This is a genomic window from Paenarthrobacter sp. NPDC089322 (assembly GCF_040684895.1).
Lineage (GTDB): Bacteria > Actinomycetota > Actinomycetes > Actinomycetales > Micrococcaceae > Arthrobacter.
In genome coordinates this window covers 55,834-107,628 of record NZ_JBFBGW010000016.1, presented here as the reverse complement: position 1 = coordinate 107,628, position 51,795 = coordinate 55,834, and the positions used below count along the sequence as shown (strand labels likewise).

The window sequence follows — 51,795 nt, the reverse complement described above, 5'->3', positions numbered from 1 at the left end:
CTCGGAGCAGACGGCTTCGGCTTCTCCGACACCCGCCAAGCCGCCCGCCGCTACTTCAAAAACGACACCCACTCCATCGTCGCCAAAACCCTCCAGATGCTGGCGGCGAGGGGCGAGGTCGAGGAGGGCGCGCCGTCGTACGCCATTGACCGCTACAAGCTGCACGACGTCAACGCCGGCACCACGGGTGGGGCAGGCGGCGACGCCTGACCCCATGCAAAAAGGTGGCGGCGGTGTTCATAAAAGAACACCGCCGCCACCTTTTGTCCTGTGCGGAACCGGGACTTACGTCCCCAGGTTCCTCCGGTCCACCACAAATCCTGTGGCTGCGTTTTCCCGGACGGCGTTAATGCCTGCCACTACGGCCTTCAAATTGGGAAACTGTGGCGACACTGCCACAACTGTGCCGTCATCGGCTGTGAGTCGAAACCGGAACGTGTTGGTGCCGGCCTTGAGAATTTCGAAACTGCCCGCCATCTTCCCCTATTCCTCCACGCGTCATTGCATTAGAGCTGATTTGAACAATTCCCTACAGACAGTAATCGCCGCCCGACGCCACCAACAGCCCTACCGACGAGTAGTTTGCAACCGATTTTGGTAGACGTTCCTGAAAGCCGGGGCCGAGCTAGAGACCTCACACAACCCCGCGCGTATGGTGAGGATATGACTCAATCCGGCGTGGCACCCACCACGGGTGTCCTGCTCGCCGCAGGAGCCGGCACCCGCTTGGGCCGCGGCCCCAAGGCGTTGCTGCCGTTCCGCGGCCGCACCCTGGTGGAGGTGCTCGCCGACACTCTCTTTGACGGCGGCTGCCGCGAGGTCGTGGTGGTGCTCGGCGCCGAAGCAGGCAACGTCCGGGCGTCCACGGACCTTCGTGATTACCGGGTGGTTGTAAATGAGGCCTGGGCCAAGGGAATGTCCGGCTCGTTCCGCGCTGGAATCGATGCCGCTACGGCGGGCAACAGCATCATGGTTGCGCTGGTGGACCAGCCCGGATTAACCCCGACGGCGGTCAGCAGGTTGCTCGGCAGCCACCGTCCCGGCCGGGTCACCGCAGCCGCCTATCCTGACGAGTCAGGCCGACTGAAGCGCCGGCACCCGGTGATTTTCGACGTCGGACTCCGAGAGCAAGCCGCGGAAGCGGCGAATGGTGACACGGGTGCGCGATCGTTCCTGAAGGCCCATCCGGGGCTCGTGGACCTGGTGGACTGCAGCGATCTCTGCTCCGGCGAGGATCTGGACACCAAGGACCAGTTGCATCTCTTGGATGGCTAGCTTGGCCGGTAGATTGGGATGCATGATCCGCATCGAAACTGACGATCCCGCACGCCCTGATGTCTCCCGGCTCCTCAGCGAACACTTGGCCGACATGTTCGCTACGTCGCCGGCAGAGAGCGTGCATGCGTTGGATCATTCAGCATTGTCGCAGGAGTCGATCACCTTCTGGACTGCCCGCGAAGACGGCGTACTGCTGGGGTGCGGCGCGCTAAAGGCTTTGTCCCCCGGCCATGCTGAAATCAAGTCGATGCGGACCACAACAGCCGCGCGTGGTCGTGGCGTTGCGACGTCCATGCTGAAGCACATAGTGGCCGAAGCGCGGAACCGTGGCTACGAACGGCTCAGCCTGGAAACGGGAACCGAGGAGTACTTCGCTCCCGCCCGCCGGTTGTACGCACGCCACGGGTTTACGGAATGCCCTCCCTTTGGTGATTACGCGCTGGACCCGAACAGCGTTTTCATGGAGCTCCCCCTCTCACCCAAGTAGGTCGCAATAGTGCGCGTTTTGACGGCTCATAACGCGCACTAATGCGACTCAGTTGGGTATCAGAGTGCGGTCGCGGAGGGCAAGGTAGATCTTGTCCCGTGCGATGGGGAGCTCACCGAAACGGATCCCGGTCGCGTTGCGGATCGCGTTGGCCAAGGCAGGCGCCACGGGGTTGAAGGGGCTCTCGCTCATGGACTTGGCACCGAGCGGGCCTGTGGAGTCGTTGGTCGTGGCGAAATAGACTTCACTGCGCGGCACATCCGCGAACGATGGAATGTGATACTGCCGCAGGATATCCGTGGTGACCCGCCCTTCCTGGTCCACTTTCACTTCCTCGTACAGCACAGCTCCAAGCGCCTGCGCGATCCCGCCCTCGATCTGCCCTCGGCACTGGCGCGGATTCACCACCACTCCCGCATCGGCAGCCTGCACGCTCTGCAGGATCCGCAGCTCGCCGGTTCCCGTATTAACGGCAACGCGGAAGCCATGGACGTTGAAGGCTACGGAACGCGGTGTGCCTCCCCAGTTGCCGTCGGTGGCGAGACGGACGCCTTGGAGAGTCCCGGCGTCGTAAATCTCCTTGAGCGTCACCCGGCGCCCGGCACATTCAACAGCGCCGTCAACCAGCCGACACTCCGCGAGGGGAACCCCGGTCAGAGAGGCAGCCACAGTTTGGATCCGGGTGGCCAACTCCAGCGCGGCGCCAAGCGTCGCCTTGCCCGCAACCACGGTCCCCGCTGAGCCGAAAGCACCGGTATCGTGCTCCACGAGGTCGGTATCGGACTGCCGGACCTTGATCTTGCAGGCCGAGGTCGCCAAGGCCGTGGCAGCCAGCTGCGCATGGACGGTTGTGGTGCCGTTCCCGAATTCCGCAGTACCGACGTCGACGGCGAACCCTCCATCCGCTTCCAGGCTCACCCGGGTGTGGGCGAAGTGGCCGCGCGGCGGGACGGTGTCGATCATCGAAAGGGCTGAGCCTTCCCCCACGACCCAATCAGGCCCAAGGTCGTCCAGGCCTGCAGCACGATAGCGTTCCTTGCCGCGATCCAGGGCGTCGCGCACCAAGGCCACGCACTGGTCCAGCCCATAGCTTCCGTAGTGCACATCCTCTTCGGGCTCCGGGGTGGTGGACAGCATGTGGTCTCCGGGGCGGACCATGTTCTTGAGCCGGAACTCCATGGGATCCATGCCGATTCCAATGGCCAGCTCATCAATGGCGGACTCGATCGCGAAGATCATCTGGCTCAAGCCATACCCACGAAACGCACCCGCCGGGACCGTGTTCGTGTAGACGGCGTGGGCGTCCACTTTCTTGTTCACGCACTTGTAGACCGCCAACGATTCACCGCAGCCATGGAACATGACCCCGGGTGCGTGGTTACCGTACGCGCCGGTGTTAGTGAGGACGTCCAACTGCAGCGCGGTCAGATAACCGTCACGGCTGGCGCCTGCTTTGAGATGAATGGTGAATGGGTGGCGCGTGGTGGCAGCCGTGAACTGCTCGGTCCGGGTGAACTCCACCTGCACGGGCCGCTTGAGCACCAGAGCGGCCAGGGCAACCAGGTCCTCGGTGAGGACTTCCTGCTTGCCGCCAAAGCCTCCCCCGACCCGACCGGCGACCACCCGAACCGACTCATCCGCCAGCCCGAACAGCCGGGTCAAGGTTCGCTTCACGAGGAAAGGAACCTGGGTGGAAGAACGGATAATCAAGCGGCCCTGTTCATCCAGCCAGGCAATGGACGCATGGGTTTCCATGGCGACGTGCTGAACCCGTTGCGTTGTGTAGGTGTGCTCGTGAATGAAGTCCGCCGCTGCGAAACCGTCTTCAACGCTTCCCAGCTCCGCGTGGACCTCGGCCACCACGTTCTGCAGCGGCCGGGAAATACGGGAGTAGGCTGCGTCCTTGTCTCCATGGATGGCCGGCGCTCCCGGAAGGATGGCCTCCTGCGGCGTGAACACCGGCTCCAGGAGTTCGTACTCGACAGCCAGTGCCCGGGCCCCTGCCTCCGCAGCGCCCACCGACTCGGCAACAACAGCTGCAACGCGCTGCCCGATAAACCGCACCACGTTGTCCAGCACGCGGGTGTCATCAGGATCGTCGGTGTAGTGCTCGTGCTGCGCGGTGGAGAACAACTGCTGCGGGGCGTCCTCGTGGGTGAATACCGCCACGACGCCGGGCACGGCAAGCGCGGGGGCTTTGTCGATCGAGACGATCCGGGCGTGCGGATGCGGCGAACGAACCAGCTTCAAATGCACCAATCCGGGCAACTGCTCCGCCGGGACATCCAGGGTGTAGCGGGCAGTTCCGGTCACCACGGCATGGCCGGCGGGAGCGGGAACGTTGTCACCCAGCTGCCCGGGCGAAGCCGGCACGGTGTCAGGTGACTGTGCCCCGGAAACGTCCGTTCCGGCGTCGTGCCGGTGTTCCCCGCCGTGTCCACAGACAGCGTCGGCGATGGAGCGGTAGCCCGTGCAACGGCAGAGATTGCCCTTGAGGTTGCGTGGCAAGTTGGCGCGTTGTTCGTCGTCGAACGTTGCCGCCGTCATCATCATGCCCGCGGTGCAGAAGCCGCACTGGAAACCTTGCGCCTCAAGGAACTGCTCCTGCACAGGGTGCAGGCCTTCCCCGGTGGAAAGGCCCTCGATGGTGGTGACGGACTTGCCCTCGGCGCGGACGGCCGGATAGATGCAGCTGTGCACGGGGGTGCCGTCAACGTGGACGGTGCAGGCGCCGCAGTCACCGCCGTCGCAACCCTTCTTGACGCCGAGGTTGCCTTGTTCACGGAGGAAAGTCCTGAGGCACTGGCCTGGGCGGGGGGTGGCCTGCGAGGCAGCGCCGTTGATCTCAATTGCCATGGGAGGCCTCCTTTTAGGTGCCTGAAATTTCGGGTTGCGTGGACGGCTGGGGCGAGGTGGCGTGCGGTGGCCAGAAGTCGCCGGACACCGTCATCGATTCGTCCAGCAGCTCCGCACGGATTTCCTCAGCGAGCTTGAACGTCATGTCCCGCCGCCACGCCGGAAGTCCATGGATGTCGTCGTGGATCAGCGGCCAGGGAATGGAACGCTCGACGGCGGTGGCCAGTGCTGCTGCGTCGGGAACCTGATCGGCGGGGAACCGGAGCTGTACGGGCCGCTTGGTGGATGCGGTCACCGTGATGACCAAGCCAAAGACAGGGTCCAGGCGGCCGATCAAGAGCACCCCGGAACGGCCGAGGTTACTCAAGGACAAGCGCCGGAAAGCCACGCGGGCTGACAGGGCTTCGGCGGGAAGGTGGATGCTGCGGAGCAACTCGCCGGGGGCAAGGACGTTCTCCTGCTCTCCGGTCACGAAGTCCGCAACGGTGACTGTGCGGGTGCCGTCAGGGCTGAGAATCGTTGCCACGCCATCCAGGGCTGCGCACAGCGAAATCATCGGCCCGGCGGGAAGGGAGGTGCAGATGTTGCCGCCTACCGTGGACATGTTCCACACCTTGAATGACGCTACGAACGAATCGCAGCTGGGGCGGATCAGGGCCAGAGCCGGCCATTCCCGGTGTGCGGCCCCGTCGGAAGCGGGGAGGTCATAGAGCTCGGCCACCGTGCAGGTCGCGGCGAGTTCGATGCCCTCATCGGTCACGGTAATGGAAGGCCACCCGGCGGTCCCCAAATCAAGGAGCCGTTTGAGGACGGTGCTTCCGTAGGAGAAGAGGACCGTCCCGCCGGCCAGCCAGGCGTCTCCCTCGCGCCACTGCGACGGGTCCGTGGTGGGCACCACAGCGTCGATGGTGTTCATGTCCATGGGTCCTCCTGAATAAGGTGTTGAGGGGCAACGTGTATGGGCCCGGAAGTGTCCTTGAGCGAGGAGACGCGTACATGCCCGGCAGTGCCGCTCCCCCGTTCCGCTACGATCTCCGCGGTGATTGCGACAGCCACTTCGGCGGGAGTCACCGCGCCAAGGTCCAGGCCGATGGGTGAATGCAGGCGTTCCAAGTCTTCCGCAGGTGTGCCGGCATCGAGGAGCGCGTCGATCCGTTGCCGATGGCTGCGCCGGGAACCCATGGCGCCTACGTAGGCCAGGTTCAAACCCAGCGCCGTCTCCAATAAGGGAATATCAAATTTGGGGTCGTGGGTGAGGACGCAGACCACAGTGCGGCGATCGATGCGTCCGGCCGCGGCTTCGCTTTCCAGGTAGCGGTGAGGCCAGTCGGTGACCACCTGGTCGGCGCCGGCAAACCGGTTCTGTTGCGCAAAAGCCGGCCGGGCATCGCAAAGGGTCACGTTGTAGCCGAGCAATTGCCCTGCGGGAAGCAGCGCGGCCCCGAAGTCGTTTGCACCGAAGATCAGCATGCGCGCAGCCGGCAAGCGGCTTTCAACGAAAAGAGTGATGGGCTGCGGTTCTTCCCGGGGCGGGATGGGGGCTGCCAATCTCTCGGTTGTCATCCACCCATCGATGCAGCCCTCGGCTGGGGCCAACCGGGCCAGACCGGCACGCCCACCTTGGAGCAGCGGTTCCACTTGGGCGGCTGCGGCCATCAGCGTGGCCGGATGGTCGCCCACGAGCCGTGCCAGTTCCGGTGACTCCATCGCCCGGAACCGCACGGGATCATGCACGACGACGGCACCTCCTCCGGCGTCCAGCCTGCGGATGAGCGCCAGGGCGGCAGGTCCCTGATCATCCTGGCGTGTAAGGACGGCCAGTTCCCGGGACTCCACACCAAGCGGTTGGATGTGGACTTCCAGTTCCCCTCCACAAGTGAGCCCGACTGCGAACGCGTCCTCGGAACTGTAACCGAAAGACTCAAGGCGGGGGCCGCCGTCGCGCATTGCTTCCAAGGCCGCCTCCACCACGGCGCCTTCCACGCAGCCTCCGGACAAACTGCCCAGGATTTCACCGTGCTCGGAGACCATCATGGAGGTCCCCATCGGCCGCGGCACGGAACCGCCCGTACCGACGATCGTGGCCACAGCGCACCGTTGGCCAGTGACCGCAGGCCGCCAGCTGCCCAGCGAGGGCATCAGATCCAGCATGGCAACACGTCCTTTTGTCCAGGTGTCCCGGCCGGGTGGACCGGCCGGAGCAGTGCGCGATCTTGCCTCATATTCTCATTCTCCGAGGAAGTTGAGGGTTAGTCGCGGTGCATAAATTCAAGGGGTGGCGGAGCAGGGCGGGGCTTCATCTCCCCGCCCTGCTCCATGGAGCCAAGAGCTCCATAGCGGTGCCGTTCGCTTCCGCCGCCGCCCGCCGTCGTGCCCTATCCCAAGGGACCACGACGGCGGACGCCTATTCGTGCGGCGCGGCGAACGGACCGCCGATCGGGGTGCCGGAAGGGTCCGCCGGCACGGGTGGGCTCCGGCTAGACGCCCATCAGGGCATTGATCGGGCCCCGGGCGAAGTAGATGATGAAGCCCGCCGTGACCACCCACATCAAGGGGTGGACCTTTTTGGCTTTACCTGACGCTGCACTGATGACTGCGAAGGAGATGAAGCCCACGCCGATACCGTTGGCGATGGAGTACGTCAGCGGCATGGTCACGATGGTCAGGAAGGCCGGCAACGCGATGGAGAACTTGGTGAACTTGATCTCGCGGATCTGCGCCATCATCATTGCGCCCACCACAACCAGCGCTGCTGCGGCTACTTCCAGCGGCACCACCGAGGTGAGCGGCGTGAAGAACATCGATCCCAGGAACAGCGCGCCGGTAACTACCGATGCCAGTCCTGTGCGGGCGCCTTCACCGATGCCTGCCGCGGAGTCGATGTACACCGTGTTGGAGGAGCCCGATGTCGCACCGCCAACCACGGCACCCATGCCTTCGACGATGAAGGCCGACTTCAGCTTGGGGAACGTGCCGTCCTTATGTGCCACGCCCGCACTCTTGGCCAGGCCCGTCATGGTGCCCATTGCGTCGAAGAAGTTGGTGAACACCAAGGTGAAGACCAACATGGTGGCCGCGAGGCCGCCAATCCTGGCGAACGAACCAAAGACATCGAACTGGCCCACCAGGCTCAGGTCCGGAACAGACACCAGCTGGCCTGACAGGACGGGTGTGTTGAGGTGCCAGCCGCCGGGGTTGTCTGCGCTGCCGGGACCGATCTTGAACACAGCCTCGGCAACGGCGGCGAGGACCGTGGTGGCGACGATGCCGATGAGCAGGCCGCCCTGGATCCTGCGAGCCACGAGGATACCCATGACCAGCAGTCCGATGATGAAAACGAGCGTGGGGATGGACGTGATGGACCCATCATTGCCGAGCTGGACCGGTGGGCCGCCCTTGGTGGGACGGACGAATCCGGAGTCGACAAAGCCAATGAAGGCGATGAACAGGCCAATGCCAACGGTGATGGCGGCCTTGAGTTCCTTGGGGACTGCCTTGAAGATCGCGGTCCGTGCACCTGTGGCGCCGAAAAGCACGATCAGGATGCCGTTGATGACCACCAGGCCCATGGCTTCAGGCCACGTGACTTCCTGGATCACCGCAACGGCGAGGAAGGAGTTGATGCCCAGGCCGGCGGCGAGACCGAAGGGCAGGTTGGCGATGAGGCCGAAAACGATTGTCATGACGCCGGCGGTCAGGCCGGTGACCGCGCCTACCTGGGCAGCGGAGAGCCAGCCTCCCGCCACGTCAGTCGGCGCGTTATCTGCCGAGAAACCACCCAGGATGAGCGGGTTCAGGATGACGATGTACGCCATGGTGAAGAACGTGACCAGGCCGCCCCGGAATTCGCGGGCAAGCGTGGAGCCGCGCTGGGTGATCTGGAAGAACTTGTCCAGGAAGTTCTTATTGCCACCGCCGGCCGATCCGGCAGTGTTCTTTGCGTTCTTTGAATGTGCCGCTGCGGGCTCTGCGCCGGTGTTCCCGTTGGGAAGGGGCGCAGCCTGCTTTTCAGCTGCGTTCTGCATTTCTGCGGTATCCAGGATTTCCATGTCAGCCACCGGGCCCTAGTAGTCGATCCTGGAATCGAGGGTGTTCCATGTGGTGAACGGCTGGAGGACCGCGGGAGCCTGGGGATCGCCCAGTTCCAGCTTGGCTACCGGCATCAGCGCGTCCCGGTTGTCGTTCTCGAAGTACTCGTAGAACACTGCGTCATCGAAGCCGACGGATGCGGCGTCGTGGCGGTCCGCGGCGAAGAACACGCGGTCGATACGGGCCCAGAGTGCGGAGGCCAGGCACATGGGGCATGGTTCGCAGCTGGTGTAGAGGGTGGCTCCGCTGAGGTCGAACGTTCCGAGTTCGCGGCAGGCGTTCCGGATGGCCGTAACTTCTGCGTGTGCGGTGGGATCGTTCGTGGCGGTGACGCGGTTGACGCCTTGGAAGGCTTGTCCGTCCGCGGTGACAATGACGGCGCCGAAAGGGCCACCACTGTTGAGGACATTGGCTGTTGCCAGCTCAATGGATGTGGCCAGGAATTGCTCGGCCGTGACGGTTGTACTCATGTTGCGACTTCCTTAGTGCTGTGGAAGCCGGGCGACCTGTTGGGGAGGCACCACAAAGAGGAGCTCCAGTTGCTTGGTTACCAGGCTTCAGCATGTGCGATGAAGGTTAAGTTGCGCCTGGTAGATAGCTTCCCGGAGTCCGGGTGCCCGCCTTTGGCAGTAAGAGCGTAGCACCACGTTTGTGAGCCGCGCCATAGTTTTTTGAAAACTTTATTTCGCCATACGGAACCGCCGTTATTTCGGGGGTTCTCCACTGTTGTCAGCCCAATGTGACCGGGTGGGCCTCGCGGGCGTTGACTGCCGTCGTCGGGCATTTTAGGCTTCTAGGCACGGGCGGCTCAGGGCCGCCCGGCACCTGGATCAGCAGACAGGGCCTAACTGAGCTGGAACGCATTCACGCCGACCAGACAAGGAGCCCTATAGTGCTTTGGATCAAGAACCCACTGGGTATCTTCACCGCGAACAACCTCGACGCCGGCAACGGATTGGTGGTGGACGGCGGCAAGATCGTTGAACTGGTGCCATCGGGTAGCCGGCCCTCTATGCTCTGCGCGGAGTTCGATGCGTCCTCCCACGTGGTGCTGCCCGGCCTGATCAACACGCACCACCACTTCTACCAAACGCTCACACGCGCGTGGGGGCCGGTTGCCAACGCTCCCCTGTTCCCGTGGTTGCAGAACCTCTACCCTGTGTGGGCGCGGCTTACTCCCCGGAGCCTGGAGCTTGCGGTCCAGGTTGCCCTCGCAGAGCTCCTACTGTCCGGTTGCACCACGGCCGCGGACCACCACTACCTGTTTCCCGACGGCATGGAAGACGCCATTGACGTTGAAGTGGCTGCCGTCCGGGCCATGGGGATGCGGGCAACGCTGACTCGCGGGTCCATGACCTTGGGAGAGGACGACGGCGGGCTGCCGCCGAGGACTACGGTGCAGTCGCCGGAGGTGATCCTTGCGGACAGCGAACGGCTGATTCGTGCGTATCACGAGGCCGGTGACGGGGCCTCCGTGCAGATCGCTTTGGCACCTTGCTCGCCGTTCTCCGTGACCAAGGAAATCATGGCCGAGTCTGCGGTGATGGCCGAGCGCTACGACGTCCGACTGCACACCCACCTTGCCGAGACCATCGATGAGGAAGACTTCTGCCGTTCCATGTTCGGCCTGCGCACCGTGGATTATTTGGAGTCCGTTGGTTGGCTCGGATCCAGGACCTGGCTGGGCCATGGCATCCATTTCAACGACGAGGAGATCGCCCGGCTGGGAGCCGCGGGCACCGCCGTCGCACATTGCCCGACCTCCAATATGCGCCTCGCCTCCGGGACCGCGCGGGTGCTGGAGCTTGAGGACGCGGGTGTCCCTGTCGGGCTTGGCGTGGATGGATCTGCTTCCAACGACGCATCCAACATGATCCTGGAAGCACGCCAGGCCCTGTACCTGCAACGGTTGCGCTACGGAGCATCCGTGCCCGTCGAGCGTGCCCTTGCATGGGCGACGCGTGGATCCGCCGGTGTGTTGGGTCGCTCGGACATAGGGCAACTGGCGCCAGGGATGCAGGCTGATGTGGCCCTTTTCAAGCTGGACTCGCTGCGTTTCTCCGGAAGCCATGATCCTGTGGCAGCACTGCTGCTTTGCGGGGCCGACCGGGCTGACCGCGTGATGGTTGGCGGCAGGTGGCGCGTGGTGGACGGCTCGATTCCTGACTTGGACGTTGCCCAGCTGATCGCAGAGCACTCGGCAGCGGCGCGGAAGTTGGTGGCGGGGTAGGGTTCCTTGCCGCCAGGTTCTCCGTTTCGTGGCTTCGCTGCGTAGTGTGCCGGGCGCACGGCACACTACGCAGCAAACCAACGAAATGGGATTCTCCACATAGAGCAGCCGGCCTCTTTGGGTTGTGGGCCGTTCACTCGAGGCTGGTTCTATGGCGAAGAAACCTCATAACCAACTACCCGAAGGCATGGATCTGTGGAGGACCAGCGAACTCCTCGAAGCCGGATTCAACGATAGAAAAATTGCCTCACTGACACGAAGCGGGGAGTTGGTGAGGCTTCGTCGCGGCTGCTATATCCGTGGTAGCACGTGGGAAGCCCAGAAACCTTGGGTTCGAAGCCGCCAGTTGATAGCCGCCCACGCTCACGGAACGTTGACGACATCTACCGGGGGGTTGATCTATAGCCATACCTCAGCCGCCCGCCTACACGGGTTGTTTCTTTGGGGCGTTGATGACGCAGTTCATGTCACTGCTCCAACCACCGCATCCCGATCCTCGCACGGCTTGGGTGTGGTTCCCCATACGCGCAGCCTGGACCCCGTTGATGTCCGTATGGTCAGCGGCATGCCCTGCACATCCTTGGAACGAACCGTAGTGGATTGCTGCCTCATGCTGAATTACAAACAATCATTGGTGCTGATGGACCACGCCCTGCGAATGGGCGCTGACGTTGGAAGTATCCAGCGTATGAGCAATCATCTGGCAGGACGCAACGGGGTTCTCACGTTGCGCAGGGCTCTGGAGAATGCCAATCCCAGATCGGAATCCCCCGGCGAAACGCTCACACGCGAGCTGCTTCAGCGACTACGAATTGCCCTCCCCGAATTGCAGGTGGAGGTGACCACGCCAGAAGGACGCCATCGACTGGACTTTGCGTGGCGGAAGAAGATGCTGGCTTTGGAGTTCGATGGCAAAGTGAAGTACTTCGACTACGCGCCTACGGATGAGGTTCTCTACCAGGAACGGCAGCGGGAGAAAGCCTTGACGGAGGTGGGCTGGAGGTTCCTTCGCATACGGTGGCGGGACCTGTTTCGCGAGCAGGAGTTCAAACTACGGGTTCTACGCGCCCTAAGGGACTGAAGTAAGACATCCGTTTCGTGGCCTTGCTGCGCATTCGTTGCTGCGCACGGCACAGTACGCAGCAAGGCCACGAAATGGGACGCACCTAGGGGCGCTGCCGGCCGAAGACAGGGAGTGCGCGGAGCCAGCGGGAGAATCCGCCGGCTTTGCGGTCGCAGTCCGCCGGGATGTAGAAATCCGGATCCGTGGCACCGAAAGGCAGGTACAGCTCCTGACCCGGTGCCGGGAATTCGACGACGTTGTTCGTATCCTTCGAGTCCATCTGTGCCTCCTCTTTCCAGTGCATAAGTTTCCAGTGCTTATGTTTCCGTAATTTGGAAACTTTTTATTGAGATGTGGAAAGTGTATGCATCGGCTCAAAGTCCCGTCAAGGGCCGCCCAGACCCCAAACCGTTGCCCCGGTCACATTTGGCTGGTTCATAACGATCCCGGGAAACCCATGTACACAACTCGAAATCATGCGCTACTCTCGAATGAGTTCGTGGCGTAGGTCACGTAACCTGAGAGCAGCAGGCAGGGTCGTAATGAGCTGGCATCCATGGATGCCGGCTCTTTTTTGTGGGGTCGGCTCCACCAGAAACGCAGTGGAAACACGCGCTTAATTTCATTGATGGAACGTAGGTTCCACCTCACAGAAGTTGGGATATGACCATGAGCAACAACATCGTCCTCGGCGAAAACCAGTACGGCAAAGCAGAAGTCCGCGTCGTCAAGGTCACCCGGGATACCGACCGCCACCACATCGAAGACCTCAACGTCACCTCGCAGCTCCGCGGTGATTTCCAGGCCGCCCACCTTGAGGGCGACAACGGCCACGTCGTCGCAACCGACACCCAGAAGAACACGATCTACGCGTTCGCCCGTGCCGGCGTCGGCTCCCCCGAATCCTTCCTGCTCCGCCTTGCCGATCACTTCACCGGTGAATTCGACTGGGTCACCGGCGGCCGCTGGGAAGCCGAGGCCTACAGCTGGGACCGCATCCAGGCACACGGTGAGGGACACGACCACAGCTTCGTCCGCAACGGGCAAGAGGTGCGTACCGCCGTCGTCGTCCGTGATGGCGCAACCACCCACATCATTGCCGGCCTCAAGGACCTGACCGTCCTGAAGACCACGCAGTCGGGCTTTGTCGGCTACCCGCGCGACAAGTACACCACCCTGCCGGAAACCACGGACCGTATCCTGGCCACGGATGTCTCCGCCCGCTGGCGCTACAACACCAACCTGGACGCCGCAGCCACGGACTTCAACAAGAGCTACGAGGACATCAAGGCCCTCCTCCTTGAAGGCTTCACCGAGAACTACTCTCACGCGCTGCAGCAGACCCTTTTCGACATGGGCAAGAAGGTCCTGGAAGCACACAGCGAAGTGGACGAGATCAAGTTCTCCATGCCCAACAAGCACCACTTCCTGGTTGACCTGAGTCCGTTCGGCCTGGACAACCCCAACGAGGTCTTCTACGCCGCGGACCGTCCGTACGGCCTCATCGAAGCAACCGTCCAGCGCGACAACACCGAAGCAGCACCCGTCGCGTGGAGCGGGATCGCCGGCTTCTGCTAAGCAGCGGTCAGCCAAGCCGGACCCGGCGGCCCGCACACCGGCCTCACCGGACCGACTTGACCACGGAGTTTGTGTACAGGTCTTGCCCGTAAGCGCCCCGCGAGGGCATCACCTGTACACAAACCCGACCCCAAAACCCCAAGCACACCAAAGATTTGTTAGCCAGACACAGTTAGCCAGACGAAGGCGTCTGCCATGAACCCAGAGAGTCTGCCATGAACATCAAGAAGAAATCCCGCCCCGCGAAAGCGAATACCACCGCCGCACGCCCCGAGGACCAGCGCCTCTCCATCGGAAGCACTTTCGCTTACGGCTTCCAGCACGTCCTCACCATGTACGGCGGCATCATCGCTCCGCCTCTGATCATCGGCGCGGCCGCCGGCATGTCATCCCAGGACATCGGCCTCCTGATCGCAGCGTGCCTGTTCGTTGGCGGTCTGGCCACTATCCTCCAGACGGTCGGTATCCCGTTCTTCGGCTCGCAGTTGCCGCTCGTCCAGGGCGTATCGTTCGCCGGCGTGTCCACCATGGTCGCGATTGTCCAGGGCGGCGGCGGAATCCAGGCGGTGTTCGGCTCGGTCATAGTGGCCTCGCTGATAGGCCTGGCCATTACTCCCCTGTTCTCCAAGATCATCAAATTCTTCCCGCCGGTTGTGACAGGCACCGTGATCACCACCATCGGCCTGACACTCATGCCTGTTGCAGCCAACTGGGCGATGGGCGGCAACGCCAAGGCTGAAAACTACGGCAGCATGGCCAACATCGGCCTGGCCGCAGCCACCATGGGCGTGGTCCTGCTCCTCAGCAAGGTTGGCAACGCAGCGATCTCCAGGCTGTCGATCCTGTTGGCCATGGTCATCGGCACCATCATTGCGTTCGTCGCAGGAATGACCGACTTCTCCAAGGTGGGCCAGGGCGACATCGTCGCGTTCCCCACGCCCTTCGCCTTCGGTGCCCCGACCTTCGAAATCGCCGCGATCATTTCCATGCTCATCGTCATCCTGGTGACCCTCACCGAGACCTCCGCGGACATCATCGCCGTAGGCGAGATCGTCGACACCAAGGTTGATTCGCGGCGCATCGGCGATGGTCTCCGCGCCGACATGCTTTCCAGCGCGATCTCGCCGCTCTTCAACTCCTTCACCCAAAGCGCCTTCGCCCAGAACGTTGGCTTGGTGGCGATCACGGGCATCAAGAGCCGCTTCGTGGTCAGCGCCGGCGGCGTCATCCTGGTTGTCCTCGGCTTGCTCCCGATCCTCGGGCGAGTGGTCGCAGCGGTGCCGACGCCCGTCCTGGGCGGTGCCGGCGTCGTGCTTTTCGGAACGGTGGCTGCCAGCGGTATCCGTACCCTGGCCAAGGTCGAGTACAAGAACAACATGAACCTGATCATCGTCGCGGCATCCATCGGCTTCGGCATGATCCCCATCGCAGCCCCGGCGTTCTACGACGAGTTCCCGTCTTGGTTCTCCACGATCTTCCACTCCGGCATCAGCTCGGCTGCGGTGATGGCGATCCTGCTGAACATTATTTTCAACCACTTCAAGGCCGGCAACTCTGATAACCAGTCCGTGTTTGTAGCAGGCACGGAGCGCGTTGTCAGCGAGGACGACATCAAGTGCCTGAGCGAAGGCGACCGCTTCGAGAACGGCAAGCTCATCGACGCCGACGGCAAGGAAGTCCCGCTCAAGACGTCCAGCGCGTCCGAGCATTAGCACCACCTGATGACAAAAAGGCGGCAGTGTTTTCCTTGGGGGACACTGCCGCTATTTGTCTTTTCACCGAGATGACAAAAGATGACAATGTTTCCAGGAAACATTGCCATCAAATGCCATCTCGGCGGGGGTTAGTTCTGGTTGAGCTCCTTGGAGATCGCCAAGGCTGCCTCCCGGAGGAGGGGAACGGCGCGGTCACCGAAGTGGTTGTCAACGCGGGTGATCGGCCCGGAGACGGAGATCGCCGTGGGAGTGGGCGCATTGGGCACTGCCATGGCGAAGCAGCGAACGCCGAGTTCCTGCTCTTCCTCGTCAATGGAGTAGCCGCGCTCACGGATCACTTTGAGGTCTGCCAGGAGGGAGTCGATGTCGCCGATGCTCTTGGCCGTGGGAGTGGGCATGCCGGTACGGGCAACAATGCCCCGGACCTGCTCGTCGTCCAGTTGGGCGAGGATGGCCTTGCCTACGCCGGTGTCGTGCGTGTGGGCGCGCCGGCCAACCTCCGTGAACATGCGCATCGAGTGCATGGACGGAACCTGTGCCACATAGATGACCATGTCGGAATCGAGAACGGCCATGTTGGAGGTTTCCCCGAGCCGTTCCACAAGAGTCTTCAGCTGGGGGCGGGCAACGGCGCCAAGCTGCTTGCTGGCCCCTTCACCGAGGCGGATGAGCCGCGGGCCCAGGGCGTAGCGCCGGTTGGGAAGCTGGCGGATATAGCCGAGCGCCACCAGCGTCCGCAGGAGGCGATGGATGGTGGGCAAGGGCAGGTCTGTAGACGAGGACAGCTCGCTGAGAGTGACATCGCCGCCTGCATCGGTGATCAGTTCCAACAGTTCAAAGACGCGCTCAACCGACTGCACGCCTCCGGAGGCTTTTTCAGCCATTCCCTTGTCTCCAATGACTCAGATTCCGACAACTCTTATCCGCATCGTGAAAAGAATTGCTTAGAACACCCAAGATACAGCACGTACGGCAGCAACGCGACGACACCGAACATGACCGCGCAAGGGGTTGTGTTTCCACCTTGTAGATAATAATATCCATAATACGAAAACATTTAGTTTGGAACGGCGGCCCGGGAACGGGCCTAACAGGAGGAATTTCAATGGCGAATCCCAGCCCCGGAAACTCGATCACCCTGCGCGTCGCCGCGCCGTCGAGCTTCACGGCTACGAGTGAACTGGCAGCTGCGGTGGGTGCGGCCGGCGCCGCAATCACCGCCTTGGACGTCACGGAATCCCACCACGAGACGATTGTCGTGGACGTGACCTGCAACACCACGGACGACGCCCATGCAGGCCGCGTCAAGGACGCCCTCAATGCCCTCGACGGCGTTACCGTCCAGCACGTCTCCGACCGCACCTTCCTCATGCACCTCGGCGGCAAGCTCGAAGTTGTCCCGAAAGTAGCCCTCCGCAACCGCGACGATCTTTCCCGCGCCTACACTCCCGGCGTCGCGCGTGTCTGCCTGGCCATCGCCGAAGACCCGGCCGCCGCCCGCAACCTGACGGTCAAGCGCAACACCATCGCCGTCCTCACCGACGGCTCCGCAGTGCTGGGCCTGGGCAACATCGGCCCGGCCGCAGCACTTCCGGTCATGGAGGGCAAGGCCGCGCTGTTCAAGCAATTCGCCAACGTCGACGCCTGGCCGGTCTGCCTGGACACCCAGGACACCGAGGAAATCATCAAGATCGCCAAGGCCATGGCCCCGGTCTACGGCGGCATCAACCTCGAAGACATCGCCGCACCGCGCTGTTTCGAGATCGAGAACCGCCTCCGCGAGGAGCTGGACATCCCTGTCTTCCACGATGACCAGCACGGCACCGCGATCGTCACGCTCGCAGCCCTGGTCAACGCCCTGCGCGTGGTGGACAAGAAGCTGTCCGAGGTCAAGATCGTTGTCTCGGGCGTCGGCGCCGCAGGCTCGGCCATCATCCAGCTCCTCAAGGCACAGGGCGCACAGCACATCGTCGCTGCCGGCCGCTCGGGCGCCATCCACTCGGGTGAAAAGTACGACGACGAGCACCGCACCTGGATTGCCGCGAACACCAACGAGGAAGGCTTCTCCGGATCCCTCCACGACGCCCTCAAGGGAGCCGACGTGTTCATCGGCGTCAGCGCCCCGCACGTCATCGGCGAAGAGCAAGTGGCTTCCATGGCCGAGAACGCCATCGTGTTCGCCATGGCCAACCCCACGCCGGAAATCGACCCGGCCATCGCCTCCAAGCACGCAGCCGTCGTAGCCACAGGACGCAGCGACTTCCCTAACCAGATCAACAACGTGCTGGCATTCCCGGGCTTCTTCCGCGGCCTGCTGGATGCAGGGGCATCAGATATCACACCGAACATGCTGGTAGCCGCTGCCGAGGCAATCGCCAACCGGGTGGCTGACGACGAGCTGAACGCGAGCTACATTATCCCCAGCGTCTTCGATCCCCACGTTGCCGCGGACGTGGCTGCAGCCGTTGCCGCAGCTGCGCACGCCAATGCCGCCAGCGCCCGCTAGCACCAGCGCTCACTAGAAAAAGGAATCCGCTCCCATGGCTATTACAGTCACCGATCCCCGGCCGATCGAACGCGCCGAGGAAATCCTCACTCCCAAAGCACTGGCCTTCATCGAGGAACTGCACAAGCGCTTTGCCGGCACCCGCAACGACCTTTTGGAAGCCCGCAAGGCAAAGCGCCAGCAGGTTGCTGACACCAGCCGCCTGGACTTCCTCCCGGAGACCCGGGAAATCCGCGACGGCGACTGGAAAGTCGCGGAGGCACCGGCGGCTTTGCAAGACCGCCGCGTTGAAATGACCGGCCCGGCAACCCCTGCCAAGATGGCCATCAACGCCCTCAACTCGGGCGCCAAGGTCTGGCTCGCAGACCTCGAAGACGCCTCAACGCCCACGTGGCCCAACGTCATCGACGCGGTCCTCAACCTCCGCGACGCCGCCCAAGGCACCCTGAGCTACACCTCCCCCGAAGGCAAGGAATACCGCCTTCGCACGGATGCTCCCTTGGCCGTGGTTGTGGCCCGCCCCCGCGGCTGGCACATGGAAGAAAGTCACCTGCTGATCGACGGACAACCCACGGTCGGGGGGCTGGTGGACTTCGGCCTCCATTTCTTCCACATCGCCAAGCAGCTGCTCCTCAACGGCCACGGCCCGTACTACTACCTGCCCAAGATGGAGAGCCACCTCGAGGCCCGCCTCTGGAACGACATCTTCGTATTCGCCCAGGACTTCCTCGGCATCCCGCAGGGCAGCATCCGCGCCACCGTGCTGATCGAAACCATCCCGGCCGCATTTGAAATGGACGAGATCCTTTACGAACTCCGCGACCATGCCTCTGGTTTGAACGCCGGCCGCTGGGACTACCTCTTCAGCATCATCAAGTACTTCCGTGACGCCGGCGAGGAGTTCGTCCTCCCGGACCGCGCAACGGTAGCCATGACCGCTCCGTTCATGCGCGCCTACACCGAGCTCCTGGTCAAGACGTGCCACAAGCGCGGCGCCTTCGCCATGGGTGGCATGGCCGCGGTCATCCCCAACCGCAAGCAGCCGGACGTCACTGCCGCAGCCTTCGACAAGGTTCGCGCCGACAAGACCCGCGAAGCAAACGACGGCTTCGACGGCTCCTGGGTTGCCCACCCGGACCTGGTTTCCACATGCCGCGAAGTGTTCGACTCCGTGCTCGGCGACCCTGCGAATGGCGGCAAGCCCAACCAGCTGGACAAGCAGCGCCCCGAGGTGAACGTCACGGCCGAGCAGCTTATCGACGTCGCTTCCGCCGGCGGTACCGTCACGGAAGCCGGGCTTCGCCTCAACCTGTACGTCGCCGTCGCCTACACCGGGGTCTGGATCTCCGGCAGCGGCGCTGTTGCCATCCACAACCTCATGGAGGACGCCGCGACGGCGGAAATCTCGCGTTCGCAGGTGTGGCAGCAACTTCGCAACAAGTCGATCCTCGCAGACACGGGCAACACCGTGACCCGCGAACTCGTGAGCCGCATTCTCGGCGAAGAGACCGAGCGCCTGCGCATCGAATTCGGCGACGACAACTTCAAGAAGTACTACGAGCCGGCGTCCAAGCTCATCGAGGACATCTGCCTCTCCGATGAGTACACGGACTTCCTCACCACGCCCGCGTATGAGCTGGTGGGCTGAGATGGGTTCATTCTCTTCTTCTGATTTGGCTCATATCGAGTCGCAGCTCGCCGCCACGGACCAGTTGCTTGACGGCAACTACCCCGGCGACGACGGCTCACGCCAGCCCATCCACACGGTTTACGTCCCGGCCGACCGCTTCACGCCCACCTTGTCAGCCGAGTGGGGCGCGCAGGCACTTTCGACGGCGGAGGCTCACGGTGGCCTCGAAAAGCTCGGTCAGCTTCTGGGCCAGGAACCGGACCTCGCTGCCGCTGTGGCCGCGCGGGTTGCAGCGAAGCTTTCTGCTGAACCGATCGAGGACCTCCGCCTGGACTTCGAGGATGGTTACGGTGACCGGGGCGACGAGGCCGAAGATGCCGACGTCGTTGCTGCCGCCAAGGCTGTTTCAGCTGCGGTTGCGGCCGGAACAGCTCCGCCGTTTATCGGCATCCGCTTCAAGTGCTTCGAGGCCGCAACGCGTGCCCGCGGCCTGAAGACGCTGGACCTTTTCGTGTCCACTTTGGCTGCAGCCGGGGAGCTTCCTGCCGGGCTGATCCTTACCCTGCCCAAGGTCACCACCGTGGCACAGGTCCAGGCCATGGACTACGCCGTCTCACGCCTCGAGAAAGTCCACGGACTCCCCTCAGGCCGGCTCCGCTTCGAGGTGCAGGTGGAAACGCCGCAGCTCATCCTTGGCGCCGATGGCACCTCGCCGGTGGCACAGCTCCCCCACGTCGTTCCGGGCCGCATCAGCGCACTGCACTACGGCACTTACGACTACAGCGCTTCGCTGGGCATCTCCGCGGAATACCAATCCATGGAGCACCCCGTGGCTGACTTCGCCAAGGAAGTCATGCAGCTCGCCGTTGCCGGCACGGGAATCCGCTTGTCCGACGGTTCCACCAACATCATCCCGGTCGGTGATGCAGTGGAAGACGCGTGGAAGTTGCATGGCCGCTTGGTACGTCGTTCCCTGGAGAACGGCTACTACCAGGGCTGGGATCTCCACGCCGCCCAGCTACCCAGCCGCTTCTCGGCGTCGTACGCCTTCTACCGCGAAGGCTTGCCGGCAGCAGCGCTGCGCCTGCGCAACTACGTCGAACGTACCGAAGGCGGCGTCATGGACGAGCCCGCCACCGCCCGTGCCCTGGCCGGCTTCGTCCTTCGTGGCGTCCAGTGCGGCGCAGTGGGGACCGACGAGGTCAAGGCGCTTGCCGGCGTCGAACTTTCACAGCTGACCGCACTGGCGCACCCGCGGCTTGCACAACCAACGTCCCACTGACTAGGAGCAAACTCATGGGCAACTATTACTACCCGCAGGGCGGGCTGCCGCCGCAGACGCACCTGACCACCGAGCGGGCCATCGTCACCGAGGCGTACACCGTGATCCCCAAGGGCGTCCTTACCGACATTGTGACCAGCAACCTGCCGGGCTTCACCAACACCCGCTCCTGGATCATTGCGCGGCCGATCTCCGGTTTCGCCACTACGTTCTCGCAGCTGATCGTCGAGATCGGCCCCGGCGGCGGTGCCCCCAAGGCCGAGTTCGAAGCCGGCGTTGAAGGCGTGGTCTTCGTGACCAAGGGCAAGCTCAACCTGACCCTCGACGGCGAACTACACCATCTCGAGGAGGGTGGCTACGCCTACCTCGCAGCCGGTTCCGAGTGGGGCGTGGAGAACGTCTCGGACGACATCGTGTCCTACCACTGGATCCGCAAGGCCTACGAGCGGCTCGAGGGTTACGAGGCCAAGTCCTTCGTGACCAACGAGAAGGACATTGAGCCGACCTCTATGCCGGACACCAACGACGTCTGGAAGACCACACGCTTTACGGACTCCAGCGACCTCGCCCACGACATGCAGGTCAACATTGTCACCTTCCAGCCCGGCGGCGTGATCCCCTTCCCGGAAACACACGTCATGGAGCATGGCCTGTACGTCCTCGAGGGCAAGGCCATGTACCTGCTCAACAACGACTGGGTCGAGGTTGAGGCTGGCGACTTCATGTGGCTGCGCGCGTTCTGCCCGCAGGCCTGCTACGCCGGTGGTCCGGGCGAGTTCCGGTACCTGCTGTACAAGGACATGAACCGCCAAGTGAAGCTCACATAGTTCTGTTCTGCTTGCGTGGGTGCAGGAAATCGCCGGAAATGCTGCCAGCTTTTGCTGGGGTATTCCGGCGATTTTCGTTTTCCGGCGAGTTCGCTCAGCGGCGGCGAGCCTAGCGCCGGGCTTAGCGGCGGCGGCCGATGGCGAGCCCGGCCCAAAACGCGAGGACCAGGAGCCCCGCGACCGTCACTGCCAGCCCGATCTGCGTACCGAGGCTAATGAATGCCGCGCCGTTTCCCGTGAAGACCTCATTACTCAGTGGCGCGTAGGCGAACCAGCTTCCTGAGTCTCTGTTGATCCACGCCACGATCAGACCGACAAGCACCGCCACCATCCCCAGCCACGGCACGACGGCGGCAGTAACTTTCCGTGCAGGCTGCGGTGTGCTGTGTTCCCCGGGCGTGTTGTTATCCCCCATGCATGCAAGCCCACCCCCTACCCTGCCCAGCCCCTGACCCACCCAAGTAGGTCGCAGTTGTGCGCGTTTTGAGCCGTCAAAACGCGCACAAATGCGACCTACTTGGGTGCGCCGGCGATCCGGTAGGAGTCCTGGAGCAGCTCGGTGAGTTCGCCGACGTCGATCTTGTCCAGGTGGACCAGGACCAGGTTCGGGGAGCGCTCGTGATGCGGGGTCCAGTAATACTTGTCCGGTTCCATGGCGGCGAGGGCTTCGCGCTCATCAGTCTTCACGGTGACCACGCCGTCCTCCCAGATCCGAGCCATGAGGGTCCTGGCGAACCACGCGGGCTGACCCCAACTGGGCCGTTCGCTGACACCCGGCAAATCCAGGCAGATTCTCCTGACGTCCTCTTCGGTGGCCATGGTTCACTGTGGCAGCGCGCAGAGTGCCCGTCAAACCCCTTCCTGTCAGTACGCCTCGGTAGAGTGCTCACCATGGATGACAAAGCAACGTTGCTCAACTACCTCCGAACGCGCCGGGAGGACCTCCTCGGCAAAGTGGAGAACCTCAGCGAGTACGATTCCCGCCGCCCGATGACCCCCACGGGCACAAACCTGCTGGGCTTGGTGAAACATGTTGCCAGCGTGCAGTTGGACTACTTCGGGGTGACGTTCGGTCGGCCAAGCGGGCGTGACCTGCCGTGGCTTGCCGATGACGCCGAACCCGATTCTGACATGTGGGTACCGGCAACCGAGACCCGTGAAGAAATCCTCGAACTCCACCACTTCTCCGCCAAGCACAGCGATGAGACCATCGAGTCCCTTGCCCTGGATGCGCCAGGGGTGGTGCCGTGGTGGTCAGACGAGAAGAAGAACGTGACCCTGCACCAGATCCTCGTCCACATGTGCGTCGAAACCGCACGTCATGCCGGGCACGCGGACATCATCCGGGAGCTTATCGACAGCTCGGCAGGCCAACGCCCGGGCGATCCGAACATCCCTCAACGCAACTCGGAGGAGTGGGCAGCGCACCGTTACAGAATCGAGGCAGCCGCTCGGGAGGCAGACCGACACCGGTAAAATTTCACAGCCCACGCTTAAGTCGGGCAAACCTCCGGCGTAGCCTCGCTCCGTAGCACGGCGCGCCGTCGTCCCGGTCGTTTTGGCGGTCACTCTTTCTGCCGGTGGTGCCGCCGCCTGGGCACTCGACCGCTTCGTCATTCCGCACGCGCAAATCACCAACGTCTCGGAGTACGAAGCCAGCCAGCGGGCACCTCCGGTACAACCACGACGGCGGACAGCACCTCCGCGGACACCTCGGCAAGCGCCGTGGTCACTGACGCGACATACAGGCAAGGTGACACGGGCGTGTCCATTTCCACGGTGACCACCGGCAGCGGTGACAGCACCGTCACGGACTACGTTGCCGACGTCGTGCTTGACGACGCAACCACGCTGAAGCCGGCGTTTGCCTAGGACACGTAGGGCGGGAACATCACGGGGACCACCTCTGCGATCGCGGAAGGCCACAACGTGGGAGTGAAATGCCGCTGTTCCTGATCCGGGCCACGGGGCCGGCACCCCTTCCCATGGAGATTGGTATCCCAAAGCCCGGTCACAATCCGTTTACAGCCTCCACTATGGTCCTTTGGTATTCCAAAGTGTAATCTACATCACATTCCTTGATGTGATATTTCGATTTCGCATGACGGAACATTCGCGTGGCAATGAATGAACCTTCAGAGCTCAGATAGGAGCGCACTGTGGAAAAAGACCTTGCCCAGGAGGCTGCAACACCGCGGACCGGATCCCTGGCACAACAAATCGAAGGCGCCTACCAGCGGATCGGGGTGACTGGGGCGCACCGGCAGATCGTCTTCATGATCCTGTTGGGCGTCTTCTTTGACGCGCTCGAGCAGAACGCTGTGGGCATCACCGGCCCCATCCTCCGGGAATCGTGGGGCCTGGGCGCTACCGAGATCGGCTTGCTGAACACAATGACGTTTACGGCAACCGCACTGGGACGCCTGGCGACCGGCTTAATCGTGGACAAATTCGGCCGACGGCACATGTTGGTCATCAACCTCATCATCTTCGCAGGGGGTTCCCTTCTCTGTGCCGTTGCCCCTAACTACCCCATCCTGGCTGCCGGTCGCTTCATCGTAGGCTTCGGACTGGGCGGCGAAATCGCGGTAGCCGTGATCATGATGGCGGAGTTCTTCGCCGCCAAACACCGCGGCACAGCCGTGGGACTCATCAACGTCACAGCAGCCGGACTCGGAAACATGCTGGCACCTGCTTTTGGCATCCTGGTCTTTACGATCTTTGACGGCCCGGACAAGTGGCGCTGGGTCTTCGGCCTGCTCTTCATCCCTGCCCTGCTAGTGATGTTCTTCCGGCGCTTCGTCCCCGAGACCCCTCGCTTCCTGGCGTCGCAAGGCAAGATCGACCAAGCAAACCTGGTCATCACACGGCTCGCACGCAACAGACTCTCCGGCCCCATCACTGATCCGGACACCTACATCACCGCAGTATCCAGCCCCGCCACTACCAAGTCCACAGGGCATTGGAAGGATGCGCTCCGCGGCAAACTCCTCAAGAGAACGGTCCTTCTGTGCATCGCGGTCTGCATGTCCTACGCCGCCCAGATTTCCATGTTGACCTTGATGCCGACCATCCTGGTTTCACGAGGGTACGCGGTGAATACGAGCCTGTGGTTCACCCTCATCATGCAATCGGGTTCACTGCTGGGCGCGTGCACGGCCGCTTACCTTGCCAGCCGCCTGCCCCGGAAGAAAGTCCTGACAGCGGCCGCGATTCTAGGCTGCCTGTCCGGTCTGTCCATGGCATTCCTCGCAAGCGACATCGTGTTCGTGGTGATCTTCGGCGTCCTCTTCAACTTCTCCGTCATCATCCTGAACACCACCATCTGGCTCTTCGCACCCGAGCTCTACCCCACCCGTACACGTGGCTTCGGAACATCCATCATTCTCGCCGCGGGTTCCTTGTCCGGCGGTTTGTTCCCCCTCATCTCCGGCGCTGTGTTCGACGCCGCCGGCCTGCCGGGCATGTTCACCACGTTGGCCGTACTCTTCTGCATCCTGGCAATCGTCGTCCAATTCCCACCGGAAACCTTTGGCAAACCCCTCGAAGAAGACGGCGAACCAGGACATGACGAGGAGGCAGCCATCTATGGGCACTGAAACGAAAACCGTCCTGCTGGTCAACCCGAACACCAACCGCAACACCACGGACACAATGGTCCACCTTGCCAAAGAGAACTTGGTGCCCCACGGCTTTGAAGTCATTGGGCTCACTGCGGCGGCGGGGCCGGCAATGATCGTTGACCCGCAGTCCCTGGCAGAGTCCGGAACGCATGTGCGGGACGCCGTGCTCGGCTACTTGTCAGGGCCCGACGGCGGCAAGGTCACCGGGGTTCTGGTGGCGGCCATCGGGGATCCCGGACGGGCAGGGTTGGCCCGCGAATTGGACATCCCCGTAATCGGCATCGGGCAGGGATCCGTCCGTGCAGCAGCCCACGCTCCGGACGGTTCACTCCGCCGTTTCGGGATGGCCACCAGCACACCCCTGCTAGTGGACGCACTCGGCAAACTGGTTGCCGCGCACGGAGTGTCGGAGCACTTCACGGGGGTCCGGCTTACGGAGTCCGAGCCGCTGGTCCTCGCCGGAGACCCCGAGCGGCAGTTCCAGGAGTTGGCCCATGCTGTCCATGCGGCGATGGATCAGGACGGCGCCGAGGCCGTCATCATTGCCGGCGGACCACTCAGCGCCACTGCCCGCCGCCTGGCCGGGACCACCGCCGTCGAGATCATCCAACCTGTTCCGAGCGCGTGCCGGCTGCTCCTCACTGAGTTCGCACAACTGGGTTAACCGCCCGCCCCCCAAAAAAGCAGGGCCCGACGGCGGAACCCAAGTGCCGCCGTCGGGCCCAACTAGGTCGCATTTAAGCGCGTTTTGACGGGGCTAAACGCGCTTAACTGCGACCCAGTTGGGTGCCCACGCACGAGGTGCGCAACCCCCGCAAGCCCACCCCGCAAACTTGATGGGAAATTGATCCAAACGAGCAAAGTTCCTTGATATTGCAGGGCCACGCTGGAAGCACACGGAGCACCAATACAGAGGGGTTTCGGCGTCGAATATCCGGCAAGAACACAATGATGTGGGGGACAACATGGATCAAGGACCAGCACTCACAGAGGTGATCGCCGTCAAAGGCATCATCCAGGACCAGCACCCCGTGGACTTCCACGCGCTGGGTGTTGCAGGTTGCATCGACAGGCTCGCTGCGCCGCTTCGACGCTCAGGAGTATCCGTTCAATGGCACATACCCCACCACGGAATTGAAATTTCCTCCGCATCCGCAGCCCTCCTCTACCACGTAGCGCAGGAGACCTTCAGCAACACCCTGAACTACGCCGAAGCCAGCGAACTCACCATCAAGCTCAACGCGGTGTACCACGGTATCCAGCTGACCATCAAAGACGATGGCAAAGGCTTCGAGATCCACGCCGCGCCCAGTGGTCGCCGGCATGGCTTTGGACTGCTGCTGATGTCCATCGCCGTGCACGACGCCGGAGGAACGGTGGAGATCGATTCCGAACCCGGGCAGGGCACCAGCGTGAGCGTTACATTGCCCCTCGATTGAGTCCAAGTTGGGACCATTTTTGGGGGCCCAAACCATGGAACGGCGGCGTTCGCGGACGTATTCTGTAGCTACTTTTCAGCCTGGCATCCCGAGGGAATGGCACGAAAATGGCACGGAGCAAGGGTCCACGGTTCAGTTTGGGCAAGGTCCTTTTGAGGATCTTCGGGTTTTTCTTCGTGAGCATCCTTTGCGGGGTGCTGATCACGGGCTTCCTGGCGCCGATGGTCGCTTTTACCAGTTCCACGGTGGGCAGTTCCGTCGGCTTTTACAACAGTCTGCCAAGCCAGCTCGAGGTGGAATCCCCGTCCCTTTCCAGCACCGTTGTCAGTGCGGACGGGCAGCACATTGCAACGTTCTATGCAGAGAACCGCGTGAAGGTCCCGCTGGACCAGATGTCACCCTTCATCCGCAAGGCGATCGTCGCCATCGAGGACAGCCGCTTCTATCAGCACACGGGCGTTGACGCCCAAGGCATCATGAGGGCATTGACGTCCAACCTGACGCAGGGAACCCGGCAAGGCGCATCCACCCTGACGCAGCAGTACGTCACCAATGTGCTGAACGAGTCCCGTTTGTCGGAGGGCCGTAAGGAGGAGGTAGTCCTCAGCGGCCAGAAGACCATTGGCGACAAGCTCCGCGAAATAAAACTCGCCCTTGAACTGGAAAAGCGCTTCACCAAAGAACAGATCCTTGAGGGCTACCTGAACATCGTGTTCTTCAATCGGAATGCCTACGGTATTGAGGCGGCGTCGCGTTACTTCTTCAGCACCACGGCGAAGGACCTGACCTTGCCGCAAGCCGCCCTCCTGGCCGGGCTCGTCAACGGACCCAGCATTTACGATCCCACAGCCAATCCGGAATCCGCCTTCAACCGGCGAAACCTTGTGCTGGACAGGATGCTGGAACAAGTCATGATCACCCAAGCCGAGCATGACGCTGCTGTGGCGTCACCCGTGGAACTCAAGATCACCCCTTCCCTGCAGGGCTGCGCCGGTGCCACGATCGCCACCTACTTCTGCGATTACGTATCCCACCTGATTTTGAACAACGAGGCCTACGGGCCCACCGTTGAAGACCGTGAACGGCTCCTGTACCGGGGCGGCCTCACCATCACCACCACCCTGGACAGCAGGCTGCAGGCTGTTGCCCAAACCCAGGTGGACGCGTCGGCAGGTGAAAATCCGGACAAGTGGGGCGCAGCACTGACGTCGGTGGAGCCGGGTACGGGAAAGATCCTGGCCATGGCGCAAAACACCGTGTTTGTGCCGACGCCTGGCAAGTTCGATACGCAACTGAACTTCAACGTGGACGCCAAGGATGAGAACGGTTTAGACCTTAACGGAGCGGGCGGATTCCAACCGGGCTCAACCATGAAGCCGTTCATCTTCGCGGAATGGCTCAATCAGGGTAAATCCCCCACCGCCATGGTGGATGCTTCCCGCAGGGTCTACCCGGTTGGCTTCCCGTGGCGTTCCAGTTGCGGCAAGGTGCTCGGCGGATACAGCACTGCACAGAAAGCCCAGAACCTCGGTGCTGACGATGACCTGCAGAACAACGACGAGGGCTACTACCGCAGCATGCCCATCAACTATGGCCTGTACAACTCGATCAACACCGCAACGTTTGCCACGGCAGCACAACTGGACTTCTGCGGTATCCAGCGGATGGTGGACGCCGTTGGTCTCCACAGCGGCTTGGACAATGCTCCGATCAACATGCACCAGATCGGCAACCTGCTCGGTTCCATCGGCGTCGCCCCCTTGGTCCTCGCGAGCGCATATGCGACCTTCGCCCACGACGGCACCTATTGCAAACCCATGGCGATTACCGAAATCACCGATGCCCAAGGCCGGAGATACGACGCCCAAACCCCCGAGTGCCGCAGCGCTGTGAAACCTGAAGTTGCCCGCGGAGTGAACGCCGTCCTGCAGGACGTACTCAAGGTTGGGTCCGGTGTGTACATCGAACCCAAGGTCCAAAGCCGAGTTCCCGTGGCGGCCAAGACCGGTACGTCGAACAACAACGGTGCCACGTGGATTGCCGGTTACACCACCCGGATATCCACGGCTTCGTTCTTTGGGGATACCACCGCGGGCCAGCAGCGGGCAGGGCAAAACGTCACCATCAACGGCAAGTTCTACCGTTCATTGGACGGTTACATGATCGCCGGTCCGCAATGGGCCAACTTCATGATGGAAGCCACAGCCCTCTACCCGAGCGGCGCCTTTGCGGCACCGGCACCTCCGCCGTCCGCGCCCCCTTCGGCAACTGCTACGCCACGGTGACTTTAAAGCACGACGGCGGCTTCCGCCGTCGGGCGTTCCTCGTTGCGGGACCCGCTCTTCCTCCTTTCGTGACGACCTTTCGCGACGACGAGACACGCAAAGCGGGCCACACAACGCGAGGGGTGCCTTGTTCAGGCTGGTTCTGACAGACCCTCTCAGGTGGTCCCTGTTCCGTCGTACGGTGTTGGTATGGATAACCGAGCCGAGGTACGAGAGTTCCTGTCGTCCCGCCGCGGACGCATCACCCCCGAGCAGGCTGGCCTGGAGACGTTCGGGAGCCGGCGTCGCGTGAGTGGTCTCCGCCGTGAAGAGGTGGCGCGACTGGCGGGCGTCAGCGTGGACTACTACACACGGCTTGAACGCGGGAACTTGAACGGCGTCTCCGACAGTGTGCTCGACTCGATCGCCCGTGCCCTGAACCTTGACCGGGCCGAACACGATCACTTGTACGATCTTGCCCGGGCTGCCAACAAGTCCGCGCGCAAACGGTCAACGTCGGCAGCCGCCACAGCGCGCCCGGTGCTTCAGCACATGCTGGACGCCATCACAGGTGCGCCGGCGTTCATCGGAAATAACCGAATGGACATCGTCGCAGCGAACGCCCTGGGCTACGCGCTCTATTCAGACATGTACAAGGGAACAACTGCGCGTCCGGCCAACCACTCCCGCTTCATTTTCCTCGACTCGCGCTCCCACGACTTCTATACGGACTGGGAACGCGCGGCTAACGTCAACGTCGCGATCCTCCGGCGCGACGCCGGCAGGTCTCCCCACGACAAAGGCATCGCCGAGCTCGTTGGCGAATTGTCCATGCGCAGCGACGAATTCCGGACCCGGTGGGCCGCCCACAACGTTCGCCGCCACTACACCGGGGCCAAGACCTTCAAGCACCCGGTAGTAGGCCTGCTGGAACTGAACTACCAAGTGTTGGACCTCGAAGAGGACCCCGGCTACACGTTGACCGTGTACCCCGCTGTTCCGGGCAGCCCATCGGAGGATGCGCTGAAGATGCTCGCGTCCTGGGCGGCCACCGGGAACATTGTGGAAACCGCCCTCACCGCGCGTAGCGTTCGGTGAAATTCCGCAGCACCCTCATCGGTTCGGTCACAGAAGACTGCCTGGCGGTCCCGATGAGTTCGTCCGCGGCGTCCGGCGGGAAGTAGCCGGCGTTTTTGTAGATGTTGATCCTGGTGATCAGCCCGTCCGCATCGAGTTCGGGGTGGAACTGTGTGGCGTACAGGTTGTTCTTGATCCGAAACATGTGAACAGGACATGCTGCCGAGCTCGCCAGCAACACAGCGTGGCCCGGCAACTTAGCGCATGCTTCTTTGTGCCCGACGAACGCCTCGAACGTGGTGGGAAGCCCATGTAGTAGTGGGTCTTTGCTTCCTTCCACCGTCAGCATGATCTTCGTGGGCCCAACTGGTTCGCCGAAGCGCCGATCGATCGTGGCGCCCTGGTGCACCCCCAAGGTGCCGACGCCATAGCAGGCTCCCAGGAAGGGGAAGTCCTCGGCCACGATGCGGTCCAGGAGCGTGGAGAGTTCTGTCTCCACACGGAGCTGGGTCGTGGTCTTCTCCTCTACAGGGTCGCTGGAGGTGAAGGGACTGCCGCCAACGATGACTCCGGAATAGTGATCGAGTTCCAATGCGGGCAAGGGCGCAGACTCCAGCCGCACGCGGAGCAGTTCGTCCGGCCTGAGACCGCAGTAGCGCAGGTATGCCTGGTACTCGTCATCGGCGGCGGCGTCTTCTGCTCGGGTGGCCAGCAACAGGAAGGGCTTCACAGGCCCAGTCTGCGGGAGGAATGTACGGGTGTCCATGTATGTTGCTGGGGGTGTCTGACAGACACTCCCAGAGCCCCTGCCTTATTGCGTAGCGTAGGGATTGTTCACGCTAACGTCCCGTACCGTGATCCATCCCAAAGGAGCCATTCTTGAAGCAGGACCCTTCCGTGGTTGAAACCCGGAAATCCGAACACGCCAGGCAATCCGGAGCCACCAGCCTTCGACCCGCCAAAATTCCCTGGCCCGGTTTGCTGGTCCTCGCAGCAGCGGGTTTCACAGCCGTCACCACCGAACTCCTGCCGTCGGGCTTGCTTCCCCAGATCAGCAGGGACCTTGGCGTGGAGGAATCCGCGGTAGGGTCGCTGACGGCAGCGTACGCAGCCATCATCGTCTTTACGGCTCTTCCCCTGTCCCGGCTACTGGGTGGGAGGATCCCCAGGAAGACGCTGCTGGTGGGCACAGTGCTTGCCTTCGCACTGAGCAACGTATTGCTGGCGCTAAGCCCGAACTTGGAAGTGGCTATCGCTGCCCGGTTGTTGGGTGGTATTGCCCACGGCATGTTGTGGTCCAGCATGGCCCCGTACGTGGCGCGCATCGTTCCGCCGCACTCAGTGGGCAAATCCATGGCCGTGGTGTTCAGCGGAACCAGCATCGCATTGGCCGTCGGTGCTCCTATCGGCACGTTGATGGGCACCATCATGACCTGGCGGGCCTCCTTTGTGGTGCTCGCCGGGGTTGGGGTCCTGTTGGCGTTGCTGGCGCTGTGGCTCCTCCCCGCCGCACACGACCCCGGAACCCACAAGACACCTTCGATCCGCGAAGCACTGAAACTTCCCGGCGTCATTGCCATCGCCACAGCCTGGCCGCTCATCCTCCTGGCACACTTCACGCTGTTCACCTACGTTGCCCCGTTCCTGCTCTCCTCGGGCCTGCCGGAGGCCTTCACCGGCCCTTCCCTGTCGATCGTCGGGGTCTCGGGTTTGGTGGGGATCTGGATTGCCGGTCTGACAGCGGATTCCCATCCACGGCGGTCGGTGATTGCCGCCGTCGGACTTCTTTTGCTCGCGTTCGCGCTACTGCCGCTCTTGGGCGGCACGTGGGTGGGCGTGACCGCCCTGCTGGTCATGTGGGGCGTGGCATTCGGCGCAATCGGCATCTACAACCAAGCCGCGATCCTGCTCGCGGGGGGTGAGCACAAGGACGCCGCCAACGGACTCACGGTTGTCACCATCCAGTTGGGCATCGCCGTGGGCGCAGCTTACGGGGCCTTGGCGTTGACCGCGGTTGGCGCGCAATTGGTACCGTTGGCGGCCGCGCTGCCCACCGCCATCGCATTGGCCATTATCATCGCCAGCAGGCGCGGCGGATATCCGGCCGGGCGACGCGAATCCGGGCGTCGTGAGAAGCGCCGTTAACATCTGCGAAACATCCCGGTCACGTGATCTTCACGAAGGTGCGTTTTCTGTAACTTGACTGCAACTTGTCCCTTCTGAGTCGGAAACATAGCTCACCGAATATTGATCGGGGGTTAGTGAAGGCCGGACCACACCGGCCATGTCTGATCAGAAGGGAACGCAGGTGGAGATCTCTGCGCAACACGTCTGGATGATGTTGTCATCGGCAATGGTGCTTTTCATGACTCCGGGCCTCGGCTTGTTTTACGGCGGTATGACCCGCGCCAAGGCAGCATTGAACATGATCATGATGAGCTTCATCTCCGCGGGAATCGTGGGCGTGGTGTGGGTGCTTTGGGGCTATTCCATGACCACCGGCGACGGTTTCCTGGGCCTGTTCGGCAATCCTTTTGCGCACTTTGGCCTGCAGGACCTCATGGGTTCGCCCGACCTCATCAAGGTGGGCTTCGCCGCAACCTTCGCGATCATCACCGTTGCCCTCATCAGCGGTGCCATTGCCGACCGGGCCAAATTCGGCGCCTGGGCGATCTTCGTTCCGATCTGGGTCACTGTGGTCTACTGCCCGCTGGCGTACATAATTTGGGGCGGCGGCCTGATGAGCGCCGGCGGCGCCCTCACCGAGATCTTCGGACAAGTGATTGACTTCGCTGGCGGCGCGGTTGTCGAGGTCAGTTCCGGTACCGCCGCTTTCGTCCTCGCCCTGATCGTGGGAAAGCGTCACGGATTCGCCAAAGACCCGAACCACCGTCCGCATAACGTCCCGTTCATCATGATCGGCGCAGCCATCCTCTGGTTCGGCTGGTTCGGGTTCAACGGCGGAGCTGCCGCCACGGCCGAGCAGGCAGGGCTCATCTGGGTCAACACCTTGGTCACCCCTGCAGCGGCAATGCTGAGCTGGCTCGTCACCGAAAAAATCCGCCACGGCCACCCGACATCGCTGGGCGCAGCTTCCGGTGTAGTCGCCGGACTTGTTGCAATCACCCCGTCCTGCGCCGACATCAGTCCGCTCGCGGCACTCGGGCTCGGCCTGGTAGCCGGTGCAGCCTGCGCGATCTTCGTGGACCTCAAGTACAAGTTTGGGTTCGACGATTCGCTTGACGTCGTAGGTGTGCACTTCGGCGCCGGCGTTATCGGGACCCTCTCCCTCGGCTTCCTCGCCCTTCCACACGACGGCGTTGGCGGTGGCCTCTTCTACGGCGGCGGCCCCCAGCAGCTCGTGGCGCAGACCGTTGCGGTCCTGCTCACCATCGCTTTGTCGGGCTTGGGCACGTGGGTGATCGGCCGGGCCATCCACAAGACCATCGGCTTCCGGGTGACCCACGAACACGAAGTCACGGGTGTCGACCTGACCCAGCACGCCGAGTCGGCCTACGAATTCGGCCTCACTCCCCACGGACACTTCCGTCAGCAGCAGTCGCACCTGTCGTCGTTGCTCAAGCGGAAGCCGGAGGCGCCTCCTGTTCAGGAAGCCAAGGAAGACAGCTTCGCCTAACGGCACCGGCACAGGAACAGAGCCCGACGACGGTACTTGCGTGCCGTCGTCGTCCTCTGTTGTGCGCGTGCTTGCCCAAGTAGGTCGCATTTGTGCGCGTTTTCACCGCTCAAAACGAGCTTAACTGCGACCTACTTGGGTTAGCCGCTACCCTCCCAGAGCCGTTGCCACCAGCTGCGTTTCGACGGCGGTTCCGGTTGCGTTTCGGGCGGGGCGGTGGAGGCACGGCTGTCACGCCACCGTTGCACTTCAAGGTCCACGTCGCGGAGCTTGGTTATCACCGGAGGGCCGCCCTGCAACTGCCGGCGGGCCTCGATGACGCGTTTGTTGAAATCCTCGACCGTGTCCCGGACCTGTTTCTCGGAGTAGAGCTGGTCCAACTTGGAATCGAGTTCTGCGTCCTCGGTTCTCAGGAGGATGGCCGGTGGGCCGAGGCCGCTGATCTGTTCACGCTGGATGAGTCCTTTGACCCACCAATCGGGGTCGTAGCCCTTTCCCAGCCCGGGGATTGGCTTGCCGGCGTACTTGAGGTTATCGAACTTGCCCTGGGCCATGGCCTCCCGCACCAGATAGTCCGCCCGGGCGGCCTCATTGACTTTGCGGCGCTTTTCCCGGAGGGCGTCGTCGGCATCGAGTTCCGCTCGTTCACGGGCGTCACCCACTGAACCCCGGCCTGCCCTGAGTTCAGCTGCCCGTTCCAGCCGGTGCCTTGCGTTGCCTTCGTTCTCCACGGACCGCACCGCCTTTCACGAGCTTGAGGTCCTTCTTTCAGTATTCCCCACGAAATGGCGCTCCAAACAGACTTAAGAGCGTGCGGCCACGACCTTCTTTGAAGCAGCAGACGCCCCGACGCGCCGTCCGGAACGGCGTGTCGGGGCGGGCTTCACAGCAAAGTAGGTCGTGGCGGAACACGTGCCCCGAGCGGGGACGAATCAGCGAACAGCCATGCTCGGATCCAGCTGCTCAATGCCCTCGGGTGTCACCAGGACCACCCGGGCTGTGCAGATGTCGTAGAACAATCCGGTGGCCTGCACGTCGCCGGACGCGAGGGCCGGACCTGTAACGGGGTGTTCTGCCAGCTTCTCCAGTTGAACGGCCACATTCACCATGCTCAACTGGTCCAGGCGGCTGTACCCTTCGGCAGCGGCGGCAAGGGCTACGGGATGTCCTTCCGTCAGTGCAAGATGGCTGGGACGGGCATGATCAAGCCAGGTGTGGAACCCGGTTCCCAAAGAAGGAGCAGCGCCCTCCGCGTCCGCCAAAACAGCTTTCATGGCGCCGCAGTTGGAGTGCCCGCACACCACAACCGAGTCCACGGACAAAGCCTTGACTGCGAAAGAAAGTGTGGAATCAATCGATGCGTCGTGATCGTCGCTGCAGACCACATTCCCGATGTTCCGCAGTGTCAGCAGATCCCCCGGACCGCTGCTGGTGATGAGGTTGGGGTTCACGCGCGAGTCCACGCAGGCTACGAACAGGGTGTCCGGGTTCTGCCCATCCGTGAGGTCCTGGACCAAGGGGCGGACCTTCTCTGCGTGGCGCCGGTGGTACTTGTCGATGCCCAGGAGGATTGACCGCGGCGGCGGCTGCCCGCCGGCGTCGTCCTCTTCCGGGGTGTGCACCACGGAAGGCGACGGCTGCCACGAAGTCCGGGGTGGCAACGGGAATTCCCGTGGTTCCTGGCGTTGGGGTGTGTTATCCGCGGCGTCCCGGAAGACCGTGGTGCCATGTTCCTCGATGGTGACCGTACCGCCGGTGGTGTGGTGCTGGCTCTGCCACGCAACCAACGCCTCCCGGAAGGCGTGGTCCAGGTAGTCGGCGTTGAGTTCAACCACCACGTCCTTGCCTTCGGGTACGGAATGAAGCACCCGGTTGAGGCGCGGCAGGGCAAAGAAGCTGCAGGAACCTTCGACGGTGATGCGCCATGGCAGGCCTTCGCTGACGGGAGTGTGGGCTTGGATACGGGCCCGCAGCACCCGCCACAGCACGCTCAGGGCGGCGAGGGCGAGGCCGATGATGACGCCTTCGAGCAAGTTCAGGAACACAACGCACACCAGTGTGACTGCGTACACCAAGAGGTCGCCCGTGCGGAGGCTGGTCTTGATGTCGGCGACCTTGATGAGCTTGGCCCCGATCACCAGCAGGAGGCCCGCAAGCACGGACAGCGGGATCAGCTGGATGAGGCCGGCGATCAGCGCAGAGAACACCAGGACCCAAAAACCGTGGAGGATGGCGGACGCCCGGCTGGCCGCGCCGGCTTCGACGTTAGTGGCGCTGCGGACGATCACGCCCGTGACGGGTAGCCCTCCGATCATGCCGGAAACCATGTTGGCCGATCCTTGGCCGATGAGCTCCCGGTTGAGGTTGGTCCGCGAACCCGTGTGCATTTTGTCAACGGCAACCGCGCTCAGCAGGGATTCAATGCTTGCGATCAGGGCAACCGTGATGACAGCCATCGCGGCCGCCCTCCACTTACCATCCGGAAGGCTCGGCAGGGCGATGGCGTCAAAAATCGAGCCGCTGAAACTGATGCGCGGGACGGCCGGCGCCACGGTGACGGACACCGCGGTGACAAGGACGACGGCGGCCAGCGGGCCGGGTATTTTTCGCGCCGCTGCGGGCAGGTACTTCCACGCGACGAGGATGCCTACCACCGAAAGGCCAAGCAGGGCGGAGTGGAGCTCGACGTTGGTGATGGCGGCCGGGAGTGCGGCCAGGTTCTCGACGGCGGATCCGGCGGCCTGGCCACCGAGGAGCACGTGAAGCTGCTGAAGGATGATGGTGATGCCGATTCCGGCGAGCATGGCCTTGACCACCACAGGCGACACCGCCAGCGCCGCGCGCCCAACCCGGCTAAGGCCCAGCAACAACTGCACGACGCCGGCAGCGGCAGTAATCGCGCATGTCACCTGCCAGCCGAACTCGTCTACCAGGCCGGCCACGACGACGGTCAGCCCGGCGGCGGGGCCGCTCACCTGCAGTACCGACCCACCGAGGGCCCCGGCCACAATGCCTCCGACGGCTGCGGCGATGAGGCCTGCCATGACAGGGGCCCCGGAAGCGGCGGCGATTCCGAGGGACAACGGGAGGGCTACAAGGAAGACAACCAGGGAGGCCGGGAGGTCGGCTCCAAGGTTGGAGAGGAAGCTGGGTTTGCTTTTGGCGTTGGGTCCCGGTGGGCTGTGGGCGTCTTTGGCTGCGGCGGTCTTCTGGATGTTTGGCATGGGATTTCCTTTGGCTCGGGAAGGGTGGACCTTCCCAGCGTAGAAAAGTTGTCATGCCAAGTGACAAGAGTTTGTGACAGGTGTGACAAAACCTGTGAATACGATGCTTCATACAGCGACAAAGGGGAACTTTTAGTGGGGGGAAGGGCGTTGGGGCACCTCGGCGGCCCTGAACTTTGTACCTAGTCCCTGCCCGGACCTGCGACTGATCCACGCTCGAGGGCAGCCTGCACTGCGGCGATCGCCGCGGCGGTGATGGCTTCCCGCTCTCCGGTTCCATCCACGCTCACCAGCAGGCCCCGCTCGGTGTACGAGGTGACCACGGCGTGTGTCTCGTCCCGATACAGCTCCAAACGACGCTTGATCACGCTCTCGGTGTCGTCGCTGCGGCCCTGTTCCTTGGCCCGCCGAAGCATTCGTGCCGCCAGCTCGTCATCGCCAACGGTCAGGGCGATCACCACGTCCACAGCGTGCCGGCCCGAACTCAGGAGCTCATCCAGCGCCAGCACTTGTGCAGCATTCCGGGGGTAGCCGTCCAGCAAGAACCCCGCTGCCGCATCCCCGTCCTGCAGGCGCAGGCGCAGCATCCCTGTGGTCACGTGATCCGGCACGAACTCGCCCTTGTCCATGTACTTGCCGGCTTCCGCCCCGAGCTCCGTCCTGCCCTTGACGTGCGCCCGAAAGAGATCGCCCGTGGATATGGCGGGAATCGAGAAGTGGCGTGCGATGTATTCGGCCTGGGTGCCCTTTCCTGATCCAGGAGGTCCCAAAATGATCAGTCGCGCCATGACACATGTCCGTTTCGAGAGGCGGCCGGGACTTTAAACGATACGCCGACGACGGCGGGAGGCTCCCGCCGTCGTCGGCTTTTCTTTGCGTCCGGTCCAGTCGTCAGGCGTTGGCGGGCTCCGCGAGGAGGGCATCGATCTGGCCGATGGCTTCGCGCAAGCCTTCCTCCATTCCCATCTCCGACATCTGCTGCAGTTGTTGCTCCGATTCGAAGTTGGACACGATGGTCATCCGGGTCCGCTCGCCTATCGGCTCAAGCTTCACAACGGCGTGCGAGACGCCATATTCGTCCATGGGAGCTCCTTGCTCGTCCGCGAAACCGTCGTCGAACTCGAGGCGGTCCGGCGCATTGATGGCGGTGAACTTCCACCATCCGCGGGGCTTCTCGCCCTCGGGTGTGGTCATGTAATAGGCAGCCTTGCCTCCGGCCGTGAACTCGTAGGTCTCGAAGGTAGCGGGATAATTGGGCGGGCCCCACCAGCGCTCCAGCTGGCGCGGATCCTCCCAGATCCTCCAAACGCGTTTGACGTCCGCATCGAACTCAGCAACAACGGTGAGGCTCAGGGCTTCAACGTCCTTGTCTACGCTGACAACAGTCATGGCAGATCCCTTTCATCATCTTCAGCGAGTATGTCGGCGATCCGGTCGGCACGCTGCCGCCAGATCATTTCGAATCGATCCAGCAGATGCCGGGCTTTCTGCAGTCCATCATGGTTTCCCCGCACGATCTGCTCCCTCCCGCGCTTCTCCTTGGTCACCAGGGAGGCCCGTTCCAGGACCGCAACATGTTTCTGCACGGCCGCGAAACTCATGGCATAGAGCGCAGCCAAGCCGGATACCGAGTACTCCCCCGCCGTCACCCTGGCTATGATGTCCCTTCGCGTGGCGTCTGCCAGGGCTTGGAACAGGCGGTCAAGGTCCGCATCGGGGGTGGTGTCTGCGTTGAGCTGATCTACAACCATTTGGTTGTACGATACTGCCGGAGGCTGGTAGTGTCAATGGATTTTGCGTAAGCTCCGGCGATCAGGAGCCGGACCGGGGATGCATGATCCGCATCTGGTCCCAGGTCCGCTCCGAGGCGGCAATGTTTTGGTTGGAGCGCTCCCGGTCCAGTGACGCGAGTTCCACGGCGATGGCCTGCACCGCTGCTACCGCACCTGTCAGGGACGGGAAGAACCCCGCGCCTTCCGTTGGCACGACGATCCGGTGCCGGGCGTGGACGGCAACGGGCGAGCCGGCACTGTCAGTGATGGAGACGATCGGCGCCCCGATGTTGTGGGCGATGTCGACGGCGCGGATAGTGCTGTCGTAGACCCTCCAGAGGCTGATCGCGATAACAAGGTCGTCAGCCTCCAGCCGGGCGATGGCATTGGTGAGCGCGGCGACGTCGGCATCGAGGAGCCTGACGTTGTAGCCGGCGATAATCGCGTTGTGCTCCAGCGCCTTTCCCGGAATGGCGTAACTGCCTGCGGCGACTATGAAGGTCTGCCGTGCACCCGCGATGGCTTTGGCGATTTGGTGGATCGTGTTGCCATCAAGCGTCCGCTCAAAGTGCGCCAGGTTGGCGCGGTCCGTGGATACCGCCGCCTGCGCCGGACTGCTGATGTGCCCGTTATGTTCCGCGGCCACTTCCACGGCACTGAGTGATGCGAGGAACCGGGAACGAAGCTCGAACTGGAAATCGGCCCAGCCTTTGAACCCCAGTGTTTGCGCCGTCCTGGTGACAGTGGAGGCGTTGGACGCGGCGGCCGCTGCGATGTCGCTAACTGAGCCGTAGGACGCGAGGCGCGGCTGCGAGCGCAGGATGCCCACCACTTGCATTTGCCTCGCGGCGAGCTTTCGACCCTGGACGCGGCTGTCGAGCCACTCGGTCAATGTTGACGAGTCGAAATCTTCTTCCACCTATTGACCTACCTCACACTTTGGTCGTACCTTCGATACATCGCATCTGCACAGACTTGTGCATATTCCTCAAAATGTACAACTTGGCCCACTTTGGCAGGAATCACCATGTCTCTCACCGCACGCTTGGATCGTCTGGCTCTCAGTCGACCACACTACAAGCTTCTCCTCATTGGAGGCCTAGGCTACTCATTCGACGGCATGGACGGCGCAGTGGTTGCGTTCCTGCTCCCTCGAATCCAGGAATTGTGGGGCCTCAGCAACGCCAGCCTGGGCCTTGTTGGCTCGGCTGCCCCGCTTGGGTTCTTCTTTGGCGCCATCCTCGCCGGCTGGATGGGCGACCGCTTCGGCCGCAAGAAGGTCATGCTCTGGGCCCTCGCGTTCTACTGCGTCATGTCGGTAGTGGCTGCCATGGCCCCAACCTTTGAAATCTTCCTGATTGCACGGATCTTTGCAGGCTTGGGCGCAGGCGCCGAGAGCGTGATCATCGCGCCGTTCCTGTCCGAGTTCATTCCGCCCAAGCGTCGTGGCTGGTTCATCGGCACCCTCGCCGGTTTCTTCTCCTTCGGCTTTGTGGGCGCCGCCTTGATCGGGCGCTTCGTTGTTCCGCTGGGAGACGATGGGTGGCGCTGGGCACAGGTCATCACCGCCGTTCCGATCCTCCTCCTGCTCTGGTGGCGACGCAGCCTCCCCGAATCACCGCGCTACCTGATCAGCCGCGGCCGGGTGGCCGAGGCAACCCAGGTGGTGGAACGCTTTGAACAGAGCGTCGTGAAAGCCACAGGCAAGGAACTCACTCCGCTCCCTCCTGCCCAAGAGGAAATCACCACCCACGAGCAGAAGATCAGCATCTGGAATGCCCTGAAGTTCATGTGGTCCAGGGCCATGCGCCGCCGCACAGCGGTCATCTGGCTGATCTGGTTTGTGATCACCTTCTCCTACTACGGCTTCTTCTCCTGGATTCCCACGCTGCTGGTTGGCCGCGGCATCACGGTGACCAAGAGCTTCGAGTACTCGATCATCATCTACCTGGCCCAGATTCCCGGCTATTTCTCGGCCGCCTGGCTCTGCGATCGGATCGACCGGAAGAACACCATCGCCCTCTACCTCGCAGGATCGGCCATCAGCGCTTTCTGGCTCAGCCAATCGAATGACTCCGGCATGATCCTCGCGGCTGCAGCCACCCTGTCCTTCTTCCTCAACGGCACCTACGCGGGTGTCTACGCGTACACTCCGGAACTGTTCCCCACGTGGATGCGCGCCACCGGCGTCGGGCTGGCGAGTGCCGTGGGTCGTATCGGCAGCATCCTGGCACCGTCCATCATCGGCATCTTCTCTGCAGCACTGGGCTTTGGGGGAGTGTTCACCATGACAACCGTGGTCCTGACCATCGGCGTCCTGGGCGTCGTGATCTTCGGAGCCTCCACTGCCGGCAAGTCGTTGGAGGACATCAACGCCCGCGCCGAACACGATCCGGCGCCCGTGGGACATGTTGGGACGGGCCGGAAATGAGCACGAATGACATCCAGACGGACGCAGTGTTCCACCGGATTCTCGATGACATGCAGCACGCCCCGGGAGTTATCCTTTTCACCGCGCTGCAATGGATACCGCAGCGGTCATCTCTGCGCCGTCTCTTCACCAACCATCCGAATGAGTACCCCGTGGGTGCCGAGAAAACGGTCGAGATCTCCCCGGGCTGGCTGGGAACGGTCATTGAGGACAAAAAGCCGTTCCTGGCCGCCGACCTGGCTGCCCTGCAGGAAGTGTTCACCGATTCCGAACTGATCCAGCAACTCGGTTGCGGCGCGGTCATAAACGTCCCCGTCCTCGACGAACACCGGAATGTGGTGGGCGTCCTTGCCCTGCTGGATGCCGAAGGCAACTACACCCACCACAGCGTGGAAACCGCCGTCGAGGTTGTCAACCGGCACCTAGCAGAACTCGTCCGGGCGTTTGCCGCCCACCCCACAGAAGAAGTCCACAACGTCCCAGCAAAGGACCTCACCTAAATGAGCACTACCCCGGAAACCCACCATGGCAGCACCCCGCTGGTCATCCGCAACGCAAGCGTCCTGGACGTCCAGGCGGGCACTTACTCCAGTGCCGACGTCGTAAGCGTTGCCGGGAAGATCACCAGCGTCGGGCCGGACGCCGAGGCACCCAACGGTGCCCGAATTATTGACGGCACGGGAAAGTTTGTCATTCCCGGACTCATCGACGCACACGTCCATGTGGTGGCGTCCAGCGCGGATTTCCGCTCGCTGACCTACACTCCCCCGTCCTACGTATACGCGCAGACGGCCCGGATCATGGGTCAGATGCTCCGCCGCGGTTTCACCACCGTGCGCGACCTGTCGGGGGCCGACTTCGGGCTGGCAATGGCGCAGCAGGAGGGGCTGCTCGAGGGGCCGAAGATCCACTTCTGCGGCCACGCGCTCAGCCAAACGGGCGGGCACGGCGACATGCGCTTGCCCGGCGAGGACCACGATCCCAACGGCCGCGGCTGCTGCGGGATCGGCCGCGTGGCCGACGGCGTGGACGCGGTTCGGGCGGCAGCGCGCGACGAGATCCGCAAGGGCGCCCACCACATTAAGATCATGGCGTCGGGCGGAGTTTCCTCCCCCACGGACCGCATCGATTCCACCCAGTACTCAATGGAGGAAATGCGGGCCGCGGTGGAGGAAGCGCAGGCTGCCAACCGCTACGTTGCCGCGCATGCCTACACTGCGCGGGCCATCAACCGGGCGCTGGAGGCCGGTGTCCGCTCGATCGAACACGGAAACCTGCTTGACGACGAAAGCCTCCGTCTCTTCCTCGAAAAGGACGCCTTCCTGGTGCCGACCCTCGTTACGTACTGGGCGCTGAAGGAGGAGGGCAAGGAGTTCGGGCTGTCAGAGGAGATGTGGGCCAAGGTGGACTCGGTCCTGGCCAGCGGCTTGGAAGCCATCGCCCGGGCTCACGAAGCCGGTGTCAAAATGGCTTTCGGCTCGGATCTGCTGGGCGGCATGCACCGCCACCAGAACGAGCAGTTCCGGCTGCTGGGCAAAGTCCAGCCTGCGATTGACGCCATCCGCTCGGCAACCACGACGGCGGCCCTGCTGCTCGAGCGGGAGGGTGAACTTGGTGTTATCGCACCTGGAGCGGACGCGGACATGCTGGTCCTGGGAGCCGACCCGGTGGCGGACATCGCCGTTTTGGCCGATATCTCCGAGCACCTTGAATACCTCATCCAGGACGGCCGGGTGGTTTCGTAGCCCTCTGGTTCCCGCACGGAAAGCTCGATACTGTAAGTATGCTGACAAGTTCCGTAGCGAGTCAGAGGAGGACATTGTGACCACGAAAGTGAACAAAACCATCCTGGTCAACGTTCCGGTAAGCACGGCCTACAGGCAGTGGACGCAGTTCGAGGAATTTCCGCACTTCATGGGTGGAGTTGAACGCGTGACACGGCTCAGCGATGACCGGCTGGAATGGGTTGCCGAGATCGCAGGCGTCCATCGGCGCTGGGAAGCGAAAATCGTGCAACAGGACCTGGACCGGGCAGTGGCTTGGGCCGCCGTGGAAGGCGCCAAGAACGCCGGCTGGGTGGACTTCAAGGAAGCGGGACCGGGCCAGACGTCCCTGCACCTCTCCCTTGAGTACGAGCCCCACGGCGTTCTGGAATTCCTTGGTGACAAGCTCCACGTGGTGGAGCGTCAGGCCGAGTCCGACCTGAAGAAGTTCAAGGAATACATCGAGAAGAAGGCCCCCGAAACGGACACGCCAACCACCATGGGGGCAGGAACGGCCGCGGCTTCCACCCCGATCGTCGATCCCGTCACCCACCCCTTCGACCAGACCAACGGCCTGGTGGACGTGGAAGGAGACTCCGACGAAACCGCCGACAGCGATACCTACAGTGCCGCTGAACGGAAAGAACGCGGCGAAGGCGGCCCCGGCTACATCCCGCCGATGGGCGGACTTCCGGGCCAGCGCTAGCTACCCGCCAACCGACAATGCCGCCCGGGTCACCGCGACCCGAGCGGCATCGTCGTGCCTTGGACCGGACGCTCGCTCACCGATGACCCCCAATCCGGCGACCCTCTCTCACCGATGACCCCCAATCCGGCGGCTCTCTCTCACCGATGACCCCCATTTCGGCGGCCCCCTCCCACCGGGTGAGCGAGCGTCCGGTCGGAGGGTGGTTTCCCAGGTTCGTGTGACGGTCCGTTGCACTGAGTTGAGCCGTATGTAGTCGGTTTAGGAGGGGGACGCAAGGACTTTGGAACCACGGAACGCCTCCGTAGTGTCATGCCATGCCGAAGCCTTCCGTGACCCGTCTATCAGTCCTTGACCTCAGCCCGGTGTCAGCCAACCAGACGGCCGGCGACGCTCTGCAAAGTACTCTCGGCTTGGCCGCAGCTACCGAAGCCGCCGGCTACTCCCGCCATTGTTAGCCGAGCACCACCTGAATGACGGCGCTGCAGGTTCCGCGCCACACGTCCTGGCCGGCCTTGTGGCATCGGCAACGAAGACCATCAGGGTTGGCACCACGGCCACAGTGCTGGGCAATTATCGGCCCCTCCACATCGCCGAGAGCATCGGAACCCTTGCTGCTGTGTTCCCTGACAGGCTGGATCTTGGTCGCACCGGCGTTTAGCGGGTCCCTCGCCGCGCGCTACGCCGACTAACCCTCTCGCGCCTATGACCCCAATCGGCCAGACCCTCTATCACCAAAATGCCCAACCGTGAGAGACCGTCCCCCACAAGGGGCTCATCGGTGAGAGACCGTCCCCCACAAGGGGCTCATCGGTGAGAGACCGTCCCCCACAAGGGGGTCATCGGTGAGCGAGGGTCCCCCACAAGGGGGTCATCGGTGAGAGACCGTCCCCCACAAGGGGGTCGTCGGTGAGAGACCGTCCCCCACAAGGGGGTCATCGGTGAGCGAGGGTCCGGCAGGAGGGGGCCGGGTGGTAGTGCCGGTACCTGTAAAGGAGGTCCCTCCTGCTCGGGGCGGATGCCGTCCAAGCGTTCGACGCTGTGGAGAAAGCCCAGCGCACGTAGCCTCGGCACTGGTTATACGGAGTAATGCGCAGCGTGTAATCGGTCACACTTGGGCGGTTTGGCTTGTCATCCCACTGGGCAGCATGAACCATGAAAGAGGGAATGCCTTTCCCATACAAGCTGAATCAGCAACCTCACCGACGAGGATGCGGCCCCCGGCGAAGAAGCTTGGGGCTGTCAAACAGCCTGAGTGAAAGTACTGACAATGACGACACATACTGACTCCATCACGCTGAAAATCTGGGACAAGACGGCAATCGAACACACCATCGATGCCGCCATCCGGGACCTGACCCCACGGGCAACTGCCGAGAACTGCGGCATCGCAGTTACGCTCAGCGGACCCAAGACCTTCACGGTCAGCTTGAGCCGCTAAGCAGCCCAAGCACAAAGCAAGAGGACGACGCCGGGACCTTCCCGCCGTCGTCCTCTTGCGTTTAGCGGTCCTTCCGGCTGCCCGCTGCCGCCGGTCCCTCGGTTTGGTGACGCCATTTTGGAAGTCCTGAGCAAACCTTGAGAATTCCTTGACTCTTTCCGTGCCCTGATCTTGCGTTCGCCTTGGAAATCTATGGGTGTCAGCACGCCGGGACAAACGGAAAGGACCGCCATGAACGCGCAAACCCTGCAGTCAGCCCCAGCGGTTACCATTTCCGAAAGGCGTCGGGCGGCCCACCGCGCTGCCGGTGGAGTCGTCACCGTCCTGGTTCCGGCGCACAACGAATCCGCCGGCATCACCGACACCCTGGTTTCCCTCCACAGCCAGACCCGCCGACCGGACCGCGTGATCGTGGTTGCTGACAACTGCACCGACGATACGGAAATCCTTGCGCTTGCCCAGGGCGCCGAGGTGATCCGGACCGTTGGCAACAAGGACAAGAAGGCGGGCGCGCTGAACTTCGCACTCAGCGAGCTTCTGCCGGACGCCGACCCCGAGGACCTGATTCTGGTCCAGGACGCCGACTCGCAACTCGCGCTCGACTTCATCGAGAACGCGACCGCCAACCTCCTCAAGGACCACATGCTCGGCGCTGTTGGCGGCGTCTTCAGCGGTGGACCCGGCGGAGGGTTTGTAGGGCACCTGCAGCGCAATGAATATGCACGTTACGCCCGGGACGTGAAACGCCTGCACGGCAAATGCCTGGTGGTTACCGGAACGGCTGCCCTGTTCAAGGTGAAGACGCTCCGCGACGTTGTTTCAGCCCGCTTGCAAGGATCCCTGCCTCCCGGGAACGGCAAGGGCGGCGTCTACGACACCTCGGTGCTGACCGAGGACAACGAACTGTCCTTTGCGCTGCTGACCCTCGGATACCGGATCGCGTCGCCGTCGAACTGCACGCTGGTCACGGAAGTCATGCCGACGTGGCGCGAGCTATGGGCTCAGCGCCTCCGGTGGAAGCGCGGTGCCGTGGAAAACTGCGTGCAGTACGGCTGGACCAAAGTCACCCGCGCCTACTGGGGACGCCAATTCCTTTCCATGATCGGTGTCCTGGTGACTCTGGCCTACATCGGCTCCATCATCTTCGCGCTTACCTCCGGAACTGGCCTGCACCTGCAGCCGTTCTGGATTGTCGTCACCGGCATCTTTGTTTTGGAACGCATCATCACGGTGCGCTTCAGAGGCTGGAAGTACATGCTTCTGGCCGCCACCATGTACGAAACCGTCATCGACGTCTTCCTCCAGGCTGTTCACGCAAAGGCCTATCTGGATGCCGCATTCAATCGCAAGAAAGTTTGGTAAAGCACTCGTGTACAACAACCCAGCAGGACAAGCAGCCGGAGCTTTCGCAGGAGCCACCGGCTCAGGAACGCTCGCTATGACCGGAGCAGGAGATCTCTTCTGGTTCGCGTTGGCTGCCTTCGCGATGCTGGCCCTGGGCCTCGCTGTCAAGCGGATCGTACCGGTCCGGGCACAGAAGAACTCCTAGCCTCCAAAACCCAGCAAGCCCGCAATTGTGTCGGTTACTTTCCCCAGCCCCACACAACGGCGGGCTTGCTGCTTGCCTAGCTCACAACGGCTGTGGCCGCCGAGTACTTGTTCACTGTTGTGTAGCCGGCTTTGGTGCCGGTGACCCGGACCTTCATGGTGTCGCCTTGGTCGGTTGCCACCAGGGTGTAGGTCTTGGCAGTCGCGCCGGAAATTGCGACGCCGGACCGGTACCACTGGTAGGTCAGCGTGGTTCCTGCGGTCCACGCTCCGGGATTTGCGGTCAGTGTGGAACCCACTGTAAGCGTCCCTGAAATCGTGGGCGTGGGAGCTACCAAGGTTCCCGCAGCAACCGTCGCCGTTGCCGCCGACTCTTTGGTGGCGGTTGCGTACCCGTTCTTGGTTCCCGTGACCCGCACCGTCAGCGTGGCGCCCTGGTCAGCCGCGGCCAGGACGTAGCTTGAAGCCGTGGCCCCTGAAATGGACGCACCGTTGCGATACCACTGATAGGCCAGGCTGGTTCCCGCTGTCCAAGTGCCCGGATTGGCCGTCAGAGTCTTGCCTACAGCAGCCGTTCCGGTGATGGTCGGTGTGGGTGCGGTGAGGGGGATGCCCGGGACGAAGGAGAAATCGCGGACGGTCACGGATTCGGGGGCTACGTGGGCTGGATCCCCGCCGCCGCCTCCGGTCACCCAGAGGTTGAAGTGTATCTGCTCGTTGGCCGGTACGGGAACCGTTGAGCCCTGCAGGACCGTTTGCTTCAGCAGCGTTCCGGAGTAGCCTTCGCCCGCAAACGTCTCAAAGGTGATCTTGCCCGGCTCCCACACCATGCGGTGGGTCAGGATGGGCGCGTTTGTCACACCGAACGTGACCGTGTTGTTGCCTTGGCCCGGAGGTTTGGTGGCATCAAACCAATAGCCGTGCCCTTGGGTCACCGGCCAGTCCTCGCCGTAAGCAGCCCCGCCACCCCAGGCGGACGCTTCGCAAAGATCGATCTCGGTGTATCCCGGAGCTGCGTTGGGATCGTAAGTGAAAAGGCACCCCCAGACCACTTCCTTTTGGAGGGAACTGATGTCCTTCTCCACGGTGGTGCTGTAGGTGCCGTAGCCGAAGCCTTCACGGGTGGACTGGAATTCCGCGCCGACGGGCGCGGACCCGGTTGGATTACTGAGGGAAAGTTTCACATGCCCGTTGGCATCGGGATTGCTGACGTTGTTGGGATCCCAGCTTCCGTTGTACATCGGCGCACCGCCCCAGAAGCGCTTCTGCCAGTTGAAGCCTTCCCACGAGAAGCTGCCCACCGGTCCAGGATCCTCTGCGGTCACGGTTGCCTTTTTTGCCGCATGGGACGGTCCAATTCCTGCAAACATCGACAGGCAGACCGCCGCAATGACGGCCAAACCCGTTACTTTTTTTCCCCCGATTGGAAGGAGCCTCTCTGACAATGCCATAGCTGTAGCCTCCGTTGATGCGCCCAGAATCGTCACCGACAACTGCCGGAGACCGACATTGACGTTCCACCCCCACGAGGAACGTGCAACTCCTCGATTATGAAATAAACAGGGTCCTGTCGGAAGCGAAATGGCCGACCAATATCACCGTTACGCCATCAATTGGATAACGGTGGTAACGGCTGGGGTACCCTAGGGCCTATCTGTCCGGCACCTTGACCTGGGAGATCACATCAGCATTCGCAGCGCAGGCATCCTTCTCTACAGGCGCACGTCCACGGCCGGCCTGGAGTTATGGATAGCCCACATGGGCGGCCCTTTTTGGGCCCACAAGGACGAACGCGCCTGGTCCATTCCCAAGGGTGAATTCCCCGAAGACGAGGACCCCCTGGTGGCAGCCAAACGGGAATTCACCGAAGAAATCGGAACTCCGCCACCACCGGTGGACTACGCGTTGCTGGGCGTTTTCCGGCAGCCGTCCGGCAAGCTCATCACCGCTTTCGCCGCGCGAGCAGACACCTTCCAACCCGACGAAATCGTCAGCAACACCTTCCCCATGGAATGGCCCAAGGGGTCGGGATCCATCAAGGAATTTCCCGAGATCGACAACGCCCGTTGGTTCGAGGAAGCCGTCGCACGGACCAAGCTCGTCAAAGGTCAGGTTCCCATTGTGGACGCGTTGGTACGGCATGTTGGTAGCTAGCCGCTCTTCCTCGCAACGAACTCCCTGATCCAGGCGACCGTCTCCGGATGATCCAAATGCAGTCCGTGGCCCGCACCAGGCACCCTCGCCAGGACCGAACGCCGGATGTGCTCCCGAAGCAGGGTGGCATTGGGCAGCGGCGTGAGCGCATCCTCCGTGCCGTGCAGAATCAAGGTCGGGGCCTGAATGGCGGCGAGGTGGGTCCACGCATCGTGTTCCCGGCTCGCCTTGAAGTGGCGGGCTTTGGCCCAGGCTGAGGCGCGGGAGGTGAAGAACGTGCGTGTTGCTTCAGGATTTTCCCTGACCCAGTCATTGCCAAAGAACAGCGGTGCCAGACGGGCAATGTCCCCGCTGACGAGCGCCTCCATGGCGACCTTGTCCGGAGACGTTCCTGCTGTTCGATCCGCCCACTTTCCTCCGCTGGTCGCGGCCAGGATCAAGGTCCGAACCTTCAGTGGGTAGTCGATGGCGAGCCACTGGCCTATTCGGCCGCCCATCGAATGGCCATACACGTGGGCTGCATCCACGCCTGCCGCGTTGAGGACCGCCGCCGCGTCATCCGCCATCAACCTCGTCGTGTATCGCTCCGCCTCCCCGCGCCCACTCCGTCCGATCCCCCGGTGATCGAAGCGGATGATTCGGAAGAAGCGGGACAGTAGTTCCGCCGTCGGGCCCCAACCCTCCATGGACGTCGCCTGGCCCGCGATCAACAGCATGGGTTCGCCGCTTCCGGACTCGGTCCACGCGAGTTCGGCGCCATCAGGGGCTACGGCAAAGTTCACCGTGCCACTGTATCGGGGCTACGTCCCCAGCACCGAAAGGCCCAAGGCGGCCGCTGTGAGTTGGCAGTGGCCGCCGTGGCTAACTAAGGAAGGGCTGAGTCATACCGTCTGACGACGAGATCCGACAGACTGAACGCCGGCTAGCACGTGCTCCGATAGCGCCGTCGTCGACTTGCTTTTGGCTCTTGGCCGGGCCGTGCGATCGGAGGCCGGGGAGGCTAGCGTTGAAGGATGACCGCTGAGTACAGGTACCCCGTGGAGGTGCTGCACCTTTTGGTGTCTCCGGCGCATGCCTACTTTGGCCGTGCACGGGAAGGGGCGGCCGACGTCCCCACCACAGATGCGGAGCAGGCCGAGTTGGTGACGGGCAAGGGGATCGTGGGCGACAGGTTCTTTGGGAAGGCCGCCCACATGGACGCCGCCGTAACCCTTTTCGCCGTTGAGGCCTTGGAATCGATGGCCGATGAACTGGGAGTTGGTCCGCTTGATCCCCTGTTGACCCGGCGGAATGTTGTGATTCGCGGGGCGGAGTTGGCGCCGTTGCTCGGGCACGAGTTTGTCATTGAGTCCGGCAAGGATTCAGTGCGCTTGAAGGCCGGCCGGGCTGCACACCCGTGCGCCTGGATGGACCAGGTACTGGCGCCGGGAGCGCATAAGGCCATGCGTGGTCGCGGAGGTATACGGTGCCAGGTGATCTCGGGCGGAATGCTGCATCGTGGGCCGGCGGTGCTGGTGAGCACGGTTCCTCTGGAACCAGCGAGTGCCGGGGAGGCCACTGTGCTGCGGCCTTCGAGGTTGCCCTAGCCAACGCCGGTGCCGCCACGACCTACATTGGGCTGCGTTGTGCTACAAATCAACCCAAAGAGGTTGGATTGTGGCTGCCTCAAGCTCAAAGTGCGTCGGGAAGGCACGCACCACAATAGTCAGGCTCCTGTCTTTTCGAGGTTGATCGGCATACCGTGGACTGGTGCATACGTTGAGCAAGCAAATCCAAAGCCTCGCGGGCCGGACTTTTGCTGGCGGATTCCGAATTATCAAAGCCATACGTCCTGTCCGCCCTACCCACCCCAAGGGGATACGGTTCACCGGAAGACTGGTGAGGGAAGCGGGGGCTGAATCAGGCATCCGCTGGATTGATGACAGCGGCAACTCCCCCGTGATCGCACGGCTTTCCCGCTCCATCGGACTGCCCGGGTTCCTCCCCGACATCCTCGGCCTCGCAATCAGGACTACGGAGCACGGTACGCCTTCGGATATCCTCCTGGCGTCCACTGGTCCCACAGGCCTGGGCAGGTTCATGCTGTACCCGCACCGAAACGCAGCAAAGGCTGTCTTTTCCAGCATGATGCCGTACAAAACAACATCCGGTCCCGTGCTACTCGCCGCCCGGACCATCGGTGGGCCCGAAATGCTGCCTGCCACGCCCGAAGCATTCCCGGCCTCGCTTCAGGACGGAACCTGGGTCCTTGAAATGCACTACGCCACTCCGTTGGGACCGTGGAACCGCTTCGGAACACTGACACTCACAGTGGACGGCCAGCCCCACGACACCGGTTTGCGCTTCGACCCTCTCCTCAATCCCCTACCCGGCGCGGGCACCTATGGCTGGACCCGCCGCCTGCGGGAACCCTCTTACACGGCAGCACGGCGCCCGAAGTAAAGCCCGCCTTCGGCAGGCATGTACCTTCGCGACCCTCTTTGAAGCCTTCACGGCTCAAAGTAGGCCTGATGAGGTTGAACCAAGGAGTGGGGGTGCTCAAAGTGGGTGGCGAAGGCACGGCCCCCACAGCACCCCCCAACGGCCCGTACAGCACAGCACAGCTTCACACCTCGGCAGCCGGCGCCGCGAACTGGGCCTCGTACAGCCGCGAGTACGCCCCACCCGAGGCCAACAGTTCGCCGTGGGTACCCTGTTCCACGATCTGCCCGGACTCCATCACCAGGATGAGATCAGCGTCGCGGATGGTGGAGAGCCGGTGCGCGATGACGAAGCTGGTCCGGTCCGAGCGCAGGGCATTCATGGCCTTTTGCACCAGGACCTCGGTGCGGGTGTCCACGGAGCTCGTCGCCTCATCGAGGATCAGCACCGACGGCCGGGACAGGAATGCCCTGGCGATGGTGAGCAACTGCTTCTCCCCCGCCGAGACGTTGCCGCCCTCATCGTCCAGTACGGTGTCGTAGCCTTCCGGAAGGGAACGGACAAAGCGGTCAACATAAGTGGCTTGCGCGGCCTCCATGATCTCGGCTTCGGAGGCATCCGGCCGTCCATACGCAATGTTGTCCCGGATCGTCCCGCCGAAGAGCCAGGTGTCCTGCAGGACCATGCCCATCCGCGAGCGCAGTTCCTGCCGTGACATGGAGGCGACGTCAACACCATCCAAGGTGATCCGACC

At 62.8% G+C, this 51,795-nt stretch carries 50 protein-coding genes (1 of these 50 only partly in view); 30 read left to right on the top strand and 20 right to left on the bottom strand.

Annotated elements, in window-relative coordinates; genetic code table 11:
• Nucleotides 1–210: hypothetical protein (locus AB0N65_RS15600; protein WP_364163372.1), on the top strand; the 210-nt coding region annotated here is incomplete at its 5' end.
• Nucleotides 211–285: 75 nt separating this feature from the next.
• On the opposite strand, the gene AB0N65_RS15595 is transcribed toward AB0N65_RS15600, so the two are convergent.
• Nucleotides 286–477, bottom strand: a complete 192-nt coding sequence (locus tag AB0N65_RS15595) for a DUF1508 domain-containing protein (RefSeq protein WP_223934473.1) — start codon at nt 475–477, stop codon at nt 286–288.
• A gap of 186 nt (nt 478–663) precedes the next feature.
• On the opposite strand from AB0N65_RS15595, the gene nboR reads away from it, so the two are divergent.
• Together nboR and AB0N65_RS15585 are read left to right on the top strand one after the other, a co-directional pair.
• A complete protein-coding gene (nboR, locus tag AB0N65_RS15590) occupies nt 664–1,275 on the top strand; it encodes a nicotine blue oxidoreductase (RefSeq protein ID WP_364163367.1) in 612 nt (203 codons plus the stop codon).
• Between the two features lie 22 nt (nt 1,276–1,297).
• Nucleotides 1,298–1,765 (top strand): GNAT family N-acetyltransferase, encoded by a 468-nt coding sequence (locus AB0N65_RS15585; protein WP_364163364.1) that lies wholly within the window; start codon nt 1,298–1,300, stop codon nt 1,763–1,765.
• Between the two features lie 48 nt (nt 1,766–1,813).
• On the opposite strand, the gene AB0N65_RS15580 is transcribed toward AB0N65_RS15585, so the two are convergent.
• The 5 genes from AB0N65_RS15580 to AB0N65_RS15560 all read right to left on the bottom strand — a co-directional run bounded on the left by AB0N65_RS15580 (nt 1,814) and on the right by AB0N65_RS15560 (nt 9,180).
• Nucleotides 1,814–4,621 (bottom strand): molybdopterin cofactor-binding domain-containing protein, encoded by a 2,808-nt coding sequence (locus AB0N65_RS15580; protein ID WP_364163361.1) that lies wholly within the window; start codon nt 4,619–4,621, stop codon nt 1,814–1,816.
• 13 nt (nt 4,622–4,634) lie between these two features.
• Nucleotides 4,635–5,543: an FAD binding domain-containing protein gene (locus AB0N65_RS15575; protein ID WP_364163358.1), complete on the bottom strand. Its 909-nt coding sequence runs from the start codon at nt 5,541–5,543 to the stop codon at nt 4,635–4,637.
• The gene (locus tag AB0N65_RS15570) at nt 5,534–6,772 is read right to left on the bottom strand and encodes an XdhC family protein (protein WP_364163355.1); all 1,239 of its coding nucleotides are present in this window, start codon (nt 6,770–6,772) and stop codon (nt 5,534–5,536) included. The genes AB0N65_RS15575 and AB0N65_RS15570 overlap by 10 nt, the downstream gene beginning before the upstream one ends.
• 326 nt (nt 6,773–7,098) lie before the next feature.
• On the bottom strand, nt 7,099–8,679 hold the full coding sequence (locus tag AB0N65_RS15565; RefSeq protein ID WP_364163352.1) for an NCS2 family permease: 1,581 nt from the start codon (nt 8,677–8,679) through the stop codon (nt 7,099–7,101).
• A gap of 6 nt (nt 8,680–8,685) precedes the next feature.
• Nucleotides 8,686–9,180 (bottom strand): nucleoside deaminase, encoded by a 495-nt coding sequence (locus tag AB0N65_RS15560; RefSeq protein WP_364163349.1) that lies wholly within the window; start codon nt 9,178–9,180, stop codon nt 8,686–8,688.
• Between the two features lie 422 nt (nt 9,181–9,602).
• Between AB0N65_RS15560 and AB0N65_RS15555 the strand changes: the two genes are divergently transcribed.
• A complete protein-coding gene (locus tag AB0N65_RS15555; RefSeq protein ID WP_364163346.1) occupies nt 9,603–10,940 on the top strand; it encodes an 8-oxoguanine deaminase in 1,338 nt (445 codons plus the stop codon).
• A 151-nt stretch (nt 10,941–11,091) separates the two neighbouring features.
• On the top strand, nt 11,092–12,021 hold the full coding sequence (locus tag AB0N65_RS15550; RefSeq protein WP_364163344.1) for a type IV toxin-antitoxin system AbiEi family antitoxin domain-containing protein: 930 nt from the start codon (nt 11,092–11,094) through the stop codon (nt 12,019–12,021).
• A gap of 85 nt (nt 12,022–12,106) precedes the next feature.
• Here AB0N65_RS15550 and AB0N65_RS15545 read toward each other — a convergent pair whose 3' ends face one another.
• Nucleotides 12,107–12,283 carry a hypothetical protein gene (locus AB0N65_RS15545; protein ID WP_014922716.1) on the bottom strand — a complete coding sequence of 59 codons (177 nt, stop codon included), beginning with the start codon at nt 12,281–12,283 and terminating at the stop codon, nt 12,107–12,109.
• Nucleotides 12,284–12,666: 383 nt separating this feature from the next.
• Here AB0N65_RS15545 and pucL point away from each other — a divergent pair, with 383 nt between their 5' ends.
• Nucleotides 12,667–13,581, top strand: coding sequence for a factor-independent urate hydroxylase (gene pucL, locus AB0N65_RS15540; protein ID WP_364163340.1), 915 nt, complete (start codon nt 12,667–12,669; stop codon nt 13,579–13,581).
• 215 nt (nt 13,582–13,796) lie between these two features.
• A complete protein-coding gene (locus AB0N65_RS15535) occupies nt 13,797–15,293 on the top strand; it encodes a nucleobase:cation symporter-2 family protein (RefSeq protein WP_364163337.1) in 1,497 nt (498 codons plus the stop codon).
• Nucleotides 15,294–15,424: 131 nt separating this feature from the next.
• On the opposite strand, the gene AB0N65_RS15530 is transcribed toward AB0N65_RS15535, so the two are convergent.
• On the bottom strand, nt 15,425–16,180 hold the full coding sequence (locus AB0N65_RS15530; protein WP_364163334.1) for an IclR family transcriptional regulator: 756 nt from the start codon (nt 16,178–16,180) through the stop codon (nt 15,425–15,427).
• Between the two features lie 221 nt (nt 16,181–16,401).
• On the opposite strand from AB0N65_RS15530, the gene AB0N65_RS15525 reads away from it, so the two are divergent.
• From AB0N65_RS15525 to AB0N65_RS15510, 4 genes are read left to right on the top strand one after another with little or no spacing between them, the layout of a single operon-like run.
• Nucleotides 16,402–17,802, top strand: coding sequence for an NAD-dependent malic enzyme (locus tag AB0N65_RS15525; RefSeq protein WP_364163331.1), 1,401 nt, complete (start codon nt 16,402–16,404; stop codon nt 17,800–17,802).
• Between the two features lie 34 nt (nt 17,803–17,836).
• Entirely contained in the window at nt 17,837–19,450 is a 1,614-nt protein-coding gene (gene aceB, locus AB0N65_RS15520; RefSeq protein ID WP_364163327.1) for a malate synthase A, read from the top strand.
• 1 nt (nt 19,451) lies between these two features.
• Nucleotides 19,452–20,714: an aldolase gene (locus AB0N65_RS15515; RefSeq protein ID WP_364163324.1), complete on the top strand. Its 1,263-nt coding sequence runs from the start codon at nt 19,452–19,454 to the stop codon at nt 20,712–20,714.
• Between the two features lie 14 nt (nt 20,715–20,728).
• Nucleotides 20,729–21,541 carry a bifunctional allantoicase/(S)-ureidoglycine aminohydrolase gene (locus tag AB0N65_RS15510; protein ID WP_364163321.1) on the top strand — a complete coding sequence of 271 codons (813 nt, stop codon included), beginning with the start codon at nt 20,729–20,731 and terminating at the stop codon, nt 21,539–21,541.
• A gap of 121 nt (nt 21,542–21,662) precedes the next feature.
• On the opposite strand, the gene AB0N65_RS15505 is transcribed toward AB0N65_RS15510, so the two are convergent.
• Both AB0N65_RS15505 and AB0N65_RS15500 read right to left on the bottom strand, forming a co-directional pair.
• Nucleotides 21,663–21,956 carry a hypothetical protein gene (locus tag AB0N65_RS15505; RefSeq protein WP_364163318.1) on the bottom strand — a complete coding sequence of 98 codons (294 nt, stop codon included), beginning with the start codon at nt 21,954–21,956 and terminating at the stop codon, nt 21,663–21,665.
• A 98-nt stretch (nt 21,957–22,054) separates the two neighbouring features.
• Nucleotides 22,055–22,360, bottom strand: a complete 306-nt coding sequence (locus AB0N65_RS15500; RefSeq protein WP_364163315.1) for an MmcQ/YjbR family DNA-binding protein — start codon at nt 22,358–22,360, stop codon at nt 22,055–22,057.
• A 72-nt stretch (nt 22,361–22,432) separates the two neighbouring features.
• Between AB0N65_RS15500 and AB0N65_RS15495 the strand changes: the two genes are divergently transcribed.
• The 6 genes from AB0N65_RS15495 to AB0N65_RS15470 all read left to right on the top strand — a co-directional run bounded on the left by AB0N65_RS15495 (nt 22,433) and on the right by AB0N65_RS15470 (nt 29,965).
• Nucleotides 22,433–23,017 carry a DinB family protein gene (locus AB0N65_RS15495; RefSeq protein WP_364163312.1) on the top strand — a complete coding sequence of 195 codons (585 nt, stop codon included), beginning with the start codon at nt 22,433–22,435 and terminating at the stop codon, nt 23,015–23,017.
• A 683-nt stretch (nt 23,018–23,700) separates the two neighbouring features.
• Complete coding sequence (locus AB0N65_RS15490; RefSeq protein ID WP_364163309.1) at nt 23,701–25,140, top strand: MFS transporter; 1,440 nt, start codon at nt 23,701–23,703, stop codon at nt 25,138–25,140.
• Nucleotides 25,130–25,828 (top strand): aspartate/glutamate racemase family protein, encoded by a 699-nt coding sequence (locus tag AB0N65_RS15485; protein ID WP_364163306.1) that lies wholly within the window; start codon nt 25,130–25,132, stop codon nt 25,826–25,828. Before AB0N65_RS15490 ends, AB0N65_RS15485 begins: the two co-directional genes overlap by 11 nt.
• 301 nt (nt 25,829–26,129) lie before the next feature.
• Complete coding sequence (locus AB0N65_RS15480) at nt 26,130–26,603, top strand: ATP-binding protein (protein WP_364163302.1); 474 nt, start codon at nt 26,130–26,132, stop codon at nt 26,601–26,603.
• A gap of 107 nt (nt 26,604–26,710) precedes the next feature.
• On the top strand, nt 26,711–28,888 hold the full coding sequence (locus AB0N65_RS15475; protein WP_364163299.1) for a transglycosylase domain-containing protein: 2,178 nt from the start codon (nt 26,711–26,713) through the stop codon (nt 28,886–28,888).
• A 189-nt stretch (nt 28,889–29,077) separates the two neighbouring features.
• Nucleotides 29,078–29,965, top strand: coding sequence for a helix-turn-helix transcriptional regulator (locus AB0N65_RS15470; protein WP_364163296.1), 888 nt, complete (start codon nt 29,078–29,080; stop codon nt 29,963–29,965).
• Here AB0N65_RS15470 and AB0N65_RS15465 read toward each other — a convergent pair.
• Nucleotides 29,943–30,674, bottom strand: coding sequence for a glutamine amidotransferase (locus tag AB0N65_RS15465; protein ID WP_364163386.1), 732 nt, complete (start codon nt 30,672–30,674; stop codon nt 29,943–29,945). The two genes, AB0N65_RS15470 and AB0N65_RS15465, sit on opposite strands and share 23 nt — an antisense overlap.
• A gap of 167 nt (nt 30,675–30,841) precedes the next feature.
• Between AB0N65_RS15465 and AB0N65_RS15460 the strand changes: the two genes are divergently transcribed.
• The gene (locus tag AB0N65_RS15460) at nt 30,842–32,089 is read left to right on the top strand and encodes an MFS transporter (protein WP_364163384.1); all 1,248 of its coding nucleotides are present in this window, start codon (nt 30,842–30,844) and stop codon (nt 32,087–32,089) included.
• Nucleotides 32,090–32,228: 139 nt separating this feature from the next.
• Nucleotides 32,229–33,581, top strand: coding sequence for an ammonium transporter (locus tag AB0N65_RS15455; RefSeq protein WP_364163294.1), 1,353 nt, complete (start codon nt 32,229–32,231; stop codon nt 33,579–33,581).
• Nucleotides 33,582–33,721: 140 nt separating this feature from the next.
• Here the strand turns inward: AB0N65_RS15455 and AB0N65_RS15450 are convergent, their stop codons facing one another.
• The 6 genes from AB0N65_RS15450 to AB0N65_RS15425 all read right to left on the bottom strand — a co-directional run bounded on the left by AB0N65_RS15450 (nt 33,722) and on the right by AB0N65_RS15425 (nt 39,496).
• A complete protein-coding gene (locus AB0N65_RS15450; RefSeq protein WP_364163291.1) occupies nt 33,722–34,312 on the bottom strand; it encodes a DUF1992 domain-containing protein in 591 nt (196 codons plus the stop codon).
• Between the two features lie 201 nt (nt 34,313–34,513).
• A complete protein-coding gene (locus AB0N65_RS15445) occupies nt 34,514–36,805 on the bottom strand; it encodes a bifunctional SulP family inorganic anion transporter/carbonic anhydrase (protein ID WP_364163288.1) in 2,292 nt (763 codons plus the stop codon).
• A 182-nt stretch (nt 36,806–36,987) separates the two neighbouring features.
• The gene (locus AB0N65_RS15440; protein WP_364163285.1) at nt 36,988–37,593 is read right to left on the bottom strand and encodes an adenylate kinase; all 606 of its coding nucleotides are present in this window, start codon (nt 37,591–37,593) and stop codon (nt 36,988–36,990) included.
• 103 nt (nt 37,594–37,696) lie between these two features.
• Complete coding sequence (locus AB0N65_RS15435) at nt 37,697–38,194, bottom strand: SRPBCC domain-containing protein (protein ID WP_364163282.1); 498 nt, start codon at nt 38,192–38,194, stop codon at nt 37,697–37,699.
• A complete protein-coding gene (locus AB0N65_RS15430) occupies nt 38,191–38,556 on the bottom strand; it encodes a metalloregulator ArsR/SmtB family transcription factor (protein WP_364163279.1) in 366 nt (121 codons plus the stop codon). The genes AB0N65_RS15435 and AB0N65_RS15430 overlap by 4 nt, the downstream gene beginning before the upstream one ends.
• A 61-nt stretch (nt 38,557–38,617) precedes the next feature.
• A complete protein-coding gene (locus AB0N65_RS15425; protein WP_364163276.1) occupies nt 38,618–39,496 on the bottom strand; it encodes a MurR/RpiR family transcriptional regulator in 879 nt (292 codons plus the stop codon).
• Between the two features lie 108 nt (nt 39,497–39,604).
• Here AB0N65_RS15425 and AB0N65_RS15420 point away from each other — a divergent pair, with 108 nt between their 5' ends.
• From AB0N65_RS15420 to AB0N65_RS15385, 8 genes are all read left to right on the top strand, one after another.
• Nucleotides 39,605–41,008: an MFS transporter gene (locus AB0N65_RS15420; RefSeq protein WP_364163273.1), complete on the top strand. Its 1,404-nt coding sequence runs from the start codon at nt 39,605–39,607 to the stop codon at nt 41,006–41,008.
• Nucleotides 41,005–41,508 (top strand): GAF domain-containing protein, encoded by a 504-nt coding sequence (locus AB0N65_RS15415; protein ID WP_364163270.1) that lies wholly within the window; start codon nt 41,005–41,007, stop codon nt 41,506–41,508. The genes AB0N65_RS15420 and AB0N65_RS15415 overlap by 4 nt, the downstream gene beginning before the upstream one ends.
• Nucleotides 41,509–42,753 carry an amidohydrolase family protein gene (locus AB0N65_RS15410; protein ID WP_364163267.1) on the top strand — a complete coding sequence of 415 codons (1,245 nt, stop codon included), beginning with the start codon at nt 41,509–41,511 and terminating at the stop codon, nt 42,751–42,753. It begins immediately after the preceding gene.
• Between the two features lie 76 nt (nt 42,754–42,829).
• Nucleotides 42,830–43,477, top strand: coding sequence for an SRPBCC family protein (locus tag AB0N65_RS15405; RefSeq protein WP_364163264.1), 648 nt, complete (start codon nt 42,830–42,832; stop codon nt 43,475–43,477).
• A 451-nt stretch (nt 43,478–43,928) separates the two neighbouring features.
• The gene (locus AB0N65_RS15400) at nt 43,929–44,138 is read left to right on the top strand and encodes an LLM class flavin-dependent oxidoreductase (protein ID WP_364163261.1); all 210 of its coding nucleotides are present in this window, start codon (nt 43,929–43,931) and stop codon (nt 44,136–44,138) included.
• A gap of 609 nt (nt 44,139–44,747) precedes the next feature.
• Nucleotides 44,748–44,918, top strand: coding sequence for a hypothetical protein (locus AB0N65_RS15395; RefSeq protein WP_364163258.1), 171 nt, complete (start codon nt 44,748–44,750; stop codon nt 44,916–44,918).
• Nucleotides 44,919–45,149: 231 nt separating this feature from the next.
• Nucleotides 45,150–46,280, top strand: a complete 1,131-nt coding sequence (locus AB0N65_RS15390; RefSeq protein ID WP_364163255.1) for a glycosyltransferase family 2 protein — start codon at nt 45,150–45,152, stop codon at nt 46,278–46,280.
• A 7-nt stretch (nt 46,281–46,287) separates the two neighbouring features.
• On the top strand, nt 46,288–46,467 hold the full coding sequence (locus AB0N65_RS15385) for a hypothetical protein (RefSeq protein WP_364163252.1): 180 nt from the start codon (nt 46,288–46,290) through the stop codon (nt 46,465–46,467).
• 76 nt (nt 46,468–46,543) lie between these two features.
• On the opposite strand, the gene AB0N65_RS15380 is transcribed toward AB0N65_RS15385, so the two are convergent.
• Nucleotides 46,544–47,791, bottom strand: coding sequence for a hypothetical protein (locus AB0N65_RS15380; protein WP_364163249.1), 1,248 nt, complete (start codon nt 47,789–47,791; stop codon nt 46,544–46,546).
• 358 nt (nt 47,792–48,149) lie between these two features.
• On the opposite strand from AB0N65_RS15380, the gene AB0N65_RS15375 reads away from it, so the two are divergent.
• Nucleotides 48,150–48,620, top strand: a complete 471-nt coding sequence (locus AB0N65_RS15375) for an NUDIX domain-containing protein (protein ID WP_364163381.1) — start codon at nt 48,150–48,152, stop codon at nt 48,618–48,620.
• Here AB0N65_RS15375 and AB0N65_RS15370 read toward each other — a convergent pair.
• Nucleotides 48,617–49,402, bottom strand: a complete 786-nt coding sequence (locus AB0N65_RS15370) for an alpha/beta hydrolase (protein WP_364163246.1) — start codon at nt 49,400–49,402, stop codon at nt 48,617–48,619. The two genes, AB0N65_RS15375 and AB0N65_RS15370, sit on opposite strands and share 4 nt — an antisense overlap.
• A 231-nt stretch (nt 49,403–49,633) precedes the next feature.
• Between AB0N65_RS15370 and AB0N65_RS15365 the strand changes: the two genes are divergently transcribed.
• Entirely contained in the window at nt 49,634–50,206 is a 573-nt protein-coding gene (locus AB0N65_RS15365; RefSeq protein ID WP_364163243.1) for an MOSC domain-containing protein, read from the top strand.
• A 292-nt stretch (nt 50,207–50,498) separates the two neighbouring features.
• Nucleotides 50,499–51,062, top strand: coding sequence for a hypothetical protein (locus tag AB0N65_RS15360; RefSeq protein ID WP_364163240.1), 564 nt, complete (start codon nt 50,499–50,501; stop codon nt 51,060–51,062).
• Between the two features lie 163 nt (nt 51,063–51,225).
• On the opposite strand, the gene AB0N65_RS15355 is transcribed toward AB0N65_RS15360, so the two are convergent.
• Nucleotides 51,226–51,795, bottom strand: partial view of an ABC transporter ATP-binding protein gene (locus AB0N65_RS15355; RefSeq protein WP_364163237.1) — the final stretch only. The gene runs 1,413 nt beyond the window's last position; only the last 570 of its 1,983 coding nucleotides appear in the window; the start codon falls outside the window, past its right edge; it ends in the stop codon at nt 51,226–51,228.

What these genes read in the sequence shown, in the direction of transcription:
- AB0N65_RS15480 (WP_364163302.1), top strand. Translation starts at nt 26,130, where the DNA reads ATGGATCAAGGACCAGCACTCACAGAGGTGATCGCCGTCAAAGGCATC.
- AB0N65_RS15455 (WP_364163294.1), top strand. Translation starts at nt 32,229, where the DNA reads ATGTCTGATCAGAAGGGAACGCAGGTGGAGATCTCTGCGCAACACGTC.
- AB0N65_RS15390 (WP_364163255.1), top strand. Translation starts at nt 45,150, where the DNA reads ATGAACGCGCAAACCCTGCAGTCAGCCCCAGCGGTTACCATTTCCGAA.
- AB0N65_RS15550 (WP_364163344.1), top strand. Translation starts at nt 11,092, where the DNA reads ATGGCGAAGAAACCTCATAACCAACTACCCGAAGGCATGGATCTGTGG.
- AB0N65_RS15585 (WP_364163364.1), top strand. Translation starts at nt 1,298, where the DNA reads ATGATCCGCATCGAAACTGACGATCCCGCACGCCCTGATGTCTCCCGG.
- AB0N65_RS15395 (WP_364163258.1), top strand. Translation starts at nt 44,748, where the DNA reads ATGACGACACATACTGACTCCATCACGCTGAAAATCTGGGACAAGACG.
- AB0N65_RS15430 (WP_364163279.1), bottom strand. Translation starts at nt 38,556, where the DNA reads ATGGTTGTAGATCAGCTCAACGCAGACACCACCCCCGATGCGGACCTT.
- AB0N65_RS15470 (WP_364163296.1), top strand. Translation starts at nt 29,078, where the DNA reads ATGGATAACCGAGCCGAGGTACGAGAGTTCCTGTCGTCCCGCCGCGGA.
- AB0N65_RS15435 (WP_364163282.1), bottom strand. Translation starts at nt 38,194, where the DNA reads ATGACTGTTGTCAGCGTAGACAAGGACGTTGAAGCCCTGAGCCTCACC.
- AB0N65_RS15580 (WP_364163361.1), bottom strand. Translation starts at nt 4,621, where the DNA reads ATGGCAATTGAGATCAACGGCGCTGCCTCGCAGGCCACCCCCCGCCCA.
- AB0N65_RS15530 (WP_364163334.1), bottom strand. Translation starts at nt 16,180, where the DNA reads ATGGCTGAAAAAGCCTCCGGAGGCGTGCAGTCGGTTGAGCGCGTCTTT.
- pucL (WP_364163340.1), top strand. Translation starts at nt 12,667, where the DNA reads ATGACCATGAGCAACAACATCGTCCTCGGCGAAAACCAGTACGGCAAA.
- AB0N65_RS15495 (WP_364163312.1), top strand. Translation starts at nt 22,433, where the DNA reads ATGGATGACAAAGCAACGTTGCTCAACTACCTCCGAACGCGCCGGGAG.
- AB0N65_RS15595 (WP_223934473.1), bottom strand. Translation starts at nt 477, where the DNA reads ATGGCGGGCAGTTTCGAAATTCTCAAGGCCGGCACCAACACGTTCCGG.
- AB0N65_RS15500 (WP_364163315.1), bottom strand. Translation starts at nt 22,360, where the DNA reads ATGGCCACCGAAGAGGACGTCAGGAGAATCTGCCTGGATTTGCCGGGT.
- AB0N65_RS15485 (WP_364163306.1), top strand. Translation starts at nt 25,130, where the DNA reads ATGGGCACTGAAACGAAAACCGTCCTGCTGGTCAACCCGAACACCAAC.
- AB0N65_RS15535 (WP_364163337.1), top strand. Translation starts at nt 13,797, where the DNA reads ATGAACATCAAGAAGAAATCCCGCCCCGCGAAAGCGAATACCACCGCC.
- AB0N65_RS15415 (WP_364163270.1), top strand. Translation starts at nt 41,005, where the DNA reads ATGAGCACGAATGACATCCAGACGGACGCAGTGTTCCACCGGATTCTC.
- AB0N65_RS15560 (WP_364163349.1), bottom strand. Translation starts at nt 9,180, where the DNA reads ATGAGTACAACCGTCACGGCCGAGCAATTCCTGGCCACATCCATTGAG.
- AB0N65_RS15445 (WP_364163288.1), bottom strand. Translation starts at nt 36,805, where the DNA reads ATGCCAAACATCCAGAAGACCGCCGCAGCCAAAGACGCCCACAGCCCA.
- AB0N65_RS15440 (WP_364163285.1), bottom strand. Translation starts at nt 37,593, where the DNA reads ATGGCGCGACTGATCATTTTGGGACCTCCTGGATCAGGAAAGGGCACC.
- AB0N65_RS15510 (WP_364163321.1), top strand. Translation starts at nt 20,729, where the DNA reads ATGGGCAACTATTACTACCCGCAGGGCGGGCTGCCGCCGCAGACGCAC.
- AB0N65_RS15410 (WP_364163267.1), top strand. Translation starts at nt 41,509, where the DNA reads ATGAGCACTACCCCGGAAACCCACCATGGCAGCACCCCGCTGGTCATC.
- AB0N65_RS15420 (WP_364163273.1), top strand. Translation starts at nt 39,605, where the DNA reads ATGTCTCTCACCGCACGCTTGGATCGTCTGGCTCTCAGTCGACCACAC.
- AB0N65_RS15570 (WP_364163355.1), bottom strand. Translation starts at nt 6,772, where the DNA reads ATGCTGGATCTGATGCCCTCGCTGGGCAGCTGGCGGCCTGCGGTCACT.
- AB0N65_RS15515 (WP_364163324.1), top strand. Translation starts at nt 19,452, where the DNA reads ATGGGTTCATTCTCTTCTTCTGATTTGGCTCATATCGAGTCGCAGCTC.
- AB0N65_RS15575 (WP_364163358.1), bottom strand. Translation starts at nt 5,543, where the DNA reads ATGGACATGAACACCATCGACGCTGTGGTGCCCACCACGGACCCGTCG.
- AB0N65_RS15365 (WP_364163243.1), top strand. Translation starts at nt 49,634, where the DNA reads ATGACCGCTGAGTACAGGTACCCCGTGGAGGTGCTGCACCTTTTGGTG.
- AB0N65_RS15545 (WP_014922716.1), bottom strand. Translation starts at nt 12,283, where the DNA reads ATGGACTCGAAGGATACGAACAACGTCGTCGAATTCCCGGCACCGGGT.
- AB0N65_RS15505 (WP_364163318.1), bottom strand. Translation starts at nt 21,956, where the DNA reads ATGGGGGATAACAACACGCCCGGGGAACACAGCACACCGCAGCCTGCA.
- AB0N65_RS15525 (WP_364163331.1), top strand. Translation starts at nt 16,402, where the DNA reads ATGGCGAATCCCAGCCCCGGAAACTCGATCACCCTGCGCGTCGCCGCG.
- AB0N65_RS15475 (WP_364163299.1), top strand. Translation starts at nt 26,711, where the DNA reads ATGGCACGGAGCAAGGGTCCACGGTTCAGTTTGGGCAAGGTCCTTTTG.
- nboR (WP_364163367.1), top strand. Translation starts at nt 664, where the DNA reads ATGACTCAATCCGGCGTGGCACCCACCACGGGTGTCCTGCTCGCCGCA.
- aceB (WP_364163327.1), top strand. Translation starts at nt 17,837, where the DNA reads ATGGCTATTACAGTCACCGATCCCCGGCCGATCGAACGCGCCGAGGAA.